The organism is Micrococcus lylae NBRC 15355 (genome assembly GCF_001570885.1).
Classification (GTDB): Bacteria; Actinomycetota; Actinomycetes; order Actinomycetales; family Micrococcaceae; genus Micrococcus; species Micrococcus lylae.
The window spans coordinates 1-57671 of the sequence record NZ_BCSN01000007.1; the positions used below are offsets into that span (position 1 = coordinate 1).

A 57671-nucleotide genomic window follows, 5' to 3' on the forward strand; every position below is an offset into this window, starting at 1 on the left:
GCTAGCGGAGCCCTACGGGCCCAGGTCTCCCGGTCCCGCACTCCAGTCGACCCTCCGCCCCCGCTCTGCGACATTCGCCCACGGCAAATAGACCCCCGTGTTTCGGAGCGTCTGTTGCTATGGCCCTGGATACGCCGTCGACTGGAGTTCCCTCGCCCGGCGGTTCGGACGATTCGGGAGGGGTGTCACTGCGCCTGAGTTGATTAGCAGCTCGGTAGGCTTTCCATGCTGGAGGCTCACGCTGTGACCTCGTGCCGCCCACCGGCGTTGCGACGATGGGCAGGGCGCGGCCCCGCGTACCGGGGCCGGAGGCTCTAGGGCACGCCCTGGCCGGAGAAGGTACGCCACAGGGCATGGACCGTGGGGCCGATGACACGGTGCTCACGAGTCGCCCACAGGTCTACAGGCACGTCCTCGCCGGGCAGGTGAACCCGATACGTACCGGAGGCGTCGCAGTGTGTGTGCGCGTGAATGGTGCCGTCCTGGCCGACCATGACTTCGGCGTACATGTCGCCGTGGTGGGCGCGTCCAGTGTCCGCGAGGGGAGCGGGGTCCGTATCGGGGCGCGCGCCGATCTGCGCGAGGACGCGGGCGGCGTCGTCCGTGTAGTAGCCGCCCATTGTCAGCACGCCCCTACAAGGACAGACGGGGTCGAAAGAAGAAAGAAGCCCGCCACCGTGAGCACCACCGATCTGGCGGTGCGGGCGACGGGCTGGAGAATGCCGGGGAGGGTGCGGGTAGGCTGAGACATGACTTCACGCGCTTTCGTGGGGTCCACACCCCCCAGACGGTTGCCGCCGTCGCGGGGGTCTTCTTCTGTCCACCGCCTGACCGGGACGGTCTGCGCCTCACATAATGCCTAGTCAACGCCGGATTGGGGGATAGTCCCGCCGGCTCCACTCACCACCACGGGAAGGCCCCGGAACCCTCACGGTTCCGGGGCCTTTTCACGTCCGTGGGCTCTGAACTGTGCAGGCACCGGTAGTAGCGTGGAGCCATGAGCGACATGATCTACAACCGTCTCGGTTCCTCCGGCCTCCAGGTCTCCCAGTTCAGCTTCGGCTCCTGGGTGACCTTCGGCACCCAGGTCGACGTGGGACTGGCCAGGGACCAGATGGCCGCCGCCAAGGAGGGCGGCGTCAACTTCTTCGACAACGCGGAGGTCTACGCCGGCGGCGAGTCGGAGACCATCATGGGCCGCGCCCTGTCCGAGCTCGGCTGGCAGCGCCACGAGTACGTCGTCTCCACCAAGCTGTTCTGGGGCATCCATGACGGCGTGGTGAACATGAAGAACACCCTGAACCGCAAGTACCTGATGCAGGGCATCGACGGCTCCCTCGAGCGCCTCGGCCTGGACTTCGTGGACCTCGTCTTCTGCCACCGCCCGGACCCGAACACTCCGATCGAGGAGACCGTCTGGGCCATGAGCGACATGATCAGCCAGGGCAAGGCCCTGTACTGGGGCACCTCCGAGTGGAGCGCGGACGAGATCCGCGCCGCCTGGAACATCGCCGAGCGCCACCACCTGCACAAGCCCGTCATGGAGCAGCCGCAGTACAACCTGCTGCACCGCACCAAGGTGGAGAAGGAGTTCGCCCGCCTCTACGAGGACATCGGCCTCGGCCTGACCACGTGGAGCCCGCTGGCCTCCGGCATCCTCTCCGGCAAGTACGTGGACGGCATCCCGGCCGGCTCCCGCGGCGCCCTGAAGGGCTACGACTTCGTGAAGGACTCGATCGCCGACGAGCAGATCACCGCGAAGATCCGTCAGCTCGTGGACCTGGCGAAGGAGCTCGACGTGACCGCCGCCCAGCTGGCCCTGGCCTGGACCGCGTCCAACCCGCACGTGTCCACCGTGATCCTCGGCGCCTCGACCGTGGACCAGGTCCAGGAGAACCTCGAGGCCCTCGACGTGATTGAGCTGGTGACCGACGAGGTGCGCGAGCGCCTGGAGACGATCTTCGTCTGAGCGGCTGAGGTTCCGACCTGAGGCGGATGTCCAGCCGGTCCTCGGCGAGGAGACTGGAGCAGTGCTCGCCCTGTTCTCCCTCACCGAGGTCCCGCTGGTACGTTCCGTGTCCTTCGACCCGGACGTGCTCGTGAAGGTCAGCGGCGCGGACCGGATCGGCGGACTGCGCAGTGTGAACGTGCGTGAGGTGGATGTGCTCCACGACCTCCGCCCGGCCCAGGCCGAGGCCGTGATGGAGGCGGTCGGGGCCATGCTGAAGGACTCCCTGGCCCGCCGCGTCTGCCTCTGGCTTGCCGCCGTGGATTCCGTGGACCTGCCGCGTCTGCAGGAGCTGTTCGGTGAGGCTCTCGTCGTGGCGGGCCCGCTGTGCCCGGTGCCGGAGCAGTGGCGGCTGCGCCTGCCGGACGCCGTCGAGCTCGTGCCGATCGCCGTCAATCCCTCGACCCTGATGCGCTTGAAACTCGCCGGCACGGACGTCGAGCAGGCCTGGGCACGCCGTCACCTCGAGGGCCTGGACTCCGCCCGCCTGTCCGGCGCAGACTTACGGGTGCTCCGGGACGGCGGCGTGGACCTGCTCGAGCGCTCCGGCCTCTACCGGACCCTGCACTCGCCGGTCTTCTGGGCCTACACCGTGGTGATGGCCTACTCGCTGTGCCGGGCGCTGCCGGTGCTCTGGGTGCCGCACTTCCACGGCAACATCTGGGTGCTCTGGGGGATCGACGTGGTCACCGCCGTCCCGTACACCTGGGGAGTGGTGACGCTTGTGGCCGGCCGCACGTGGCGGTGGCGCCTGACCGGTCTGATCGTCACCCTGGTGACGCTGATGGCCCCGTACGTCTACTTCTGGAGCCACGGCCGCGGCTACCCGCCGATCGTGGATGTGATCATCGGGGTGCTCATCGCAGGCGCGGTGCTGCTGGAGGTCGGCCGCTGGCTGCGGGACCGCCGGGTGGCGGCTGCCGTGCGCGCCGCGCGCTGACGCCCTCCGGCGTCTGCTGCTCAGGCGGCGGGCCCCTCATCGACCGGGTCGGTGGCCTTCGCCCCGCGGAGCGCACCGGCCACGGTCCGCCATACACAGGTGAGCAGGAACCAGGCTCCGGTGGCCCAGAACACCATGAACAGCCAGGTCGGCCGTACCGGGTGGATCGCCACGAGCCAGCCTGCGGAGATGGTCCAGGCACAGACCGCGAGGATGTTCAAGGCCATGAAGCGGCGCACACGGAACGGGTGGGTGTAGTGCGTCGGCACCAGGGTCAGCACTGCGAGCACAAGCGTCACCGCGATGTTCACCACGGCACCGGTCTGCATCACCCACAGGGCCACAGCCACGATGTTCCACGCCGCCGGGAACCCGACGAAGTAGTAGTCCGCGGACTTCCACTCCTCGTTGGCGTAGCAGAACATCGAGGACACCAACACGACCACCAAGAGGATCATCGGCAGCGGTCCACCGCCCCACGGTAGGTGCAGGTACATGAACAGGGCGGGGATGAACGTCCAGGTCAGGTAGTCCACCACGATGTCCACGGTGCCGCCGTCGAACCACGGCACGTGCCGCTTCACGTCGGCTCTGCGCGCGAGGGTGCCGTCCACGGCGTCGACCGCCATGGCGACACAGAGCCAGAGCCACATCATGGCGATTTCGCCCTGGATGAGCGCGAGGACCGCCAGGGCGGCGAACAGGAAGCCGGAGAGCGTGAAGGCGTGCACGCACCAGGCGAGGATGCGCTGAGCGGGAGAGTTCACGGTGTGGCTCCTGTTCGGATCGAGGCGGGGCCTCCGGACGTAGACAGGCACTGATCGTAGACCCTGGGGCGGGAGGATCCGGGACGGCGTCGGGCGCGCCGCCACAGGTCCTGCCCAGGTCGCCGCGCGGCCCCCGTCGGCTTTCATCTGCCTGCTTCCCGACGACGGCCGCCCGCATCCGCTCGACGGCTCGCCGCGGTGCCGGAGGCGAGGGGTGTCCCGTGCCGGTCCGCCAGGAGCATGCTGGTGGTGTCCCCTCTTCACCGACCACGCCAGGAGGTTCCCCATGAGCACCATGCGCGCCGCTCGCTTCCACGGACAGAAGGACATTCGCATCGACGAGATCGACACCCCCACCGCCGGCCCGGGGCAGGTGCTGGTGGACGTCGCCTGGTGCGGCATCTGCGGCACGGACCTGCACGAGTACCTCGAGGGCCCGATCTTCGTCCCGCAGCCCGGCCACCCCCACCCGGTCACCGGGGAGGAGCCGCCGGTCACCATGGGCCACGAGTTCTCCGGCGTCGTCGCCGAGCTCGGCGAGGGCGTCACCGACCTCGAGGCCGGCGACCACGTGGTGATCGAGCCGTACATCATCCGTGAGGACGTGGACACCGGGCCGGAGTCGAAGACCTACCACCTGTCCCAGGACATGAACTTCATCGGCCTCGGCGGCCACGGCGGCGGCCTGGGGGAGAAGGTCGCCGTGGACCGCCGCTGGGTGCATCGGATCTCGAAGGACGTGCCGCTGGACCAGGCGGCGCTGATCGAGCCGCTGACCGTCGGCTTCCATGCCGTCGAGCGTTCCGGGGTGAAGGCCGGTGACGTCGCCCTGATCGGCGGCGCGGGCCCCATCGGCCTGCTCACAGCAGCGGTCCTGAAGGCCCAGGGCGTCACGGTCGTCATGTCGGAGCTGTCCGAGCTGCGCCGCAAGAAGGCGGTCGAGTCCGGCGTCGCGGACCACACCTTCGACCCGCGGGAGACCGACGTCGTCGAGGAGGTCAAGAAGCTGACCGACGGCCGTGGAGCGGACGTCGCGTTCGAGTGCACCTCCGTCCAGGTCGTGCTCGACACGCTGATGGACGCGGTGAAGCCCCGTGGCGTGATCGTCATCGTCTCCATCTGGGGCCAGCGCTCGGACTTCGACATCCACAAGCTCGTGATGAAGGAGATCGACCTGCGCGGCACCATCGCCTACGTGAACAACCACCCGGAGACCATCGAGCTCGTGGAGTCCGGCAAGATCGATCTCGCCCCGTTCATCACCGGCAAGATCGGTCTGGAGGGTCTGGTGGACGAGGGCTTCGACACCCTCATCCACCGCAACGAGACCGCGGTGAAGATCCTCGTCTCGCCCTCGGGCAAGGGGCTGTGACCCCCGCTCGGATCCCGTGATCCGGTCCTGAGGTGATCGGGGGCTCCTGGATGCAGTACGATCGTCCGACCTGTGACGCCTGTCACGGATTTCACTCGTCGCTCGCCCTTCAGGAGCCCCCATGTCACCGTCCCACCGTCACGCGGGTCAGAAGGCCGCCGCCCCGCCGGGCCGCACGATCGGCGTCGGCACCGTGGTCTTCGCCCTCATCGCGGTCGTGTCCATTGCGGCCGCGTCCTTCTTCTCCGTCCGTGCCGCGGGCACGGACGACGACCTGCGCTCCAACCTGACCTACATCGCCCCGGCCGGCGTCGGCGGCGGCTGGGACTCCTTTGCGCGTGAGGGCCAGCAGGCCATGCGCAGCGAGGGCATCGTGAACAACGTGCAGGTGGTCAACATCCCGGGTGCCGGCGGCACCATCGGGCTGAGCAACTTCGTCACCAAGTCCGGTCAGGCGAACACGATCATGGCCACCGGCGCGGCCATGACCGGCGGCATCGCCACCAACGACTCCCAGTACACGCTCGAGGACGTGCGCCCGATCGCCCGCATAGCGGAGGACTACAACGCGTTCATCGTGAAGGCGGACGCCCCGTGGAACACCATGGAGGAGTTCGTCGAGGCCTGGAAGGCCGACCCGAAGGGCATGGTGTGGACCGGCGGCTCCGTCGGGTCCATCGACCACCTGGTGATCGCCCAGCTGGCCATCGACGTGGGCATCGACCCGAAGGACCTGACCTTCATTCCGAAGGCCGGCGGCGGCGAGTCGGTGCAGTCGCTGATGGCGGGCACCGCGGACATCGCGGTGACCGGCTTCAACGAGGTCGGCGACCAGATCGACGCCGGACGGGTGAAGGGGTTGGCCATCACCGCTCCGGAGCGCTTCGACGACTACCCGGACCTGCCGACCTTCAAGGACCTCGGCTACGCCGTGAACCTGGTGAACTGGCGCGGCATCGTGGCCGCCCCGGGCGTGTCGGACGAGGAGTTCGCCTCCCTCGAGCAGATCGTCACCGAATCCCGTGACTCGGCCTCCTGGAAGGACTCCCTGGAGCGCAACCGCTGGGAGGACTCCTTCCTCACCGGCCCCGAGCTCATCGACTTCATCCGGGAGGACCAGACCAAGGCCCGCGAGCTCATGAAGGAGCTGGGACTGTGAGCATCCACCAGAAGACCGCTGCGCAGGCACCCGCCTCCGCGCGCACCGCACCCGAGCCGTCGGCAGGCTTCGGTCACGGCCGCTCGGGACTCGTCGTCCCGCTGATCCTCGCCGTCTTCAGCACCTACCTGCTGATCGGCGTGCTGACCATGGAGGTGCCGGAGGGCACGGACCCGCCGGGCCCGACCTTCTTCCCGACCATCGTGCTGGTGGCCGGCTACGTGATCGCCGTGCTGCTGGCGCTGCGGATCCTGAAGACCCCGGAGCCGGCGGAGCCGGCGACCTTCGGCGAGCACGACGACGTCTCGGCCGAGGAGCGCCGCGCCGCCGAGGAGGCCGCGGCCGTGCAGTATCCGACGTTCACCGACTGGCGCTGCGTCGCCTGGGCCGTCGGCGGATTCCTGGCCTTCGCCGCACTGCTGCAGTTCGCCGGCTGGATCCTGGCGGCCGCACTGCTGTTCTGGTGCGTGGCCCGGTCCATGGACTCCCGCACCCCGCTGCGTGACGTGGTGGTGGCGTTGACGGTGTCCTCGATCGTCTACCTGGCCTTCAGCGTCGCCCTGGGCCTGAACCTGCCCTCGGGCCTGATCGGAGGTGGCTTCTGATGGAGGCACTGTCCCTGCTCATGGAGGGCTTCGCCCACGCGTTCACCCCCATGAACCTCGTGTTCGTCCTCGTCGGATGCCTCCTCGGCACCGCGGTGGGCGTCCTGCCCGGCCTGGGCTCGTCCATGGCCGTGGCGCTGCTGCTGCCGATGACGTTCGCCCTGGACCCGACCGCCGCGTTCATCATGTTCGCCGGCGTCTACTTCGGCGGCCTGTTCGGCGACTCGACCATGGCCATCCTCATGAACACCCCGGGCCAGGCCTCGGCGATCGCCTCCACCTTCGAGGGGCACAAGATGGCCCGTGCCGGCCGCGCCCCGCAGGCGTTGGCCACCGCGGCGATCGGTGCGTTCATCGGTGGCATGGTCTCCTGTGTGCTGGTGGTCTTCCTGGCCCCGGCGCTGGCGGATTTGTCCGCGAACTTCGGCCCGGCCGAGTACTTCGCGCTGGCCCTGTTCGCCTTCGTGGCGACCTCCTCGGTGGTGGCGGACGACGTCCTGAAGGGCCTGCTGGCCCTCGTGCTGGGCCTGGGCATCGCCACGGTCGGCATCGACTCGGTCTCCGGCGCGGAGCGCTTCTCCCTGGGCGTGCCGCAGCTGTTCGACGGCGTCTCCCTGGTGACCGTCACCGTCGCGCTGCTGGCCCTCGGCGAGGTCTTCCACGTGGCCTCCCGCATCCGCCGCGACCCCGCCGCCCGCTCGATCCCGTCCGCCGGTCGGCCGTTCCTGTCCGGCGCCGAGTTCCGCGAGGCGCTGCCGGCCTGGCTGCGCGGCACGGGCATCGGCCTGCCGTTCGGCGTGGTCCCGGTGGGCGGAGCGGACGTGCCCACGTTCATCGCGTACGGCGTGGAGAAGAACCTGGACAAGCGCCGCACGACCCCGATGTTCGGCAAGGGCGCGATCCGGGGCCTGGCCGCCCCCGAAGCCGCCGGCAACGCGACCACCGGCACCGCCATGGGGGCCCTGCTCGCCCTGGGACTGCCGGTCTCGGCCACCGCGGCGATCATGCTGGCCGCCTTCCAGCAGTACGGTCTGCAGCCGGGCCCGCTGCTGTTCGAGCGTGCGCCGGACCTGGTCTGGGGCCTGCTGGCCTCGTTCTTCATCGCGATGATCGTGCTGCTGGTGCTGAACCTGCCGTTCGCCCCGCTGTGGGCCAAGCTGCTGCTGATCCCGAAGCCGTACCTGTTCGGCGGCATCGCGGTGTTCTGCGGCCTGGGCGTCTACGCCACGTCGGCGTCCACGTTCGACCTGTTCCTGCTGACCGGCCTGGGCTTCCTCGGATTCCTGATGCGCCGCTACGCGGTGCCGCTGGCGCCGCTGCTGATCGGCATGGTCCTCGGCCCGCTCGCCGAGACCTCGCTGCGCGACGCCCTGATGTCCTCCGGCGGCGACTACTCCGTCTTCGTCGACAGCGGCATCACGATCGCGGTCTACGTGCTGCTTGCGCTGGCCATCGGCATCTCGATCGTCGGCCGCGCCCGCGCCGCCCGCGCGGAGAAGACGGCCGCCGGGTCGGCCGTCGAGCACGAGGAGGTTCCGGCCGGACGCTGACCGCCCCCCTTCCCGGCGACGGCCCCTCACCCGGCCCTGCCGGCCCACCCTCCGCGGTGGGCCGGCAGGCGGAGGCGAGGGGCCGTCGTCGTGCCCTGGCACCGGTAGAGTCCTGCCGGAGGGCCGCCACCGGGGTGCCCCCGGCGTGGAAAGGCTCCTGGCATGGATGCTGCACTGTTTCGTGAGACCCTCATCGGCGACGTCGGGCTGATCGGCATCCTGCTGCTCGTCGCCGTCGTGCTGCGGGCCAAGGTCCGCTTCTTCCAGTGGCTCGTGATGCCGGCCCCGGTGATCGCCGGGCTGCTGGGGTTCCTCCTCAGCCCCCAGGTGGCGGGCACGTGGGGCCTGGGCGTCGGCGGCTGGACGTTCACCGGCCTGCCGTTCTCCGCGTACATCGGCTCCTACACCACCCTCCTCATCGCCGTGGTGTTCGCCTGCATGGCGCTGTCCCAGTCCTTCTCCTTCACGAGGATGAACGGCCCGCTGGCCGGGTTCGCCGGGTACGGGGTGCTCATGTCCGCCGGGCAGGTGGTCGTCGGCATGCTGTTCGTGCTGCTCCTGCTGGGCCCTGCGATGGGCACCTCGGACGGCATCGGCATGGTGCTGTTCGCCTCCTGGTCCGGCGGGTTCGGCACGTCCGCCGCCCTCGGCGACGTCTTCGCCGGCGCCGGACACCCGGAAATCACATCCATCGCCTTCACCTCGGCCACCGTGGGCATGCTCTCCGGGATCACCGGCGGCGTGGTCCTGGCCAAGATCGGCTCCGTCCGCGGCCACACCCGGGCGTTCAACACCGCCGACGCGTTCACCCCGTCGGTCCGCACGGGCGTGCTGGAGCACGACGACCGCCCGGTCGCGGCCCGCCACACCATGTCCGGCTCGTCCCTGGAGACCCTCACCCTGCACGTCGCCCTGGTCGGCGTCGTCCTCGCCCTCGGCTGGCTCTTCATGACCACCACCGCAGACCTGCTCGGCGACTTCGCGCTGCCGCTGTTCGCCAGCGCCTTCCTGGCGGGCATCGTGGTGCGGTGGTGCGTGGTCCGCAGCGGCGCCGTCCGCGTGATGGACCCGAAGACCTTGAAGTCCCTGTCCGGGATGGCCTCGGATCTGCTGATCGTCTGCGGCATCGTGTCCATCGAGCCGGCGTTCGTGGCGGACCATCTCACGGAGCTGGTCCTGCTGTTCGTCCTCGGCCTGGCGTTCTGCCTGTTCCTCGGGCTCGTGGTGGCCCCGCGGTACCTGGGCGAGAGCTGGTTCGAGAAGCAGATCTTCACCTGGGGCTGGGCCACCGGCTCCGTGGCCACCGGCATCGCCCTGCTGCGCATCGTGGACCCGGAGCTCGAGTCCGGGACCGTGGAGGACTTCGGCTACGCCTACATGCCGCTGATCCCGGTGGAGGGCGCCGCGGTGGCGGTCGCGCCCCTGCTGATCGTCGCCGGAGCGCCCTGGGCGGTCGTGGCGATCTGGGGCGTCATCGCCGTCCTCGGCGCGGTGGTGATGGTGCGGCAGGGCGGCCCGGCCGAGCAACGCACGGGTCCGGCCACCGCCGCCCGAGTCTGACCGTCCCGAGGGCCGTCCCCGCGGGCCGGTTCAGAGGGGCGGCTCAAGGGCCCAGGCGCCCACCCAGAACCCGACGACGAAGGCGACAACGCCCAGGCCCAGGTGCAGCGCCCAGATTCGCGCGGCACGGGCCAGAGCGGCCTTGCGGGTGCCGGCATCCGCGGCGGCGTCCACCGCCTGCAGAGCCAGCGTGGAGAAGGTGCCCAGGGCCAGCGCGAACGTCGCGGCGACCGGGAGCGTGAACGGCGCGTGCGGCAGGGCCGAGAGCAGCGGCACGGCCGCGCCGAGTACCAGCGCGGCGAGCACATTGGCGGCGAGGACACCCCGCGGGGACAGCCACCGGTCCAGGGCGAAGCGGAGCATGGCGCCGCACGCGCCGGCCAGGGCCGTGGCCGGCAGCAGGGCGGGGGAGTCCAGCAGGGTCATCGTGCGGCCTCCCGCGCCGGGTCCGCAGCCCCCGAACGGGACCCGGCACGAAGCCCCGCCCAGGCGCACAGCGTGCCGGCGGCGGCGACCGCAGCCACCAGCAGCAGCCCGGCGCCGAGACCGCCGAGGATCCGCTCGGCGGACGCCGTGCCCGGCGCGGACAGCGCTGCGGTGACAGGGGTGCCCAGCAGCGCCGCCAGCGCGCTGAAGGAGGTGTAGGCGCCCAGCACCCCGGTGCCCAGGGCAGCGGTCACCCGTTCGTCCCACGGCGCCCGGGACGTCCGTGCCCGGCCGTTGAGCAGGCCGAGCAGGAACGCGCCGAGCAGGTTGGCCACCACCATGGCGGGGGTGCTCCCCGCCGCGGGGCCGAACAGGGCCGCACCCGGCCCGTCCAGCAGCGCGTGGGTGCCGGCGTTGAGCAGCACGCCCAGCGCGCCGCCGAGACCGACCCACAGCACGAGGGGACCGGGCAGGCGGCGGTGCGGGGACGCCGTCGGGAAGGGGGAGGCGGGGCCCGGGCCGGTGGCTCCCGGGCGGGCCGGCTCAGCCATCGGCGCGCAGGCGGCCGAGGACCTCCTCGTGGAGGTGGCCGTTGGTGGCCAGGGCGTTGCCGCCGAAGGGGCCCTCCTGGCCGTCCAGGGAGGTGAAGCGGCCGCCGGCCTCGCGGACGATCGGCACCAGGGCGGCCATGTCATGCAGGTCCAACTCCGGCTCGCACGCGATGTCCACGGCGCCCTCGGCCAGCAGCATGTAGGACCAGAAGTCGCCGAAGGCGCGCACCCGCCACACGTCCGAGGTCAGCTCCAGGAACGGGCGGATCTGCCCGCGCTCGCGCCAGCCCTCCAGCGAGGAGAAGGACAGCGAGGCGTCCGAGAGCTCGGAGACGCCGGAGACGTGGATGCGCTCGGCGCGCGTCAGGGAGGTGCCGGCGAAGGCGCCCTGGCCGTTCGCGGCCCACCAGCGGCGATGCAGGGCCGGGGCGGAGACCACGCCGAGCACCGGCTCGCCGTCCTCCAGCAGCGCGATCAGCGTGGCCCACACGGGGACGCCGCGCACGAAGTTCTTGGTGCCGTCGATGGGGTCGATCACCCAGGTGCGCCCGTCGCGTCCCTCGGTCTCGCCGAACTCCTCGCCCAGGATTCCGTCGCGGGCACGGGCGCGGGACAGGGCGGATCGGATGGCCTCCTCGGCGGCGGTGTCCGCATCCGAGACCGGCGTCAGGTCCGGCTTCGTGGAGACCTCCAGGTCCAGCGCCCTGAAACGGGACATGGTGAGGGAGTCCACATTGTCCGCGAGCATGTGGGCCAGGCGCAGGTCTTCGGTGTGGTCCTTGTGCTCCCGCGGGGCACGGTCGGCGGGGGCGGTGGTCTCGGCTCCGGTGCTCTCCATGGGCCCCACGCTATCCTGTCCGGTCCGCCGCGGGGCAGAAGGAGCCGCCGATCCTCAGGGCGTCCACGGCGCGGGATGCCGCGGCTCAGCTTTCCTGGGGCGCCTCCGAGGACTCCGAACCCGGCTCTGCGGCGCCGGCGCGGTTGGCCAGCAGGCGGCGCAGGGACTCCAGACGGTGGGCGCCGGCGGCACCGGCCTTCCCGGCACGGACCCAGGGGTCCAGGCCGCAGTCCCCGTCGTCCCTCAGGTGGGTGCAGCCGGGCTGGCAGTCGGCCAGGGCGCCGGAGAGGTCGTCGAAGGCCTCCACCACGCGGTCCGGCTCCACCCAGCCCAGGCCGAAGGAACGGATGCCGGGGGTGTCCACCACCCAGGTGTGCGGCACGGGGTTCCCCGCGGCGTCCGGCAGGGGCACGGCCAGCGCGGAGGAGGAGGTGTGGCGGCCGCGCCCGGTGACGGCGTTGACGTGCCCGGTGGCCCGGTCCGCGCCGGTCAGCGCGTTGAGCAGGGTGGACTTGCCCACGCCGGAGGGACCCACGAAGGCGGCGGTGTGCCCGCGCAGCCGCTCGGCCACCCGCTCCACCAGTGAGGCGTCCAGGTCCGTGTCCCCGGTCTGCTGCTCGAATGCGGAGGCGCCGGAGGTCATGACCTCCAGGTCCAGGTCCTCGTAGTGGCGGATCAGGTCCGCCGGGTCCTTCAGGTCCGTCTTGGTGATCAGCAGCAGCGGGTGGATGCCGGCGTCGTAGCAGGCCACCAGTGCACGGTCGATGAAGCCGGTGCGCGGCTCCGGGTTCGCCGCGGCCACCATGATCACCAGGATGTCCGCGTTGGCCACCACCACGCGCTCGACGGCGTCCGAGTCGTCCGCGGAGCGCCGCAGCACGGTCGTGCGCTCCTCGATGCGCACGATCCGCGCCAGCGTCCCCGGACGCCCGGACAGGTCCCCGACCACCGCCACCCGGTCGCCCGTGGCGATCGGGTTCCGGCGCAGCTCACGGGCGCGCATCGCGGTCACCGGAGCGTCCTGGCCGTCCAGGAAGACGGTGTACCGGCCGCGGTCCACCGTGGTCACCATGGCGATCCGCGCGTCCTCGTGCTTCGGCCGCTGTTTGGTGCGCGGCCGCGAGCCCCTCTTGTTCGGACGCACGCGCACATCCGACTCGTCCCAGGCGTTCGGGTCCACTCGGCGGCCCACTCAGGTCTCCTCCCCGCGCACCAGCGCCTCCCACATCGCCGGGAAGTCCGGCATGGTCTTTGCGGTCGTCCCCACGTCCCTCACCGTGGTGCCGGGCACCGCCAGCCCGACGACGGCCGCGAACGTGGCCATCCGATGGTCGTGGTAGGTCCGTGCCTCCGCCGGCGTCAGGTCCCCGGCGGCACCGCTCCCCGGGAAGTCCAGGCGGTCGGCGCCCTGACTCACGTGGACGCCGAAGCGGGCGGCCTCGGCGGTCAGGGCGGCCAGGCGGTCGGTCTCGTGCCCGCGCAGGTGGCCGATGCGGGTGAGCTGCGTCGGGCCCTCGGCGAGCAGCGCCAGGGCGGCGACGGTGGGGGCGAGCTCGGCGGTGTCCGGCACCTCGCCGGCACCGCAGACGACCGGGTCGCCGTCCGCGTCGCGGCCGCCGCGGACCTGAAGGATGCCGTGCGTGGGGTCCTCGGCGTCCGGGGTGAGACAGACCTGGGCGCCGAAGGCCGGCAGGATGCGCCGCCAGCGCTCGCCGATCTGTGTGGTCTGCGCGGGCCAGCGGGGAACGCGCACGGTGCCGCCGGTGACCGCGGCGGCGGCCAGGAACGGGCCGGCGTTGGACAGGTCCGGCTCCACGGTCATGGTGAACGGGTGCGGGCGGACGCCCGGCACGGTGAAGGTGCGCTCGTCCACGGCCGAGGCGTCCACGCCGACCTCCCGCAGTGCCGCCAGCGTCATGCCGACGTGCTCCGGGCTCGGCACGGCGGCCCCGGTGTGGCGGATCGTCAGGCCGCCCGGGTGGGCGCACGCGCTGAGCAGCGCCGCGGAGAGGAACTGGGAGGACTCGGAGGCGTCCAGTTCGAGGAGCCGGGGGCCGTCGTCGGGAAGGACGGATAGGCCCTCGGGAACGGCGAGGGTCAGCGGGAGACGGCCGGGCTCGCCCTCCTCCGTGACCTGCACGCCCAGGCTCCGCAGGGCCTCGACCGTGGCGCCCATGGGGCGGACGCGGGCGCCGGGGTCCCCGTCCAGGCGGACGGTGCCCGGGCGCAGGGCAGCCACCAGCGGCAGGAAGCGCATGACGGTGCCGGCCAGGCCGCAGTCGACCTCCACGGGCGCCGGGAGCGGCTCGCCGACCGGCAGGGGAGTGATGTGCAGGGCGCCGTCCGCGCCGTCCGAGAACCCGGCGCCGAGGGCGGTGAGCGCGGTACGCATCAGGTCCGTGTCCCGGCTGCGCAGCACCCCGTGCAGCGTGCAGGGCCCGGAGGCGAGCGCGGCGAGCACCAGCCAGCGGTTGGTCAGGGACTTCGAGCCGGGCAGCTCCACGGTGCCCTCCACCGGGCCGGTCGCGTGCGGTGCCGGCCACAGGTCCGGCCAGGGCCCGGCGCCTGCGGCGGCAGGGGGCGGGGCGGGGCAGGGGGCGGAAGGGGAGGTCTGCGGTGAGTCGGGCACGGGCTCCAGCCTACCGAGGCGGCGTGGGGGAAGGCAGGGCAGGGCCGGGGAATAGCGGCGCCTGTGGGGACGCTTCAGACACTGACGACGCGCACGTTCCGCCGATCCGGCGGGCCCGCGAGGAAGGAGGTCGCGCCGATGACGCCCACCATCGCACCGCCGCGGCCGGCCGCCGTAGACTGGCCGGTGATGACCGATCACATCTCCGCGGCCGAGGACGGCCGCCCCCAGGCTCCGGCCCACGACGAGACGCCGGCCGCATACGCCCGCCCGGAGAACGCGCCGGAGCACGACACGGCGGACATCGACGTGGCCGCAGAGACCGAGACGGACCGCCGCGCCCGTTTCGAGCGCGACGCCCTCGAGTTCGTGGACCAGCTCTACTCCGCCGCGCTGCGCATGACCCGCAACCCCCAGGACGCCGAGGACCTCGTCCAGGAGGCGTACACGAAGGCGTACTCGTCCTTCCACCAGTACCGTCCCGGCACCAACCTCAAGGCCTGGCTGTACCGGATCCTGACGAACACGTACATCAACCTCTACCGCAAGCGTCAGCGCGAGCCCCAGCAGGCCCAGACGGACACGGTGGAGGACTGGCAGATGGCCCGCGCCGCCGAGCACACCTCCACGGGTCTGCGCTCGGCCGAGACCGAGGCCCTCGACCGTCTGCCGGACTCCGAGGTCAAGGCCGCCCTGCAGTCCATCCCGGAGGACTTCCGCCTCGCGGTCTACTTCGCGGACGTGGAGGGCTACGCCTACAAGGAGATCGCCGAGATCCTCGACGTCCCGATCGGCACCGTCATGTCCCGCCTGCACCGCGGCCGCAAGCAGCTGCGGGAGGCGCTGTCCGAGTATGCCGCCGGACGCGGCATGGACGTCACCACCACCCCCGGCAAGAGCCGGAAGAAGACCACCGCCGCACAGAAGGAGGCGACGCGATGAACCGCCACGACGGATGCTGCGGGGCCTTCGGCGAAGGCCACCTGGAGCGGCTCTACGAATACCTGGACGGCGCCCTCACCGACGAGGACATCGAGGCCATGCGTCGACACCTTCAAGACTGCCCGGACTGTCATGAGCAGGCCGCGTTCGAGCAGCTGATCCGCTCCGAGGTGCGCCGCTGCTGCCAGGAGAAGGCGCCCGAGCAGCTGCGGGCCACCATACGCATGCGCATGACCCAGATCCGCGTCACCCGCTATGGGTGAGAGCGCCGGTCACTGCGCCAGAAGCCTGTCCCCGCCGCCTACTGGTGAGAACACACCGTCACCGGCCCGTTCCGGGGCGCCTTGACGGTGTGTCCTCACCAGTCGATGAGGCGGAACGAGGGCCCTCACCCGAGCGGGTGAGGGCCCTCGCCGTCTGTGGGAACCTCAACGGTCACCCCAGCGCCTGGCTTCAGGCGTTGGGACGCTTGCCGTGGTTCGCGCCGGACTTGCGGCGGTCGCGGCGCTTGCGGGCACGCTTGCTCATCTGCGCACCTCCTTCTCAGTTGCGAACTTCACCATTCTTCCACACCACGGCGGGGTCGCCGGGCGGGAGGAACGTGCACCTGTCACGGTGCGGGCTGTCGGGACGTCACGCACCCCGTGAAGGGGGCGGCCGTCGTCGTGATCCTCCGGCCGGGGCCGGCCGAGGGCACAGGATCAGGCGGTCGGCTCCGGGACGCCGAGCCACTGGTACCAGCCGCGGTGCAGCACCAGCCAGGCGATCAGGCCGTGGCCGGCCTGGCCCGGGCGGCCCTGGCCGGCGGCCAGGTCCGAGCGCCACTGCTCGTGGGACACCAGCGGGGTGAAGGTGTCCACGTAGACCGCGTGACGGCGGTCCGCGACGTCCGCGTAGGCGGCGTTCAGCTCGGCCAGGCGCCGGTTGCGCTCCTCGTCCAGCGACGGGGTCGGACCCACCACCAGAGTGCGGATGTCCTTCTGCGCCGCCGAGTCCAGGATGTTGGCCAGGTTCAGGCGGGACCGGGCCGTGGACGAGGCGTCCAAGTCCAGGTCAGCGTCGGACAGGGCCACCACGAGACGGTTCTCGGTGGTGTCGTCGAAGCGGCGCGAGGTCTCGGTCCACCAGCGCTCGTTGAGCTGCTCGGTGGTCTCGTGCGGCACGGCCAGCACATAGTTCTCCAGGCTCACGTCCGGGGCGCTGGTGCGGGCCAGGACGCGTCCCCACCAGCCGATCGCACGGGGGTCTCCGGCGCCGGCCAGGAGCTGGTCGCCGACGGCGGCGATGCGGATCTGGCGAGTGTCCACTGGGGGACTCCTTCTCGTTCTGAAGCGGTGTACGGGTGTCTGTCCGGCTGTGCCGCGGTCCGGCCCCGTGGGAACGGAGCCGGACCGCGGCACTCACATGGAGCGGGTCAGAGGCCGAAGACGGCCTTCTGCAGGACCTCGGCCTCCTCGTCGTGGCGGCCCTTGGTGCCGGCGGAGGTCGCGGCCAGCGCCGGGCGGGACGCGAGGGTGACCTCACGGTCCAGTTGAGGCACCAGGTTCAGGGCCATGAACGGCCACGGACCCTGGTTGGCCGGCTCGTCCTGCGCCCAGACGACCTCGGCGTCCGGGTACTGGGCGAGCTGCTCCTTGATCTCCTCGGCCGGCAGCGGGTACAGCTGCTCGACGCGCACGATCGCCGTGGACTCGTCGCCCTCCTTCGCGCGGCGCGCGACGAGGTCGTAGTACAGGCGGCCGGAGACGAGGACGACACGCCGGACGTTCTCCGCCTTCACGGACGCGTCCGGGATGACCGCCTGGAAGCGGCCCTCGGTGAAGTCCTCCACGGAGCAGGCGGCGGCCTTCAGGCGCAGCAGCTGCTTCGGGCTGAACACGATCAGCGGCTTGCGCGGGCGGGCGTATGCCTGCTCCCGCAGCGCGTGGAAGTGGTTCGCACCGGTGGACGGGTTCACCACGCGCATGTTGTCCTCCGCGCACATCTGCAGGAAGCGCTCGATGCGGGCGGAAGAGTGGTCCGGGCCCTGGCCCTCGTAGCCGTGCGGCAACAGCAGCACGATCGACGAGGTCTGGGACCACTTCTGCTCGGCGGAGGAGATGAACTCGTCGATGATCGTCTGGGCGCCGTTGACGAAGTCGCCGAACTGGGCCTCCCAGAGCACGAGCGCGTCGGAGCGCTCCACGGAGTAGCCGTACTCGAAGCCGAGGGCGGCGTACTCGGACAGCAGCGAGTTGTAGACCCAGAACTTGGCACCGCCGCTGGCGAGGTCCTTGAGCGGGGTCCACTCGTCGTCGGTGGCGCGGTCATGGAAGACCGAGTGGCGCTGGGTGAAGGTGCCGCGCTGCGAGTCCTGGCCTGCCAGGCGCACGGACACGCCCTCCTTCAGCAGCGAGCCGAAGGCGGCCAGCTCGGCGAAGCCCCAGTCGATGCCGCCGTCCACGGCCATCTTGGCGCGCTTCTCCAGCAGGGAGGTGAGCTTCGGGTGCACGGTGAACCCCTCCGGGGTGGCCAGGTGGGCCTCGCCGATCTCGCGCAGCAGCTCCGCGGAGATCGCGGTGCCCTCCGGGGCCTGCGGCAGCCGGTCCTTCTCACCGGCCGGCTCGATGCCCGTGCCGACCACCGGGATGGCACCGGTGTGCACGGCGTGGGTCTCGGCGAAGGCCTGCTCCAGGCGCTGCTGGTAGTCCTTCAGCGCCGAGTCGGCCTCCTCCTGGGTGATGTCGCCGCGGCCCACCAGGGACTCCACGTACAGCTTGCGGGTCGAGCGCTTCTTCTCGATCAGGTTGTACATGCGCGGCTGCGTCATCGACGGGTCGTCGCCCTCGTTGTGACCGCGGCGGCGGTAGCAGATGAGGTCGATGACCACGTCCTTGTGGAACCGCTGGCGGTACTCGAACGCCAGGCGGGCCACGTGGACCACGGACTCCGGCTCGTCACCGTTCACGTGGAAGATCGGCGCCTGGATCGTCTTGGCCACGTCCGTGGCGTACACCGAGGAGCGGGCCTGGGACGGCGGGGTGGTGAAGCCCACCTGGTTGTTCACGATCACGTGCACGGTGCCGCCGGTGCGGTAGCCGCGCAGCTGGGACAGGCCGAGGGTCTCGCCCACCACGCCCTGGCCCGCGAACGCGGCGTCGCCGTGCACCAGGATCGGGAGCACGGAGAAGGAGTCCGGGCTCTCGGAGCCGCGGTTGAGGCGGTCCTGCTTCGCGCGGGCCACACCCTCCAGGACCGGGTTCACGGCCTCGAGGTGGGACGGGTTCGCGGCCAGGTACACCTTGGTGCGGTTGCCGGCGTCGGACACGAAGGTGCCCTCGGTGCCCATGTGGTACTTCACGTCGCCGGAGCCGGAGGCACCGCCCGGGGTGGCGCCCTCGAACTCGCGGAAGACCTGGGCGTAGGTCTTGCCGGCGATGTTGGTCAGCACGTTGAGGCGGCCACGGTGGGCCATGCCGATGGTGACCTCGTCCAGGCCGGAGTCGGCTGCCTCGGAGAGCACGCCGTCCAGCAGCGGGATCAGGGACTCGCCGCCCTCGAGGGAGAAGCGCTTCTGGCCGATGTACTTCGTCTGCAGGAAGGTCTCGAACGCCTCGGCGGCGTTGAGGCGGCCGAGGATGCGCAGCTGCTCCTCACGCGTGGGCTTGGCGTACGGGCGCTCCAGCTTGTCCTGGAACCAGGCGCGCTCTGACGGGTCCTGGATGTGCATGTACTCCACGCCGATGGTGCGGCAGTAGGCGTCGCGCAGCACGCCGAGGATGTTGCGCAGGGACAGGACGGACTTGCCGCCGAAGCCGCCGGTGGGCCACTCGCGGTCCAGGTCCCACAGGGTCAGGCCGTGCTCGAGGACGTCGAGGTCCGGGTGGGAGCGCATCGTGTACTCGAGCGGGTCCACGTCCGCCATGAGGTGGCCGCGGTCGCGGTAGGCGTGGATGAGCTGCTGCACGCGGGCGACCTTGCCGACCTGCTCCTCCGGGTTGACCTGCATGTCCTGGGCCCAGCGGACGGGCTCGTACGGGATGCGCAGGTCTTCGAAGAGGTCGTCGTAGAAGTCCTGCTCGCCGAGCAGCAGGCCGTGGACGATCTTGAGGAACTCGCCCGACCCGGCGCCCTGGATGACACGGTGGTCGTAGGTCGAGGTCAGGGTGATCGTCTTGGAGACGGCCAGGTCGTTGAGGGTGGACTCCGAGGCGCCCTGGAAGGCGGCGGGGTAGGTGAGGGCGCCGACGCCGATGATGGCGGCCTGACCCTTGGACAGGCGCGGCACGGAGTGCACGGTGCCGATGCCGCCCGGGTTGGTCAGGGAGACCGTGGTGCCGGCGTAGTCGTCCATGGTGAGCTTGTTGGCGCGGCCGCGCTTCACCAGGTCGTCGTAGGCGTTCCAGAACTCGAGGAAGTTCATGGTCTCGGCGGCCTTGATGTTCGGCACCACGAGGGAGCGGGTGCCGTCCGGCTTCGGCAGGTCGATGGCGATGCCGAAGTTCACGTGGGGCGGCTCCACCATGGTGGGCTTGCCGTCCCGCTCTTCGTAGGTGACGTTCATGGACGGCATCTGCCCGAGGGCCTTGACCACGGCATAGCCGATGAGGTGGGTGAAGGAGACCTTGCCGCCGCGGGAACGGGCCAGGTGGCTGTTGATGACCACGCGGTTGTCGATCAGCAGCTTGGCCGGCAGGTCGCGGACGGTGGTGGCCGTCGGCATGGACAGGGAGGCGTCCATGTTGGAAGCGACGGCCTTGGCCATGCCCTTGAGGACGGTGGCCTTCTCCTGCTTCTCCTCAGCAGACTTCTCGGACGCGGTCGGCTCGGACGGCACGGCCTTGGAGGTGGAGGAGGACTTCTTCACGCCGGAGACCGACTTCTTCGCGGCGGGCGCGGCCGCTGCGGAGGAGGACTTCTCCGGGGCCTTCTTGCCCGGGTCCTCTGCGGGGGAGGCCTCCTTCTTCGCGGCGGGCTTCTCGGCCTTCTTCTCTGCCGGCTTCGCCTCCTTCTCCGCGGCGGCGGGCTGGGTGGCCTCGAGCCGTGCGAAGATCTGGGCCCACTGGGAGTCCACGGACGTCGGATCCGACTGGTACTTCCGGTAGATCTCGGCGACGAGCCTCTCGTTGCCCGGGAACTCTTCGGCGAGTCGGTCGGTCGTGAGCTCTGGCACTGTGTAACGCCTCTTCTCTGATGATGCTTGGTCAGCGGTGCACGGAGCGGCGCCGGGAGGCGCCGACCGTGTCCACGGTCGGCCCCGCGGGGTCGGCCATGCGGCCGCGATCTCACTCCTGCCGGTGCCGCCTGCCGGGCACGCGCCGTTTCGCGCGCGCACGACCAGCGGGACAGGTGAATCGCCTTCCGTCCATCATAGTGTTCTCCGGGCGCGTTCTGACCATCTGACAGCCGCCTCTGCCCGCACGCGGGGCGGGCCTCGCCGGCGTGGGTGATCTGGGACACTGGCTCCATGCGATTTCTGACCCCGCCGACCTCGGACCTCACCTACTCGGACGTCTTCCTGGTGCCCTCCCGCTCCTCGGTGACGTCCCGCATGGACGTGGACATCTCCACCGACGACGGCACCGGCACCACCATCCCCCTCGTCGCCTCGAACATGACCGCCGTGACGGGCCGCCGGATGGTGGAGACCATGGCCCGCCGCGGCGGCCTGGGCATCCTGCCGCAGGACGTGGACGTGGAGGTGATCTCCGAGGTGACGGCCCGCGTGAAGGCAGCCCACCCGGTGCTGGACACCCCGCTCACGGTGGGCCCGAAGGCGCCGCTGCTGGATGCGATCCACCTCTTCGACCGCCGGAACCACGACGCCGTCTGCGTGGTGTACGACGACGGCCGCCTCCTCGGCCTGCTCTCCCGCGCGGACTGCGAGGGCAAGGACCGGTGGGCCGCGGTCGGCTCCGTCATGGCCCCGCCCGTCCTGGTGCTCACCGCCGACGAGGTGCCCTCCGGCACCCCGGAGCAGATCGCCTCCTCGGCGCGGGCCGCCTTCGACCGCATGGCCGAGGCCCGCCTGCGGCTCGCCCCGGTCGTGGAGCAGGGGGACGACGACGGCCACGGACGCCTCGTGGGCGTCCTCACCGACCGCGGGGCCGTCCGGTCGACCGTGTTCGTCCCCGCCCTGGACGGCCGGGGCACGCTCCGCGTCGGCGCCGCCGTGGGCATCAACGGCCCGGTCCGGCAGAAGGCCCGTGACCTCGTGGACGCCGGCGTGGACGTGCTCGTGGTGGACACCGCCCACGGACACCAGGCGACCATGCTGCAGGCCCTGGACGCGGTCCGCTCCGAGGTGGACGGCGTGCCCGTGGTGGCCGGCAACGTGGTGACGGCGGACGGAGTGCGGGACCTGGTCTCCGCCGGAGCGGACATCGTCAAGGTCGGCGTGGGACCGGGGGCGATGTGCACCACCCGGATGATGACGGCGGTCGGGCGCCCCCAGTTCTCGGCCGTGCTCGAGTGCGCCGCGGCGGCCCGGGAGCGCGGCGCCCACGTGTGGGCGGACGGCGGCGTGAAGCACCCGCGGGACGTGGCGCTGGCCCTGGCCGCCGGAGCGAGCCAGGTGATGGTCGGCTCCTGGTTCGCCGGAACGCTGGAGTCGCCGGGCGACGTGGTGGTGGGGCCGGACGGCCGCCGCTACAAGGAGAGCTTCGGCATGGCCTCGGCGCGTGCCGTGCAGCACCGCACCCGGCACGACGACGCGTTCAGCCAGGCCCGCAAGGCCATGTTCGAGGAGGGCATCTCCTCCTCCCGCATGTACATCGACCCCGCCCGTCCCTCCGTGGAGGACCTGCTGGACTCCATCACCTCGGGCGTGCGCTCCAGCCTCACCTACGCCGGCGCCACCACCCTCGCCGAGTTCCGCGAGCGCGCCGTGGTGGGCGTGCAGTCGGCCGCCGGCTACGAGGAGGGCCGTCCGGTCTCCGCGTCCTGGTGACCTGCGGCGCTGCCGGGACCGGAGGGGACCGCTCGTGCCACGTGCGTGCGCCCGCGTCCCGTGCGCGCACACGCGCGGCGCGCGGAGAATAGAGGTGCTCTTCGGCCCGTATACTCATGGGCACTATGGACCAACACTGTTCTGTTGCGCCCACCCGCCATGTCGGCGTCGCCGACGCGGCCGGATCGGAGCCTTCCAGTCCCAGCGCATCTGACGCACCGCTCACCGCCATGACGGCCGGCGTCCCCGAGAGCGGGGGATGCTGACGATGGAGTGGATCCTCCTGGCCCTCGGCATGCTCCTGATCCTCGGCACCGGATTCTTCGTGGCCGTCGAGTTCTCGATGATCGCCATCGACGTCCCCACCGTCCAGCGCATGGTGGACGACGGGGACAAGGGGGCCGAACCGCTGCTGCGCTGCCTCAAGTCCCTGTCCACCCAGCTCTCGGCGTGCCAGCTGGGCATCACGCTGACGACCCTGCTCACCGGCTACGTCATGGACCCGGCCATCGGCGCCCTGATCGACGACCCGCTCGCCCAGCTCGGTGTCCCCGAGGCCGCCGTCCGGACCACGTCGCTCGTCATCGCCATGGTGATCGCGACCCTGCTGTCCATGCTGATCGGCGAGCTGATCCCGAAGAACCTGGCCATCGCCGAGCCGATGCGTCTGGGCCGGCTGATGGCCCGCCCGCAGCTGATGTTCACCGCCGTGTTCAAGCCGGCGATCGTGGTGCTGAACGGCTTCTCCAACAAGGTCCTGCACCGCATGGGCCTGGAGGCCAAGGAGGAGATCTCCGGCGCCCGCAGCCCCGAGGAGCTGTCCTCCCTGGTGCGCCGCTCGGCGCAGATGGGCACCCTGGACGAGCGCACCGCGACCTTCCTGGACCGCACGCTGCGCTTCGCTGACCGCACCGCGGCCGACGTGATGACCCCGCGCATCCGCATGGAGACGATCGGCGCGGACGACTCCATCACCGCCGTGCTGGACCTGGCCCGCTCCACGGGCTACTCCCGCTTCCCGGTGATCGGCGATTCCTCGGACGACATCCGCGGCGTGCTGCACGTGAAGAAGGCCGTGGCGATCCCGCTGGAGCGCCGCGAGGGCCTCACCGCGGGCTCGGTGATGACCGACGTCATCCAGGTTCCGGAGACCGTGCACCTGGACCAGCTGCTCACCGAGCTGCGGGAGGCGCCGCTGCAGGTGGCCGTGGTCCTGGACGAGTACGGCGGCACCGCCGGCATGGTCACCCTCGAGGACGTCGTCGAGGAGATCGTCGGCGAGGTCGCAGACGAGCACGACCGTGTCACCCCGGGCGTGCTCCAGACCGCCTCCGGCCGCTGGTACTTCCCGGCGGATCTGCGCCCGGACGAGGCGCACGCTCAGATCGCCGCCCTCGAGGTGCCGGAGGACGGTGCGTACGAGACCATCGGCGGCTTCATCATGGCCCGCCTCGGCCGCATCGCCCAGGTGGGCGACGTGGTCGAGATCGACGGCGGGTCGATCTCTGTGGAGCGCATGGAGGGTCGCCGCATCGAACGCGTCCGGTTCGAGCCCGCGCCCGCCCGTGACGGGGAGGCGACCGCATGAGCGACGACGTGATGGGCCTGATCTGGCTCGTGGTCCTGCTGGCGGCCAACGCCTTCTTCGTGGGCGGCGAGTTCGCCGTCATGGGCGCCCGCCGCTCGCAGATCGAGCCGAAGGCCGACGCCGGCTCCCGCCAGGCGAAGGTCGCCCTGTTCGCCATGGAGCACGTCTCCCAGATGCTCGCGGTCTGCCAGCTCGGCATCACCGTGTGCTCCCTGCTGATCCTGAATGTGTCCGAGCCGGCGCTGCACCACCTGATGGTCGTGCCGATGGAGGCACTCGGGCTGCCGGCGGGCGTCGCGGACGTCACCGCGTTCGTCCTGGCGCTGCTGATCGTGACCTTCCTGCACGTGACCCTCGGTGAGATGGTCCCGAAGAACGCCGCGGTGTCCTTCGCGGACAGGGCGGTCATGCTGCTGGCCACCCCGCTGGTGTGGCTGTCCAAGCTGCTGATGCCGATCATCTGGATCCTCAACCGCACCGCCAACCTCGCACTGCATGCCCTGGGCGTGGAGCCGAAGGACGAGGTGGCCTCCAGCTACACCCTCGAAGAGGTCCAGTCGATCGTGGCCGAGTCCACGAAGTCCGGCACCCTGGAGGACGAGTCCGGCGTGCTGCACTCGGCGCTCGAGTTCTCGGACAACACCGCCGGGGACGTCATGGTGCCGATCGACAAGGTCGTCACCGTCCCGGAGGGCATCTCCCCGGAGCGCTTCGAATGGAACGTCGGCCGCATCGGCTACTCGCGCTTCGCGGTGGACGACGGCGACGGCGGCCTCTCCGGCTACCTCCACCTCAAGGACGTGCTCACCGTCCCGCCGAGCGGCCATCAGCTGCCGGTGCCGGTGACGAAGGTCCGCTCGCTGGCCAACGTCCGCGCCGCGGACGAGGTCGAGGACGCCCTGGCTCTGATGCAGCGCACCGGTTCGCACCTGGCCCGCGTGATCGACGAGGACGGCGTGACCGTCGGCGTCCTCTTCCTCGAGGACGTCCTCGAGGAGCTCGTCGGCGAGATCCATGACGCCACCCAGTCCACCCGCCGGGTGCACCCCTCCTGAGGGTGCCCCCGACGGCGGCCGCGTCGCCTGACGACGGCGAGCGGCCGTCGTCGTGCCCTCGCCGGCCGACCGCCGCAGACGGCTGTGGGAGATCCCTCACGTCCGGGCGGCGGTGCCGCCTCCGCGGACGCGGGGCCCCTGCCCGCAGTGCTATCGTTGCGAACGATTTTCATTCCCTCCGGTCGTGTTCGGCGCGCCGGACCCCCGTCACGGAAAGGCCTGCACGCATGTCTGTGTCCTCCGCCCGTCCATTCCTGGCCCTCACGGCCCTGCTGTCCGCCTCCGCTCTGGCGCTGACCGCCTGCGGCGGCTCCGATGAGACGGGCCCGGGCGCCGAGGACAGCGGCGAGAGGGAGACCGTGGCGGTGGCGACCACCACCCAGCTGGGCTCCGTGCTGGACCAGATCGCGCAGTGCAACGGCGCCCAGGGCCTGTCCGTGATGGGGCCGGGCGACGACCCGCACGACTTCGCCGCCTCCTCCCAGCAGGTGGCCGAGATGGCCCGGTCCGGCCTGGTGTTCACCAACGGCCTGGGCCTGGAGGGCGGCATGGGCTCGGCCCTGCGCAACGCGGAGGCCGACGGCGCCGAGATCGTGGAGGTGGCCCCGGAGGTCGACCCGATCCCCTTCGGCGCCGGCTCCGGCCACGACCACGACGACCACGGCGACCACGACGGGCACGACCACGGCTCGGAGGACCCGCACTTCTGGCTGGACGCCGCCCGCATGGCGAAGGCCGCGACCTTCATGGGCCAGACCCTGCAGGAGAAGACCGGGGACGAGAAGTACGCCGAATGCGGAGCCCAGGTCCACGACGAGCTGGTGAAGACCGACGAGAAGGTCCGCGAGATACTCGCGAGCATCCCGGAGGACAAGCGGACCCTCATGACGGACCACGATGCCTACGGCTACTTCGCCGAGGCCTACGACTTCGAGGTCACCGGCGTGGTCGTCCCCGGCGGCTCCACCGACGGCAAGCCCTCCTCGCAGGCCCTGGCCGAGCTGACCGAGATCCTGCGCGACAACGGCGCCTCGGCGCTGCTGACCTCGGTGGGCACTCCAATGGCCGAGGTGACCTCCCTGTCCCAGGACAGCGACGGCATCCCGGTGGTCGAGCTCTACGAGGGCGGCATCGGTCCGAAGGGCTCGGAGGCCGACACCTACGAGAAGGCCATGGTCTACAACGCCCATAAGCTCGCCGACGAGCTCGGCGAGTGACCCGCGCGGGGGGACAGGCCCCGGCCGGGACCGCCTCCACGCTCCAGAGAGGAGACCGCACATGGAATGGCTGACCGCGCCCTTCGAGCTCGGCTTCCAGCAACGGGCCCTGATGGGCGGGCTGATCGCGGCCGTCATGTGCTCCGTGGTGGGCACCTGGCTGGTGCTGCGCGGCATGAGCTTCTTCGGCGACGCCTTCGTGCACGGCGTGATGCCCGGCATCGCGACCGCCGTGCTGCTCGGCGGCAACGTCTACGTCGGTGCGGCCGTGGCCGCCGTGGTGATGCTCGCCGGCATCTCTCTGGTGCACCGGGCCACCACGCTCAAGGAGGACACGGCCATCGGCCTGCTGTTCGTGGGCATGATGGCGCTCGGCGTGGTCATCATCTCGATGTCCGACTCCTACACCGGGTCTCTGACGTCGATCCTGTTCGGAGACGCCCTGGGTGTGAGCGTCGAGCACCTGTGGATCCAGGGCGGCATCGCCGCGGCCGTGGTGCTGCTGGCCCTGCTGCTCTACCGCCCGCTGCTGACCCTGAGCTTCTCCGAGGCCAAGGCCCGGTCCCTGGGCATGTGCCCGCAGCTGACCCACGTGCTGCTGCTCGTGATGATCGGTGCGGCTGTGATCGGCTCGTTCCAGGCCGTGGGCACTGTGCTGGTGTTCGGCCTGCTGGTCGGTCCCCCGGCCACCGCCGCCCTGGTCACCCGCACCGTCCCGGCGATGATGTTCACCGCCATGGTCCTGGGCGCCTTCTCCGTCACCCTCGGCCTGATCCTGTCCTTCCACTGGAACACCGCGGCCTCGGCCACCATGGCCCTGGTGCCGATCGTCCTGTTCTTCGTGGTGCTGACCGTGCAGGCCGTGCTGCGCCGCGGCCGGGGCCGGGGCCGCCGCGCCGGACGCCGCGTGGCCGGGGACGCAGTGCTGACGCCCGCCGTCGAACCGACCGTGAAGGAGCCCACCGCATGAGCGCCGCGCACGCCCACACGCACCCGACCGGCGGCGCCCACCGCCTGCCCGGACCCGCCGACGAGCTGGCCTGCGGCCACGGCGTGGAGCTGCGCCACGGCGAGCATCTGGCCGTGCGCGCCTCGGACTTCTCGCTTCCGGCCGGGGGAGTGGTGGCCGTGATCGGCCCCAACGGCTCCGGCAAGTCCACCCTGCTGCAGGCCCTGGCCGGGGTGCTCAAGCCCACGCAGGGCACCGTCACCGTGCACGGCCAGTCCGCCGAGGAGCATGCGCGGAAGGTGTCCTTCGTGATGCAGTCCGTGCAGGTGCCGCCGGGCACCCCGCTCACGGTGCAGGACGTGGTCACCATGGGCACCTACGCCGGCACCGGTTGGTTCGGCCGCCTGACGCGTCAGGACCGCCGTCGCGTGGACGAGGCCATGGAGCGGATGAAGATCACGGACCTGGCCCGCCGCCACCTCTCCGAGCTCTCCGGCGGGCAGCGCCAGCGCGTCTACGTCGCTCAGGGCCTGGCCCAGGAGCACGACGTGCTCATGCTGGACGAGCCGCTCACCGGCCTGGACCTGGTCTCCGCCCAGACCATCGACGAGCTGATCCATGAGGAGCCCACCCGCGGCGTGTCCGTGGTGTTCACCACCCATGACCTGGACGAGGCCTTCGCCGCCGAGCACGTGGTGTTGATGAACGGCCGCGTGGTGGCCTCCGGCCCGCCCCGGGGGGTCTTGACCCGCGCCAACCTGGAGGCCGTCTACGGCATCGGCACGCTCCACGCCCCGCAGGGTGCGTTCTGGGACGAGCCGGTGGAGTCTGAACGCCCGCAGGACTGAACGGCCCGTAGGACTGAACGGCCCGTAGGAGTGGCTGCACGCCGGACTGAACGCCCGGCACCCCGTCCGTCGTCGCGAACTGGTCCCGTCGGTCGTCGCCAACTGGTGAGGACACGCCCTCATCGTCCGCCGTGGAGGGGCCTGAGACGGTGTGTCCTCACCAGTACGCGCGAGACGGTGTGTCCTCACCAGTACGCGCGAGAGGGTGTGTCCTCACCAGTACGCGCCAGGCTTACGCCCCGCTCTGCAGGGGAAGACGGGCCGAAGCCCCTACAACCGAAGCCCCTACAGCCGACGCACCGTCAGGAGGCGGAGCACTCCGCACAGAGACCGGTGACCTCCAGGGTGTGGGACGGCTCGGTGTACCCGTGGTCCTGGGCGACCCGCTGTGCCCACTCCTCCACGTCCGGGGCGGTGATCTCCACGGTCTTCCAGCAGCGGCGGCAGACCAGGTGGTGGTGGTGCTCGTCGGCGACGCAACGGCGGTAGACGGACTCGCCGTCCTCGCGGCGCAGCACGTCCACGCGGCCCTCGTCCAGCTGCTGCTGGAGGGTGCGGTACACGGTGGCCAAGGAGACGCGGTCCCCGGAGTCCTTGAGGTGCTGGTGCAGCTCCTGGGCGGAGACGAAGTCGTCAAGTTCCCCCAGAGCGCGGTCCACGGCCACCTTCTGTCGGGTGGTGCGTCCGCGGGGCGCGGTGCCCTGGGGGCCGGTGGTGGTCACGGTGTCTGCCTCCTACAGGCTCACATCGGTGCATCGGGGGACCGACGGCTGCGCCGGACACAACAGGTGGACGGCGCCGATCCCTGCCTGTCAGCCTAGCAATCCGAGGGTGCCGGGGTTGTGCACAGGCCCTGCCGTGGACCGGAGACCGGGACTAGAGTGGGAGCCGTGGACAGCCAGAGCAGATCGCACACCGTCGTCGAGTCGGCCGCCCCCGCAGACCCGGCGGGCCCGCCCCTGCTCGTGAGCGTGGAGACGTTGGCGGCGTGGCTGGGCCACGAGATCCCGGGCGGCACCCCTCCGGCGCGTGCGGCCTCTCCCGCCTTCGCCTCCGGGGACGGCCCGGAGGGTGGCCGGGGCGTCGTGCTGCTGGACGTGCGCTGGTCCGTTGCGGCCGGGGGCGCGGACCACGCCGCCTACCTGCGCGGCCACCTCCCCGGAGCCGTGTACGTCTCCATGGACGGTGACCTGGCCGGCCACGGCAGCCCGCAGGACGGCCGCCACCCGCTGCCGACGCCGGCCGACTTCGCCGAGACCGTGCAGCGCTGGGGTGTGGACGACGGTGACACCGTGGTGGTCTACGACGACTGCGGCGGCACCTCCGCCGCCCGCGCATGGTGGCTGCTGCGCCATGCCGGCATCCGCTCCTGCCTGGTGCTCGACGGCGGCCTGGCCGCCTGGCGGGAGGCGGGCCTGGCCCTGCAGGCCGGCGAGGTCATCCCGGCCCCCGGCTCCGCCTGCGCCTCCTGGGGTCGCATGCCGGTGGTGGATGCGGACGGCGCCGAGGCGATCGCCGAGGCGGGCCTGCTGCTGGACGCCCGCGCGCCGGAACGGTATCGCGGCGAGACCGAGCCGCTGGACCCGGCGGCCGGGCACATCCCTCGCGCCGTGAACCTGCCGACCACCGGCAACCTGGACGACGACGGCCGCCTCCTTCCCCAGGAGGACCTCGCCGAGCGCTTCGCCGCCGTCACCGCCGGGGTGGACGAGGACGCCCCGGTGGCCGTGTACTGCGGGTCCGGGGTGACGGCCGCGCACCAGGTGATGGCCATGGCGGCCGCCGGCCTGCACGGGGTGGCGCTGTTCCCCGGCTCGTGGTCTGCTTGGTGCAACGACCCGCACCGACCCGTGGCCACCGGCCCGGAGCCTGCCGGTTCCGTGCCTGACGGCTCTGCCGTCGGCAGCCTCGCACCTCGGAGCCGCTGACGGACCGGACGGAGCACGCCGGCCCCGGAGCATGACCGCACAGATCGAGACACCCGACGACGTCGAAGGAGACACCTCATGTCCGCCACGATCTTCACCCGCATCATCAACGGAGAGATCCCCGGCCGCTTCGTGTGGAGGGACGAGACCTGCGTCGCCTTCCTGGACGTCGCGCCGCTGCAGCCCGGACACGTCCTCGTGGTCCCCGTCGACGAGGTCGACCGCTGGACGGACGCAGACCCGGAGACGGTGGCGCATGTGATGGGCGTGGCCCACACCATCGGCAAGGCGCAGGTGGAGGCCTTCGGAGCCGCCCGCGCCGGCCTCATGGTGGCCGGCTATGAGGTCCCGCACCTGCACGTGCACGTGTGGCCCTCCAACTCGCTGCGGGACTTCGACCTGGACCGGAAGGACCAGAACCCGGACCAGGCGGACCTGGACGAGGCCGCGGAGAAGATCCGTGCCGCCTTGCGCGACGCCGGCCACGGCGAGCGCGTCCCCCAGACCTGAGCCTCGCTCCAGGGGCCTCGGCCCTCTCGCGGTGCGCATGACCCTGACCGGGTCCCGGAAAGCGGCGAAAGTCGCCGGGGGCAGGCTCGCCGCCACCGCGGTCAGGGCAGCGAGGACGGCGACGGCGCCCACGAAGTCCACTCCAAGGCTGTTGCCCTGGACGGTGAGGACCACATAACCGGTGCCCGAGCCGAGGACGGCACCCAGGGCAGCGGGCACACCCGTCCGGGCTGCGACCAGGCCGACGAGGTCCGCACGGGTGATGCCGAGGGTACGGCGCCGTCCCAGGTCCCGGCGGCGGATGAGCACGTCCGAGAGCACGACGATGGCCACGAAGAACGCGCCCGCGCCGAGGATCAGCACCAGCAGGGAGCGTCCCAGCCCGGCCAGCTGGCCGGTGACGGCCCTGTTCTGTTCAGAGAGCGCGCTCGCCGTCTGGACGCGGACGTCGTTCTCGGCGGGGTCGACCACGGCCAGCACGGCCGTCTGCATGGCTCTCACGCTGGACACGTCTGCTGCCAGGACGCGGATGGTCTGGAACGAGACGTGATCAGCACCGGTGGGAGCCGCCAGCGCATAGTCGGTGAGGTCGCTGAACGGCTCTTCAGCCGTGAAGGCCCCGACGACGGCCCACTGCCGTCCGTCGGATGCCTCCAGGAAGCCGGACGGCTCGGCGAAGCCGAACTCTGCCAGCTTCGCCTCGGGCAACACGACTTCTCCCGCGGCGGGCATGCGTCCCCGTGTCAGCTCGATGCTGGTGTTCACGGTGCCCGTGACGCCGCTGAGGGGGATGGGTGTGCTGCCCTCACCGAGGGCGCCGTTGACGGTGTCCACGGGGATCTGCTGGGCGATGACACTGGCGGCGGTGTCCAGGCCGGTGAGCGTCTGGACCGTGGCGTCTGTCAGAGCGGAGGAGCCGTTGTCGGTCAGGGTCAGCACGCGGGCCGCGGGTCCGGACAGCTCCTCGGCGATGGCTTGTTCCGTGGCGGCCTGACGGCCGACGGTCAGCACGCAGGCCAGGCACATGGCACCGACGACGAGCAGGACCAGGAGGGAGGGGACGAGGGCGCTGCGGGCAGACGCCAGGGCCTCTCGCAGCAGGACAGCGATCCTCACAGCCTCACCACCTCGTCGGCGCGGGACACCACCTGGGGGTCGTGGGTGGCGACGATCACCGTCCGCCCCTCGGCCGCAGCCTCGGCCAAGGCGTCCAGCACGAGTGCTGCGTTGTCCGGATCGAGATTCCCGGTGGGCTCGTCGGCAAGGATGACGGCAGGCTCATTGACCAGGGCACGGCACACGGCCACGCGCTGTGCCTGCCCACCGGAGATCTCACCCGGCCGGTGGTCGGCCCGGTGCTCGAGTCCGAACCTGGCCAGCAGGCTCCGGGCCCGGTCCTCCAATGCTCCCTTCTCCAGGCCGGCGTAGACCCCCGGCTCCATGACGGAGTCGACGATCGAGCGTGACGGATCCAGTTCGGAGTCCTGGAACACGAAGCCGATCGTGCCGGCCCGGATCCCTGACCGGTCCCGATCGGGAAGGGACGAGGCGTCGGTCTCTCCCAGTCGCACTCTGCCGGTGGTCGGCGTCAGCATCAGTGCGAGCACGTAGAGCAGCGTCGACTTCCCTCTGCCGGACGGCCCGGTCAGGGCCGTGACCGCACCGGGAGTGAAGGAGTAGGTGAGACCGTCGAAGATCTCCTCGGCCCCGCGCCGGTAGGCGAAGCGCAGGTCCTCGACGGACACACCCGCTGACGGGGCGCTCATGGCGCCTCGTTCAGCACTCGGACCCGTTCGCCTGTCTCGACGCCCTCAACCACGGCCAGACCATCGGCGGAGGTCTTCACGGTGACCTCCCGTTCCTCGTCCACGCCGTCCTCGACGACGGTCACCACGGTGCGTCCGTCCGGTTGTGCACGCAGGGCGGAGACGGGGACCACTGGGCCGGACTGGGGCGGGACCACGCTCACCTGGGACAGGAGACTGGTGCTCTTTTCCGCCGGCAGGTCAGCGCATCGGTCGGCGCAGACGGCCCCGCCGTCGGGGGAGGTCAGCGGGATCTCGACGGGGCCGTCGTCTGCTTGGGACGCCTCACCGGCGATGGCCTTCCAGGTGTGCTCACCGTAGGGGACGGTCACGAGGGTTCCTGCGGGGATCAGGGCGGCCTGCTCCTGGGACGATGCTTCGATCACGAACGCGGGATCGCTGCTTGGCATGGAGACGACCGTCTCCCCGCCGGTGAGCTGTGTTCCCACGGAGCCGGACTGCGTGTCGATCGCCAGTGAGATGGGCGACTCCTCCACCATGACGAGCTGACCCAGTTCGACCGTGTCCGCTTCCGGATATCCCCGGTCGGCCAACCAGGCCTTCCAGGCCTGTGCGGTGGCCGCGTCCCAGGTTCCGGAGACCTTCAGGCCGCGCTGATCTGCCGCGAGCATCTCCTGGAACGCCGTGACGTCGTCCCCGGCGGCACCTTCAGTGAGGGGGCGCCACATGGGCATGGTGCCTGTGACGAGGACGACGGGACGTTGAGCGACCGCGTAGAGCACGTCGCCTGCGGCGAACTCGCCGGAGGTTGAGGCCTGGGTGACCACCCCGTCCAGCAGATTGGTGGCAGCGGGCGTCTGTTCTCGCTTGACTGCCGTGCCTACGGTGATCTCGCGTCCGAGCTCATGCTCCTCGACCGTGACGGTGCTGTCACTGGACGGCCGCTGCACCGTGCTGTCCGCCGGAGCCAGAGTGGTCCGACCGGCCCAGAAGGCCGCGATGCCCACGAGGGCGAGGACGAGAATGCCAGCGGCCCAGCGAAGGATCTTGGTGCGGTTCATCCGTCATATCCATAGAGGACGGCGTCCGAGGGGAACTCGGGGCAGGCTTCGATGACGTCTGCGTAGCGGGCGTCGTCGAGGCCGACCAGGGTGTCCTGCACGGGCCACCACCGGTGCCGTTCCTGGGTGTGGAACTTCGCCACGAAGGACTCCTTCGAGGGACGTGCGGAGGTGTCCACGGTGAAGCCACGGGCCTCGAGGCACGGGATCTCGTACTGCTCCCAGTAGTCGTAGACGAGGCGCAGCTGTGCGTCCGTCCAGTCCTGTAGGAGAGTGGGATCGATCGGGTACATCGACGAGCATGTCCACTCGACCAGCGCCACGGCCTGTTTCTGTGACTCCGGCGGAGTGTCGTACTGGATACCGCCGCGGGCTGGACCGTAGGTGGTCGGGACGCCGCGGTCCGTCATGCAGTCGGCGACCCACTTCTCGTGGTCTGTCGTGGACGTCGCCCAGCCGCGACGATCGACGTTGGGGACGTCGTCGAGGCCGAGGGCGCGGGCATCAGCGGCGATCTTCTCCTGGTACCACTGCTCTCGCTCCGCCTCGTCCGTCACCCGTGGCTCGATCTTCTCGGTAGGGGCCCAACTCGAGGGGTCCCAGGAGGACTCGAGCCCTGCCTGGGTCGGGGCGTCGGATTGGGCGGGGGGACTCCCAGAGCCAGCGCACGCCGTGACGCTGAGCGTTCCTGCCAGCGCGCTATGGCGGTCCATTGGTAACGCCGCATGGTGCCTTCAGTAGGGGTAGTAGCAGTAGCCGTAGGTGCCGGAAAGCAGAAGGGACTCAGAACTGGCCGTCCAGTTCTGCGTCATGCGCAGTCCGGAGTTGAACCCGTACGAATAACGCTGGGATACCTTGTGGGTTTTTCCTCCGACGTTGAAGTGCATGGTGTGGCCGAGAAGCTGCTGCTCCGCGCGCAAGCCGACGTGCCCGCCGCCAGCGTCGCAGGTGTGGGTGCCGCTCTTGGTCAGTGCTTGAGCTTGTGTGGCAGCGGAGACTGCCGGCAGTGCGCCTGCTGCCAGTGCAGCACCCGTGCGGGTGATCCACGTCTTCATGGAAATCTCCTGGGTAAAAGGTAGGCACTGAGTGTGTGGGGTGAGTCACACAATATCTCAGTGCTCATGGATTGCGAAAAAGAAGACAGGAGACTCCGACACAGAGGAGACCGCGACATGCCTCGGATCTTGGAATTTCACGCGCTGGCGGATGCCCTCACGAGGGGGCATCAGACGGGGAGGGCCGACGAAGTGACGCGCCGTGCCTCGGCCAGGGGCTCTGGCGAGGTGCACGTCTACCGGCCTGCGCCTCAGGCACCCTTCGCCCGGTTCAGCGCCTGGCGCACGCGCTTCTCGGACACGGACACGGCGGTGTTGAGCTCCTGGGCGAAGAAGGACACCCGCAGCTCCTCGAGCAGCCAGCGCACCGCGTCCAGATCCGCCGGCAGTGGGGTGTCCGGGTATCGGCTCCGGTGCGCCTCCACGGCGGCGTCGAAGTCGTCCTCGAGTCCCTGGACGATCGCCATGTGCTGGCCGTCGCGCTGCAGGTGGCCGCCGGCGTCCAGCTTGGCCAGCCGCGCCTCGATGCCGGCGATGTACCGGGGCAGGTGCTGCAGCTGCTGCCAGCCGGTGGCGGCCACGAAGCCGTCGAAGACGAGCTGGTCCAGGTGCGCCTTCACGTCGGACAGGGCCGGGGCCATCGCCAGGGACACGGACCCCTTGAGACGGCGGCGCACCGCCGCGGCCCCGGAGAGCACCCGCTCCACCAGGGATGTCACCGCGAAGACCGTGTCGATCAGCTCGGCGCGGACGCGGTCGAACAGGGCCCGGAACTCGGCCTCGGAGAAGGGCAGCTCGTCCCCGACGAGCCGGTCCACCGCCGCCGTCGTGCAGTCCGCCACAAGCGAGTCCACGGAGCCGTGGGGGTTCTGGGTGAAGGTCAGCTTCTCCCGGTTGTCCAGGTGGTCCATCACGTAGCGCTGCGGTGAGGGCAGGGTGGCCAGCAACAGCTGGATCACGCCGGCACGGTGCCAGACGGCCTGATCCTCCCGGGAACGCGCCACCGTCAGCCCGGCGGCCGGGGAACCCCTCGGGCCCGGCTCCGGCACGAGCGTGGGATAGCCGGTGATCCGCGGCCCGCCCGGGGCCGAAGCGGTGGACACCTTCCGCTCGAGCGTCCCGAACGACCAGGACGTCAGCCCGTGCAGCTCCTGGAAGGCGGCCGCCGAGCCCTGGGCATCGCGCCCGTCCTTCCCGACGACGGCCCCCTCCCGGGTGCCTGGGCCCGCCGTGCCCCGTCCCCGCCGGCCCTTGCTCTGACCGGCTCCGGGCGTGGGGGCGGCGGTGTCCTTGCCGGACAGGCGTGCGGCGATGGCCGAGCGGTTGGCCGTGGCCAGGCGGGTCTGCAGGTCGGCCAGGTCCTGACCGGCGCCCACCACGGCGCCGCGGTGGTCCACGATCCGGTAGTCCATGCGCAGGTGGTCCGGCACGGCGTCCAGGCGCCAGGCGCCGGGCTCCACGATCTGCCCGCGCAGCCGTCTCACCGCCGTGGACAGCGCCTCCGGCAGGGACTCGGTGCGCGGGTCCGCGTCGGACTCCAGGGCGGCGGCGAGCTCGCGGGCCACGTCCGGGGCCGGGACCAGGTGCTTGCGGGTGGCCTTGGGCAGCGCCTTGATCAGGGCGGTGATGAGCTCGGCTCGCAGGCCGGGCACGAGCCAGGCGAAGCGCTCCGGGTCCATCTGGTTCAGCACCAGCACGTCCAGGGTGACCGTGATGCCGTCGGTGCCGGAGGCTCCGGTGGGGTCGAAGGTGTAGTCCAGGTCCAGTTCTAGCGCGTCCCCGCCGGGCAGCGGGTGCATGAAGGTGGTGGGGAATGCGTCCTGGTCCAGTTCCTCGGCCGCGGTGGTCATCAGCTGGGCGGGGTCGAAGTCCAGCAGGTCCGGGGTCTTGTGGCGCTGCTTCTTCCACCAGGTGTCGAAGTGCCGCTCGGAGACCACGTTCGCGGGCACGCGCTCGTCGTAGAAGGCGAAGAGGTCCTCGTCCGAGACGCGCAGGTCCCGGCGGCGCAGGCGGGCCTCGAGCTCGTCCACCTCGGCCAGGGCCTTCCGGTTGCGGGCGAAGAAGTGGTGACGGGTCTTCCAGTCGCCCTCCACCAGGGCGCGGCGGAGGAACAGCTCGCGGGACAGCACCGGGTCGATCCGGCCGAAGCGCACCATGCGGTCCTGCACCAGCGTCACCCCGAGCAGCGTGACCTTCTCCTGCGCCACCACGGAGCCCTGGCGGCGGGACCAGTGCGGCTCGGAGTAGCTGCGCTTGACCAGCCCGGCGCCGACCTCCTCTGCCCACTCCGGCTCGATCCGCGCCACGGTGCGGGCCCAGAGCCGGGAGGTCTCCACCAGCTCGGCGGCCATCACCAGCGGGTGGCGTTTCTTGAACAGGGCGGAGCCGGGGAACACGGCGAACCGGGTGCCGCGCGGTCCGGCGTACTCCCGGCGCCGCTCGTCGTAGGAGCCGATCTGGGAGAGCAGCCCGGACAGCAGCGCCTTGTGCACGGGTTCGTGCTGGCCCACCGGGTCCACGGGGCCGGCCTGCACGGACACGCCCACCTGCTGGGCGAGCTGGCGCAGCTGTTGGACCAGGTCCTGCCACTCGCGCACGCGCAGGTAGTTGATGTGCTCGGTGCGGCACAGGCGGCGGAACGCGTTGCCGGAGAGCTCCTTCTGCTGCTCACGCAGATAGGCCCAGAGGTTGAGGATCGCCGTGAAGTCCGAGTGCGCGTCCGCGAAGCGGCCGTGCAGCTCGTCCGCCTGCTCTCGCTTCTCGGCGGGGCGCTCGCGCGGGTCCTGGAGGGTGAGGAAGGCGGTCACCACCATGACCTCGCGGACGCAGCCGCGCTCGCCGGCCTCCAGGATCATGCGGCCCAGGCGCGGGTCCACGGGCAGGCGGGCCAGGCGGCGGCCGAGCGGGGTGATGGTCCCGGCCGGGAAGGCGCGGGTCCGCCCGTTCCTCAGGGTGACCGGCTGACCGGTGTTCAGGGCACCGAGTTCGGTGAGGGCGGTGGCGCCGTCGGAGACCTGCCGTCCGTCCGGGGACTGCAGGAACGGGAAGTCCCGCACCTCGCCGGGGGTGGTGGCCACCCCGAGCGAGAGCATCTGCAGGATCACCGAGGCCAGGGAGGTGCGCAGGATCTCCGGGTCTGTGAACTCGGGGCGGGAGAGGAAGTCCTCCTCCGAGTACAGGCGGATCGCGATGCCGTCCGAGGTGCGGCCGGAACGTCCCGAACGCTGGTTCGCAGAGGCCTGGGAGACGCGCTCGATCGGCAGACGCTGGACCTTCGTGCGGTTCGAGTACCGGGAGATGCGGGCGGTGCCGGTGTCGATGACGTACTTGATGCCCGGCACGGTCAGGGACGTCTCCGCCACGTTGGTGGCCAGCACGATCCGGCGCCGCACGCCCTTGCCCGCCCGGGAGAACACACGGTGCTGCTCGGCCATGGACAGGCGGCCGTAGAGCGGCAGGATCTCGGTGCCGGCGAGCGTGGCGTGCCGGGCCACCACGGACTGGAGGGCGTCGGCGGCGTCGCGGATCTCGCGCTCGCCGGGAAGGAACACCAGGATGTCCCCGTCCGGCTCGTCGGCCAGCTCCAGCACGGCGTCGCCGATCGCGTCCACGGGGTCCCGGGTCTCGGCGGCGTCGTCCGCGTCGTCGTACTCGTCGTCCGGGGAGGGCTCGGCCGCCAGCGGCCGATAGCGGATCTGAACCGGGTAGGTGCGTCCGGAGACCTCGATCACCGGGGCGGGCACGACGACGGCCCCCTCCTGGACCTCGACGGTCTGATCCGGATCGTCCTGCTCCGTGGCGGGACGGCCGAAGTGGCGGGCGAAGGACTCGGGGTCGATGGTCGCGGAGGTGACGATGAGCTTCAGGTCCGGGCGCTGCGGCAGGATCTGCTTGAGGTAGCCGAGCAGGAAGTCGATGTTCAGGCTGCGCTCGTGGGCCTCGTCGATGATGATCACGGAGTACCGCTGCAGCAGTGGGTCGTGGGGGATCTCGGCGAGCAGGATGCCGTCCGTCATGACCTTCACGCGGGTGTCCGCGGAGGTGGCCGAGGTGAAGCGGACCTGGTAGCCGACGGTCTGGCCAATGGGCTCCTGCAGCTCCTCGGCGATGCGCTCGGCCACGGAGCGGGCCGCGATGCGGCGCGGCTGGGTGTGGCCGATCGTCCCGTGCTCGTCCAGGCCGAGGGCCAGGCACATCTTGGGCAGCTGGGTGGTCTTGCCGGAGCCGGTCTCGCCGGCGACGATCACCACCTGGTGCTCGGCGATCGCCTCCATGATCTCCTCCCGCCGGGCCGCGACCGGGAGGTGCTCGGGGAAGGTGACCGGGCGCGCGCCGACGGCGGGGGAAGAAGTGGTGGGGTGCGTCATGACGTCGCACAGTCTACGTGGCAGCCTCGAAGGCAGCCGACTGTGTTCCATCTCACAAACCCCTGCTGTGACCAGTCTCCATACTCCCTGAATCTCGCTCTGACCTGGGGTTCCATTGGGGATGAGTGGCTGATTGTGCAACGGTGGAATCATGGACTTGAACACCGTCTTCCTGATAGCGGCGATTCTGCTGTATTTCACGGCGATGATCTTCATCGGCCTGTACGCGGCTCGCCAGAACACCGACCTTGACGACTACATGCTCGCCGGGCGCAACATGAAGCCGTCCGTCGCGGCGCTCTCCGCCGGTGCCTCGGACATGTCCGGCTGGCTGCTGATGGGCCTGCCGGGTGCGATCTACGCCTCCGGTCTCGTTGAAGGCTGGATGGCCATCGGCCTCACCGTCGGCGCCTGGGTGAACTGGAAGGTCGTCGCCCCGCGACTGCGCTCCTACACGGAGGTGTCCGGCGACTCGATCACCATCCCGTCCTTCCTGGAGAACCGCTTCAAGGACCGCACTCACATCCTGCGGATCGTCTCCGGCCTGATCATCCTCGTGTTCTTCACCTTCTACGTCTCCTCCGGCATGGTGGCCGGTGGCAAGTTCGTGGAGTCCACCTTCGGCCCGAACTCCTTCTATGCCGAGGGCCTGGAGATCAACTACCTCACCGGCATGCTCGTGGTCGCCGGCATCACCGTGCTCTACACCCTGTTCGGCGGCTTCCTCGGCGCCTCCCTGACCGACGTCGCCCAGGGCCTGCTGATGTTCGTCTCCCTGCTCCTGGTGCCGATCTTCGTGATCGTGGACATGGGCGGCTGGAACGCCGTGGTCGAGGGCATCCGCGCCGTGGACGCCCAGCCCAACGCCGAGGGCGTGATGGTCGACCACCTGTCCCTGTTCAAGAACGCCACCCTGATCGGCGTCCTGTCCTCCGTGGCCTGGGGCCTGGGCTACTTCGGACAGCCGCACATCATCGTCCGCTTCATGGCGCTGCGCACCCCGCAGGATGCCACCACCGGCCGTCGCGTCGGCGTCAGCTGGATGGCCCTGTCCGTCTTCGGTGCCGTGATGGTGGCGCTGGTGGGCATCGCCTACTTCCAGGCCAACCCCGGCACCACCCTGGATGACACGGAGACCGTGTTCCTGGTCCTGGCCGCGATCCTGTTCCACCCGTTCGTCGCCGGCCTGGTGTTGGCCGCCGTCCTGGCCGCCATCATGTCCACGATCTCCTCGCAGCTGATCGTGTGCTCCTCCGCCCTGGTGGAGGACCTCTACAAGGTGGCCGGCAAGGACCCGTCCCCGAACACCGGCCTGTGGCTCGGCCGCATCGGCGTGCTGATCGTCGCCGTGATCGCCGGCATCCTGGCCCTGAACCCGGAGGCCTCCGTGCTCGAGCTCGTGTCCTTCGCCTGGGCCGGCTTCGGCGCCGCCTTCGGCCCGGTGATCCTCCTGGCGCTGTACTGGGAGAAGTTCACCTCCTGGGGCGCCATGGCCGCCGTGGTCTCCGGTGCCGCCGTCGCCTGGTTCTGGTCCAAGGCCGATGAGAAGACCTGGGAGTGGTTCGGCCTCTACGAGATCGTCCCCGGCTTCCTGACCGCTCTGATCCTCGGTGTGGTGGTGTCCCTGTTCACCCAGCGCTCCCGCCAGGTGAACGAGGAGATCAACCGCGAGTTCACCGGCGCCATCGACATCGTCGCCGGCAACGAGGTGACTGCCGCCGACCTGAAGGCCACCACGGCCGAGGGCGGCTCCAGCGCCGCTCCGACCGTCTGATCGCCTGACGCACACGAAGGGCCCCGCCGGATTCCGATCCGGCGGGGCCCTTCGTCTGTCCGCGGCGTCAGCCCTTCACGGCGTAGAGACGCTTGTTGGCGAACTCGTCGATGCCGAGCGGGCCGAGCTCGCGGCCGAAACCGGAGCGCTTCACGCCGCCGAACGGCATCTGGGCGCCCATGGCGGCGTCCATGTTCACGTTGGCCATGCCGACGTGCAGGCGGGAGGCGACCTGCTTCGCCTGCTCGGTGTCCGTGGAGTACACGGCGGAGCCGAGGCCGAAGGCGGAGTCGTTGGCCAGGTCCACGGCCTCGTCCGCGGAGGAGACCTTGTAGACCACGCAGGCCGGGCCGAAGAGCTCGTCGCGGTAGGCGGCGTTGTCCTCGTCCACATCGGTGATGACAGCCGGGGAGAGGTAGAAGCCGCCGCCGGCCGGGCCCTCGACGCGCTCGCCGCCCACGTGGACGGTGGCGCCGCCGGCGCGGGCGTCGGCGATCTGCTTCGCGAGGCCGTAGGCCGCGGCCTCGGAGGACAGCGGGCCGTAGATGTCGGTCTCGCGGCCGGTCGGGTCGCCCGGCCTGAGGGCCTTGACCTGGGTGACGAGCTCGTCCACGAAGTCCTCGTAGAGGTCCTCCATGACGATCATGCGCTTGTTGGAGTTGCAGGCCTGGCCCCAGTTGCCCATGCGGCGCTGCAGCGCCTCGCGGGCCGCCTCGCGGGCGTCCGCGGCGGAGAGCACGATGTACGGGTCGGAGCCGCCGAGCTCGAGCACGCACTTCTTCAGGTGGCGGCCGGCCTGTTCGGCCACGGCCGCGCCGGCGCGCTCGGAGCCGGTGAGGGAGACGCCCTGCACGCGCGGGTCCGCGATGATCGTGGACACCTGGTCATGCGAGGCGAAGAGGTTCTGGTACACGCCGGCCGGCAGGCCCGCCTCGTCCAGCAGATCCTGCAGCAGCTGGGCACACTCCGGGGTGATCTCGGCGTGCTTGAGCAGCACGGTGTTGCCGAGCACGAGGTTCGGGGCGGCGAAGCGGGCGACCTGGTAGATCGGGTAGTTCCACGGCATGATGCCGAGGATCGGACCGAGCGGAAGCTTCTCGATGTACGCGGTGCCGCCGTCGAAGTCGGTGATCTCCTGGTGCGCCAGCAGCGTCGCCGCATTGTCGGCGTAGTAGCCGAAGATCTGGGCGGAGAAACGGACCTCGCCGATGGCCTCGCCGAGGCGTTTGCCCATCTCCTTGGTCACGACGGCGGCGATGTCCTTGGCACGCTCGGCGAGCAGCTCGGAGGCGCGCTTGACGATCGCGGCGCGCTCGGACAGCGGCCGGGAGGACCACTGTTCGAAGGCGGCCTGGGCGGCGTCGAGGGCCTGGGCCACCTCGGCGTCGGTGGCGGTCGGGTACTCGCGGACCAGCTCACCGGTGGCGGGGTTCTGGGTGCGGTAGCCGCGGTCGGCGGTGGAGGGTGCGGTCACGTCGGTGACTCCTTCGCTGTCGATAGTCGGGAACGTCGTTCCCCTCCATCCAATCGTCCGGGCGGTCAGTCGGTCCAGATGCCCGACGTTCCCCTTCGCCAGGAGCCGAGCAGGTGGGTGTCCACCACGCCCACCGCCTCCATGAGGGCGAAGCAGGTGGTGGGTCCGACGAACCGGAACCCGTGCCGCTTCAGGGCCTTCGCCAGGGCGCGCGATTCCGCCGAGGTCGAGGGCACCTCGTCCATGCGTGCCGGGGCGGGCGTCTGCGCGGGCTGGTGGGCCCAGACCAGTCCGGGCAGGCCACGGTGCGGACGGTTGCCCGCCCCGTCCCAGCCGTGTCCCGCCCCGGGAGAGCCCGGATGCAGCGGGGCGAACTCCTCGTCCCGGATCGCCAGCGTGGCCTGCGCGTTGGCGATCGCCGCGGCGACCTTCAGCCGGTTCCGGATGATCCCCGGATCGGCGAGCAGGGCCCGGACCCGCTCCGGGCCGAACGCGGCCACGGCCTCCGGGTCGAAGCTGGCGAAGGCCTCACGGAAGGCCGGGCGCTTGGCCAGCACGGTGCGCCAGCTCAGCCCGGACTGGAACGCCTCCAGGCTCAGGCGCTCGTAGAGGCCGGCCTCGTCCGTGACGGGCAGGCCCCATTCGGTGTCGTAGTACTCGCGGAGCATCTCGTCCGCCGTCGCCCAGGGTGGGCGGGCGAGGCCGTCGTCGCCGATCACGCAGTCCATGGCACCACCGTAGGGCGCCGCCGAGGAGGGCCGGCGCCGGGCCCCGCGAGTGTGGGGGAGCGGGCGCCCTGTGCAGGAGAGGACGAACGGCACATCGGTGCCGCCCGGCCCCTCGGAGCGTGGCGGCCCCGGCCGGGCCGGCAGAGCCGCCCGTGCGGGGCACCTGCTCAGAGCCGCCCGAGGACGCCCTTCCAGAAGGCCTTGGCCTCGGTGACGGCCTCCGAGGACGGGAGCCTGGCGTGGCCGAGGGCCACAGCGGCCTTGGGCGCGGCGCCCTCGGCGACCTTCTTGTCGTTGATCGTCACGGCCACGGAGGTCCCGTCGGTGAAGTCCGCGCGCCAGTAGCGCCACTTCTCGGTGGCGGAGGTGCGCGGTTCGCCCTCCAGCGTCCAGGCGGCGCCGTCCTCGGTCAGCGCCGCCGGGACGACCTCGACGACGCGGTCCAGCGCCTCGTCCATCGTGCCGGCCACGGTGCGGGAGACGTTGGCGTCGAAGGTGCCGTCCTTGCGCTGGCCGGGCAGCCGGCGTCCGATGTGCTGCTCGTAGGCCACGGCGATCCCCTGTGCCCACCACTCCGGGTTGGAGCAGCCGCCCTGCTCCCGGATGGCGGCGAGGGCGTGCTCCGCCAGTCCGCGGTGGTCCAGCTCCTTCCCGCCGGCGGCGTCCAGCCGGGCGGTCCAGTCCTCCCACGCGATGGAGGTGGCCTTGACGAGGGCGTCGATGTTCGCGCCGCGGGCTGCAGGGGTGCTCATGGGTTCAGGCTACGTCCGCCGCGTCCTTCCGGGCCATGGCCCAGCGCGCGAGGATCAGCACGATGATCACCATGCCGGCGTAGCCCAGCGCCGGGTAGACCCACCCGATGAGGTCGGAGAAGCCGACCAGGGACAGCACCACGGACACCGCTGCGGTGACCGTGGCCAGCAGCCATCGCGGCACGCGGCGCAGTCCGCCCACCAGGGACAGCCGGGTCGTCGCACCGAAGAGGCAGGACAGAGCTGTGGTGAACTGCGCGAGCAGCAGCACGGCCGTGTACACCAGCGCGAGCCACGGTGCGATCTGCCCGGCCAGCTCCACCATGGGCAGGTCGGTGCGTCCGATCAGCGTGGCATGCGCCGTCATCGCGAGCATGATGGCACCGGCCATCACCACCAGCCCCAGCGCGCCCAGGCCGGCGCCGGCGGCAAGGGTGGCCGGGCGTGAGGAGGAGACGCGGCCGACCGGGGCCAGCACGGCGTAGGCGAGCTGGAAGTTGAAGGCCACGTAGAGGACGCCGGAGACCCACCACTGGTTGATCATGGGAGAGGAGTTGACCAGGTCGGCCACGTCCTCGGCCACGGCCGCCCCCGGGTTCGCCATGCCCCAGACGGCCACACCCACGGCCACCACGATGATCAGCGGCACCACCACCGCCTGAACGCGGACCAGGCCGGAGATGCCGGCCAGCACGGAGAGCACGCAGGCGACGGCCATGGCCCCCGCTCCGACGAGCGGCGGCCAGCCGAGCGCCCCGTCCAGGGCGGCGCCGGCGCCGGCGAGCATGATCACCAGCGTGCCCACCAGAGACACCGTGATGGTCACGTCCGTGAAGACGGTCGGCACGGCCGAGCCGGTGGGGTTCACCAGGTCGTGGATGGCGGCCGAGCGCAGGCGCTGGGCCAGCAACAGGATGATCAGGGACAGGGCGAAGAACAGCGCGCCGGCGATCGCCAGCGCCCCCATGCCGCCGAGCAGGCCGAAGCTCACGAAGTACTGCAGGATCTCCTGGCCGGAGGCGTAGCCGGCGCCGATCGTGGTGCCGATGAACGTGGCGGCGATGCCCAGCGGCCCGGTGGGCCGCAGCTGCCGATGGAAGCGGCCGTCGTCGTGGGCGGGCTCGGTGGCGGCGGAGGAGGTCATGCGGTCACCGTAACGCCTGGGGGAGATGTTCGTGTGGGACGGGACGGCGCCGACCGGGTCCCTCGCGCTCCCGACGGCGGCTCCCTCGCCTTCGGCCGGGCGGCAGGCGGACCCTGCCCCGGTGATTTTGTGGGTCAACTCACGGTGGATACCGTGGGCCGGGTGTCTGAGCGGGGAACGGCCCCGATGACGAGGGGAGAGCACTCCATGACCGAGACCCGCACCGCGGCCGCGTCGGCCGTCGGGTCCCACCGCCGCTCGGCGGCCTGGTTCCTCGTCCCGTCCCTGATCGGCCTGGCCCTGTTCGTGGTGCCGCTGCCGGCCGGCGAGGACGGGGTGTCCATCCCGATCGCGCTGATCGCCGGCGCTCTGCAGGACGTGCTGGCCCCGGCGCTGCCGTGGATCGCGGTGGCCGTGATGGCCGTCTCCGTGCTCGGCGTCCTGGTGGTCGCGCTGACGAAGCCGGACCTGAGCGCCCGGCCCGTGGTGAGGTCCCTGTTCGACGTCGGCCCCGTGTGGACCGTCGTCCGCGTGGTGGGCCTCGTGCTCGGGGTCATGACCGCCCTGCGGATCGGGCCGGAGGCGCTCGTGGGCGAGGACACCGGCGGGCTGATCATGGATCTGGTGACCCTGATGGTCACCGTGTTCCTCATCGCCGGCCTGCTGCTGCCGCTGCTGCTGGACTTCGGCCTGCTCGAGTTCGCCGGCGCACTGATGCGCAAGGTCATGCGCCCGCTGTTCACGGTGCCGGGCCGCGCCTCGGTCTCCTCCCTGGCCGCCTGGCTCGGCGACGGCTCCATCGGCGTGCTGATGACCGGCCAGCAGTACCAGGCCGGCCACTTCACCCGCCGTGAGGCCGCCGTGCTGGGCACCACCTTCAACGTGGTCTCGGTGACCTTCACCATCGTGATCGTCGGCCAGCTGTCCCTGCAGCACATGTTCGGCCCGTTCTACCTGACGATCGTGGTGGCCGGCCTGGTGGCCGCCGTCATCATGCCCCGCATCCCTCCGCTGTCCCTGTTCCCGGACGAGCGCTTCCCCGGCGCCCCGCAGGTCGAGAACGAGGACGACACCGCCGCCTCCGACCCGCGCCCGCTGCTGTCCCGTGCCTGGCACGCCGCCCGCCGCCGCGCGGACGAGGTGGGGGTGCGGGAGGTCGCCCGCACCGGTGCCTCGAACGTGCTGGAGATGTGGCTGGGCATCCTGCCGGTGATCATGGCCATCGGCACCGCCGCCGTGCTGGTCGCCGAGCACACCCCGCTGTTCACCTGGCTCGGCGCCCCGTTCATCCCGGTGTTGGAGCTCATGGGCGTCCCGGAGGCCGAGGCGGCCTCGCAGGCCCTGTTCATCGGCTTCGCGGACATGCTCCTGCCGGCGGTCATCGTCTCGGACGTCACCGCGGAGATGACCCGGTTCGTCATCGGCGCCCTGTCCGTGTCCCAGCTGATCTACATGTCCGAGGTCGGTGGCCTGCTGCTGGGCTCGGCCATCCCCGTCCGCTTCCACCACCTGGTCTCGATCTTCCTGCTGCGCACCGTGATCTGCCTGCCGGTGATCGTGGGCATGGCCCACCTGCTGTACTGAGCCGGGTCAGAGGCGGCGGCCCCGGAGAACGACGCCGGCCGGTCGCCTTCCACAGAAGGCCACCGGCCGTCGTCGCGCGTCAGGAGGGCGGCGGCCGCGCAGGACTGTACCGCCGGCCCGGAGCCGGACTCGCGGCTCAGGCGTCGGCCGCGGTGCGCACGGTGGGCTCGGGCAGGTAGACGCTGCCTCCGGCGGCCCTGAACTCCGCGGCCTTGGCGGCCATGCCCTCCGCGGCGATGCGCGCCTGCTCGTCGGCTCCGCCGAACTCGGAGCGGATGTCCTGGCTGATCCGCATGGAGCAGAACTTCGGCCCGCACATGGAGCAGAAGTGCGCGGTCTTCGCCGGTTCGGCCGGGAGGGTCTCGTCATGGAACTCCTCGGCCAGCTGCGGATCCAGGGACAGCCCGAACTGATCGCGCCAGCGGAACTCGAAGCGTGCCTTGGACAGCGCGTCGTCCCGGTCGCGGGCGCCGGGGTGACCCTTGGCGACGTCGGCGGCGTGCGCGGCGATCTTGTAGGTGATCACGCCGGTCTTCACGTCGTCCCGGTTCGGCAGGCCCAGGTGCTCCTTCGGCGTGACGTAGCAGAGCATCGCGGTGCCGTAGCGGGCGATCTCGGTGGCGCCGATGGCGGAGGTGATGTGGTCGTACGCCGGGGCGATGTCCGTGACCAGGGGCCCGAGCGTGTAGAACGGCGCCCCGTGGCAGAGCTCCTGCTGGCGTTCCACGTTCTCCCGCACCAGGTGCAGTGGGATGTGGCCGGGGCCCTCCACCATCACCTGCACGTCGTGCGCCCACGCCCGCTCCGTCAACTCGGCGAGCGTGTCGAGCTCGGCGAACTGGGCGGCGTCGTTGGCGTCCGCCACGGAGCCCGGCCGCAGGCCGTCGCCCAGGGAGAACGCGACGTCGTAGCGCGCGAAGATCTCGCAGAGCTCGTCGAAGTTCTCGTAGAGGAAGTTCTCCTTGTGGTGGCCCAGGCACCAGCCGGCCATGATGGAGCCGCCGCGGGAGACGATGCCCGTCACGCGGTCCGCGGACAGCGGCACGTGGCGCAGCAGCACGCCGGCGTGGACGGTCATGTAGTCCACGCCCTGCTCGCACTGCTCGATCACGGTGTCCCGGAAGACCTCCCAGGTCAGGGCCTGGTGGTCCCCGCCGACCTTCTCGAGGGCCTGGTAGATCGGCACGGTGCCGATCGGCACCGGGGAGTTGCGCAGGATCCACTCGCGGGTGGTGTGGATGTCGTCGCCCGTGGACAGGTCCATCACGGTGTCTGCGCCCCAGCGGGTGGCCCACTGCAGCTTGGAGACCTCCTCGGCGATCGAGCTGGTCACCGCCGAGTTGCCGATGTTCGCGTTGACCTTCACGGCGAACGCCTTGCCGATGATCATCGGCTCGGACTCGGGGTGGTTCACGTTCGCCGGGATGATGGCGCGGCCGGCCGCGACCTCGGAGCGCACCAGCTCCACGTCCACGCCCTCGCGCAGGGCGACGAAGCGCATCTCCGGGGTGATCTCGCCGCGGCGGGCGTAGTGCATCTGCGTGACGCACGCGCCCTCCTTGGCGCGCAGCGGGGCCCGACGCTCGCCGGCCCACTCCTGTGAGGCGGCGCCGCGACGCACGGCCGAGCGGCCGTCGTCGAGCAGGTCGCGCTCGCGGCCGGTGTACTCCTCCACGTCACCGCGGTCGCGGATCCAGTCCTCGCGCTGTGGCGGCAGGCCCTGCGCCGGGTCGCAGCCCGGGCCCATCGTGCGGTAGACGCGCAGGGGCTCGTTCGGGGTGCCGTCCGGGGAGTCGTCCTGGGTGATCTCGGTGACGGGGACGCGGATGCCGTGCTCGGCGTCCTCGAGGTGGGCGAGACGGTGGGTGCGGTAGTTCTCGGGCGCGGACATGCGCCATCACTCTCCTTCTTCCTTCGCCGGCATGATCCGGACAGGTTCAGACGGTTGTCAGGCGGCATCAGCCCGATCTCAGTCCCGTGCCGTGGGACTCCCGTGGGGGTGCCCTGGACGCTAGCACAGTCCGTGGCGCGCGTCTCATCTCACCGGCTAGGGTGCGTGGCGACGACGGAGGGAGACAGGCAGATGACGGAGGAGACGGGCGCCCTTGCAGCGGCCGCAGCAGGCGTGCCGGCCGCAGCGCGTGCACAGGCGGTGCCGCGGGTGCTGAGCATCGCAGGATCGGACAGCGGCGGCGGCGCCGGGATCCAGGCCGACGTGAAGACGATCGCGGCCTGGGGCGGCTACGGGATGACCGTGGTGACGGCCGTGACGGCGCAGAACACGCAGGGCGTGCAGGCGGTGCACCCGCTGCCGCCGGAGGTGGTGCAGGACCAGCTGGATGCGGTCGGCTCGGACATCGCGGTGGATGCCGTGAAGGTCGGCATGCTCGGCTCGCCGGCGGTGATGGAGGTGGTCTCCGCGTGGCTGGAGGGTTGCGCGGCCCCAGTGGTGCTGGATCCGGTGATGGTCGCCAGCAGCGGGGACAGCCTCACCGCCGTGGACGCCGCCGCGTGGGTGCGGCTGCTGGACGCCGCCGACCTGGTGACACCGAACCTGCCGGAGCTGGAGATCCTCACCGGGGAGAGGGTGCCGGACTGGGAGAGTGCCATGGAGGCCGCTGGAGAGCTGGCGGCACGGCACGCGGTGACCGTGCTGGTCAAGGGCGGCCATCTGGACCCGGACGAGCATCCGGCCGGCGTGCCGGACGCGCTGGTCGTGCCGGGGGAGGACGCCGTCGTCGTGACGGGGCCCTGGCAGCGCGTGCGGTCCACGCACGGGACCGGCTGCACCCTGGCCTCCGCGCTGGCCACGCTCGCCGGCGCCCGGCTCGACTGGGAACAGGCGCTGCGGCAGGCCAAGCCGTGGCTGGCCGAGGCGATGGGCCGGGGTGAGGCGCTCGCGGTCGGCAGAGCGGAGCTGCCCGGCTGGCACGGTCCCGTGGACCACGGCTGGCGGGAGCGCGAGCGGCGCTGAGAACGAGAGGAGCCGGGTCCTCGCATCGCTGCGTGGACCCGGCTCGACGTCGGTGAGTGCCCCCGGCAGGAATCGAACCTGCGGCCTTTGGTACCGGAAACCAACGCTCTATCCCCTGAGCTACGGAGGCGGGGGTCGGCGCGCGTCACCAGGACGCGGCGGACTCGACAACACTACACCATCGCCTGGCGCAGCGCCCGTGCCGCAGCCTCCGGGTCCTCGGCCTGGGTGATCGCGCGGACCACCACGATCCGCTCGGCCCCGGCCGCGCGCACCTGGGGCACCTGTGGCACATCGATGCCGCCGATGGCGAAGAACGGGGACGGCTTCCCGCCGCCGGCGGCGATCTGCGTGCTTCGGGCCGCGGCGTGCTGCGGCAGGTGGAGCCCCACGGCGGGGCGGCCGGGCTTGGTGGGGGTCGGCCAGATCGGACCGGTGCAGAAGTAGTCCAGCCCCTCGTCGGCCAGAGCGGCGTCCACCTGCTCCGGGGTGTGACAGGACCGGCCCAGCACCACGTCCGGGCCGAGCACGGCACGGGCCTGCTGCGTGGTCAGGTCCGTCTGACCCACATGGAAGACGTCCACGCCGGCCAGCCGCGCCACGTCCGCGCGGTCATTGGCGGCCACCAGGGCGCTGTGGGCCTCGGCGGCCTCGCGCACCAGGGCCAGCGCCTGCAGCTCCACCGCCACGGGCACCTGTTTGTCCCGCACCTGCAGGATGTCCACTCCGCCGGTGAACACCGCGCGGCAGAACGTGGAGAAGCGGTCCTTCTCCAGCCCGCCTCCGGCGTCCAGGAACCGGGCCAGATCCGTGCACAGGTACAGGCGGGCGTCGGCGAGGCGGTCACGCAGCGCAGCGGGATCGGTATGGGCCATGACACCACTGTGGCAGACTGGGTGCCGTTCCATGGGAGCCCGGGCCGAGACCGCCGGGCTGAGAGGGCCACACGGCCGGGACCGCCCCACCGGGCTTCCCGCGGCAGGCCGACCATCTGACTCGATGCGGATCATGCCGCCGTGGGGAGGAGACCGAGGGGATGCGTGTCCTCGTCGCCGGTGCCGGGATCATCGGCCTGACCACCGCCGTGGGCCTGCGTGCCGCCGGGCACGCCGTCCAGCTCGTGGCCCCCGAACTCGCCGCTGTCCTCGCCGGGCCGGCTCCGGACCCATCCCGGCTGAGAGTCGCCGGGGCCACACACGCCGCCGCCGGAATGCTCGCCCCGGTGGCCGAGACCCAGCACGGCCAGGACGCCCTCGGCCCGCTGCTGCGCCGGGCTTGGGCCGGCTGGCCGGCACTGATCGAGCTGCTCACCGCCGCCGGCGCCGGCTCCACCGGGCATCGCACCGAGGGCTCCTGGATCGTCGCCGCGGACGCCGCCGACCGGGACGCCTGGGCCCACCTGCTCGCCCGCACCGGTCCCGACGACGGCCGCCTCACCCCCGTCACGGCTCGCGCCCTCCGCTCGGCCTCACCCGCCCTCGCCCCGGGACTCGCCGGCGGCTGGGACGCTCCGGACGACCACCAGGTGGACCCGCGGGCGCTCGCCGCGACCCTGCTGCGTGCCCTGATCCGCCCCGCCTGCGACGTCCTGCCTGGGCCGTCGGCTCGACTCACCGCCGGACAGGTGACCGAGGCGGTGCAGGAGGAGGAGCACGTGCGAGTCCGGACCCGGCCGGCCGGTGACGGCGGGGTGCAGGGTGACGCGCCAGGCGAGTCCGTCCCCACGGCCGATGCCGGCCGGCGCCCCGAGGCGGTCGGCGAGGCGGAGGCCACGGCCGACGTCGCGGTCCTGGCCGCCGGGCTCGGCCACGGTCTGATCGCCGGGGACCCCGCCGCGACCCCGCTGCCGCTGCGCCCGGTCCACGGAGACGTGCTGCGTTTGCGTGTGCCGGCCGACCAGCTGCTGCCGGGCGAGGACCACCTGCTCGACCGCACCGTCCGCGGGCTCGTCCACGGCCGGCAGGTGTACCTCGTGCCACGGGCGGACGGCACGCTGGTGGTCGGTGCCACCGCCCGGGAGGACCGGCTGGCCGGCACCCGTGCCGGCGGCGTGCTGGACCTGCTGCAGGACGCCTGCACCCTGGTGCCCGCCCTGCGGGACTGCGAGCTGCACCAGGTGCACACGGCCGCGCGCCCCGGCACCCCGGACGACCGCCCCTGCCTCGGCGCCCTCCCGCACGCACCGCGGATCGTGGTGTCCACCGGCTACCACCGCCACGGCATCCTGCTGGCCCCCTGGGCCGCCGAGGCCGGGTGCGCGCTCGCCGAGCACGCCGGGGGTGTCCTGCCGCAGATCGATCCGGCCCTGGCCGCCACCCTGGCCGCCGCGGACCCCGCCCGGTTCGACGGCACCGCGGCCCACGCCCCGACCACCTGCCAGTCCGACGCAAGGAGCGCACACGCATGAGCACCCTGACGCTGACCCTCAACGGGAAGTCCGCTGAGGTCCCCGCCGGCACCACGTTGCGGCAGCTCGTGGCCGAGACCATCGGCCGCGAGGTCGCCGTTGACGGCACCGCGGCCGACGGCGGCCGCCTCGGTGTGGCCGTGGCCGTGGACCGCCACGTGGTGCCGCGCTCGGCCTGGGACGCCACGGTGCCGCGGGACGGTGCGGCCGTGGACCTCGTCACCGCTGTCCAGGGAGGCTGAGCGTGGACACCGCTGCGGATACCGCCGTGCCGCCCCTGCGGATCGGCGGGTACGAGCTCGCCTCCCGCCTGATCATGGGCACCGGCGGCATCACGGACCTCGCCGCTCTGGAACGTGCGCTGGTGGCCTCCGGCACCACGCTCACCACGGTCGCCCTGCGCCGCTGGGCCACGGACACCCGCGCCTCCATGGTCCAGCTGCTGGACCGCCTCGGCATCGACGTGCTGCCCAACACCGCCGGCTGCCACACCGCCCGGGACGCCGTGCTCACCGCCCGGCTGGGCCGGGAGGCCCTGGAGACGGACCTGGTGAAGGTGGAGGTCATCGCGGACGAGCACACCCTGCTGCCGGACGTGGTGGAGACCCTCGAGGCCACCGAGCGGCTGGCCGCAGACGGCTTCACCGTGCTCGCCTACACCTCGGACGACCCCGTCACCGCCCTGCGCCTGGAGCAGGCCGGCGCCGCCGCCGTCATGCCCCTGGGTTCGCCCATCGGCTCCGGGCTGGGCATCCTCAACCGGCACCACCTGGAGCTGATCGTCACCCGGGCCGGTGTGCCCGTGGTGCTCGACGCCGGCGTCGGCACCGCCTCGGACGTCACCCTGGCCATGGAGGCCGGGTGCGACGCCGTCCTGGCCGCCTCCGCCATCACCCGCGCCGCCGACCCGGCCCGCATGGCCTCCGCCTGTCGGCTCGCTGTGGCCTCCGGGTGGCACGCCGCCCGGGCCGGGCGGATTCCGCGCCGTGAGCACGCCCGGGCCTCCTCGCCGCGGGTGGGCCGGATCGACCCGACGCCGGACGCCGCCGGGGAAGGGGACGCGCACGGAGGGCAGGGGCGGTGAGCCGGACCCCGCAGCATTCCTCTCGGCCCCGCGGGGGCCCGCAGGGCCTGGAGGACCTGGACGACACCCAGCTGGAGCGCTTCTCCCGGCAGCTCACCCTGGACGGCTTCGGTCCCGAGGCACAGCTGGCGCTGCTGCGCTCCCGCGTGCTCGTGGTCGGCGCCGGCGGGCTCGGCTCGCCCGTGCTGGCCTATCTTGCCGCCGCCGGGGTGGGGGAGATCCACGTGGTGGACGACGACGTGGTGGACCGCTCCAACCTGCACCGCCAGGTGATCCACGGCGAGTCCACCCTGGGGGAGCCCAAGACCTCCTCGGCAGCGGCGCGGATGCGGGAGCTGCACCCGCAGTGCCGGGTGGTCGAGCACCCGGTGCGACTCACGGCGGCCAACGCCCTGGAGCTGATCACCGGCATGGACCTGGTGGTGGACGGTGCGGACACCTACGGCACCCGCTACCTGGTGGCCGACGCCTGCGAGATCGCCGGCGTGCCCGTGGTGTGGGGAGCGATTCTGCGCTTCGCCGGGCAGCTGTCCCTCTTCGCCCCGGGCCGTACGCGCTACCGGGACGTCTTCCCGGAGGAGCCCGAGCCGGGCCAGGTGCCCACCTGCGCCGCGGCCGGCGTGATCGGCGTGCTGCCGGGCATCGTCGGCTCCCTCATGGCGGCCGAGGCGATCAAGCACCTCTCCGGCGTGGGGGAGACGCTCACCGACCGGCTGCTCACCGTGGACGCGCTCACCCTGCGCTTCACCACCCTGGCCCTCGCCCCGGATCCGGCGCGCCCACCCGTCACGGACCTGAGCGAGCACGAGGCGCACGGCGCACCCGGATGCGCCGCCGTCGTCGAGGATCAGGGACGGCAGGACGGCACAGCCCCTGCTCGTGCCGACGGCGCCGATGCCGCTGCGCGGGGACGAGCCACGGGCGAACTGGACCCCGCGGCGCTCGCCGCCCTGTTCGCGGACCCTCAGGCCCGCGCGGGTCTGATGCTGGTGGACGTCCGGGAGGGGTGGGAGCGACGGGTGGACCGGATCGAGCCGCCCGAAGGCGTTGCCGACCGTCATCTGCCGCTGGACGAGCTGCTGGCCGACCCGCAGCGGCTCCGACCCGACGGCGCGCGGACCGTGGTGCTCTGGTGCGCTTCCGGCGCCCGGTCCGCCCGCAGTCTCGCAGCGCTCGCCGATGCCCGCCCAGAGCTCGCGGACACCCTGCACACGCTCGGCGGGGGACTGGCTGCGTGGCGGGCCGAGGGCCGCCGGGAACCCACCGGCCGGACCCCCGCGCCACAGGACGACGCGCAGGACGTCCCGCCCCTAGACTTGGCCCCGTGAAGCCTGAAGAACTCGCCTCCCTGATCCATGCCCAGCTGCTGGCCGCCGTCGAGGACGGCGCTCTGCCGGAGACCCTCCGTGAGGAGCTCTCGGACGATCGCGTCCGCGTCGAGCGTCCCCGCAGCCGCGAGCACGGAGACTGGGCCACCAACGTGGCCATGCAGTTCGCCAAGAAGGCCGGCATGAACCCGCGCGAGTTCGCCGCCGTCCTCGCCGAGCGCGTGGGCGCCCAGGAAGGCGTGGCGAAGGTCGACGTGGCCGGCCCCGGCTTCCTCAACATCACCCTGGACGCCGCGGCCGCCGGGCAGCTGGCCCGCCAGATCGTGGAGGCCGGCGAGGCCTACGGCCGCAACGACGCCCTGGCCGGCCACGTGGTGAACATGGAGTTCGTCTCCGCCAACCCCACCGGCCCGCTGCACATCGGCCACACCCGTTGGGCCGCCCTGGGCGACGCCATCACCCGCCTGCTGCGCGCCTCCGGAGCCGACGTCACCGCCGAGTACTACGTCAACGACGCCGGCAACCAGATGAACGTCTTCGCCGACTCCGTGCTCGCCCGCCTGCACGGGCGCGAGGTCCCCGAGGGCGGCTACCCCGGCCAGTACGTGCAGGACCTCGCCGACCAGGTGGCCAAGGACCACCCGGATGTCCTGGACCTCACGGACGAGGCCGCCCGCCCGGTGGTCCGCGAGGCCGCCTACGAGCTGCAGATGCAGGACATCAAGGACACGCTCACGGCCTTCGACGTGCACTTCGACGTGTTCACCTCCGAACGCCGCCTCCACGACACCGGCGCCATCGGCCAGGCCGTCGAGCGCCTGCGGGAGCAGGGCCACGTGGAGGAGCGCGAGGGTGCCGTGTGGCTGAAGACCACCGCCTTCGGCGACGACAAGGACCGCGTGCTCATCCGGGCCAACGGCGAACCCACCTACTTCGCCGCGGATGCCGCCTACTACCTGGACAAGCGCGACCGCGGATTCACCGAGAAGGTGTACCTGCTCGGTGCGGACCACCACGGCTACGTCGGCCGTCTCAAGGCCATTGCGGCCGCTGCCGGCGACGACCCGGCGCAGAACATCGAGATCCTCATCGGCCAGCTGATCTCCGTCAACGGCGCCAAGCTGTCCAAGCGCGCCGGCAACATCATCGAGCTCAAGGACCTCGTCGAGTGGCTCGGCCGCGACGCCCTGCGCTACGACCTGGCCCGCTACCCGGCCGACTCGCCGATCACGATCGACCCGGAGCTGCTGCGCTCGGCCACCAACGACAACCCGGTCTTCTACGTGCAGTACGCCCACGCCCGCGCCTGCAACGCCGCCGAGACCGCCGCCGCCCACGACGTGGACCGCTCCGCGTTCGACGCCTCCCTGCTGACGCACCCGACCGAGGGCGAGCTGCTCGCCCAGCTGGCCGAGTTCCCGTCCGTGGTGGGCATGGCCGCCCGCCTGCGCGAGCCGCACCGCATCGCCCGCCACCTCGAGGTCGTCGCCGGCGCCTACCACTCCTGGTACGCCGCCTGCCGCATCGTCCCAGCCCCGGAGCAGGACGGCACCCGCGGCGCAGTGCAGGACGTCAACCGCACCCGCCTCTGGCTCAACGACGCCACCGCCCAGGTCCTCCGCAACGGCCTGGACCTGCTCGGCGTCTCCGCTCCCGCCAAAATGTGAGGAGGCCCGCCATGAGCGAGCCCGACAAGACCACCGGACCGGCCGTCGTCGGGAAGGAGTCCGCGCAGCCCCCGGCCGCGGGCGCCTCCCTGCTGGCCCCGGACTGGCTGCCCGCCCCGGGCGACGCCAACGCGCTGACGGACCGACTGTGGGCCGCCGGCGTGGCGCGCGACGGCGCCGGGCAGCTCACCGTGCAGGGCATCCCCGCCGCCGAGCTCGCGGAGACCTTCGGCACCCCGCTGCTCGTGGTGGACGAGGACGACTTCCGCGCCCGTGCCCGCGCCTTCAAGTCCGGCTTCGAGGCCGCCTTCGCCGACCTCTGCGGGGGAGCGGACGTCTACTTCGCAGGCAAGTCCTTCCTCACCCTCTCCACGGCTCGGTGGGCAGCCGAGGAGGGCCTGCGCGTGGACACCGCCTCCGGCGGCGAGCTCGCTATCGCCCTGCGCGCCGGTGTGGACCCGGCGCACATCGGGCTGCACGGCAACAACAAGTCGGACGCCGAGATGCTGGACGCGCTCACCCAGGGCGTCGGCCGGATCATCGTGGACTCCGTGGACGAGCTGCGCCACCTGGCCGAGCTCGCCGCGCAGCACGGTCTGACGGCTCCGGTGATGCTGCGCCTGACCCCCGGCGTGCACGCGCACACCCACGAGTTCATCGCCACCGCACACGAGGACCAGAAGTTCGGCCTCTCCCTGGCCCCGGCCACGGGGGACGACGACGGCAACGTCACCGGGCGCTCGCCGGCGTCCGTGGCCGTGGAGGCGGCCCTGGCCGCGGAGTCCGTGGAGCTGATCGGCGTGCACTGCCACATCGGCTCCCAGATCTTCGAGGCCGACGGCTTCGCCCTCGCAGCCCAGCGCGTGCTCGCCTTCCTCGCCGAGGTGCGCGACGCCCACGGCGTCGAGCTGGCCGAGCTGGACCTCGGCGGCGGCCACGGCATCGCCTACACCGCCGTGGACGCTCCGCGCCCGCCGGCGCAGATCGCCGCGGCGCTGGCCGAGGCCGTCCGCGCCGCCACCGCCGAGCACGGTCTGGCCTGCCCGCGGATCTCCATCGAGCCCGGCCGCGCCATCGCCGGCCCCGCCGGCCTGACCCTGTACACCGTCGGGGTCACCAAGACCGTGGACGTGGACGCCCCGGACGGCACCACCGCCGCCCGCCGCTACGTGGCCGTGGACGGCGGCATGTCGGACAACCCCCGTCCCGTGCTCTACGACGCGGACTACACGGCCGTCTGCGCGAACCGCGCGCCGCAGGCCACCCCCGTGCTGTCTCGCGTGGTGGGCAAGCACTGCGAGTCCGGGGACATCGTGGTGAAGGACGTGTACCTTCCGTCAGACGTGGCCCGCGGCGACCTGCTCGCCGTCCCGGCCACCGGCGCCTACACCCACGTGATGGGCTCCAACTACAACGCGCTGCCCCGCCCGGCCGTCGTGGCCGTCACCGGGGGAGCGGCCCGCACGATCATCCGCCGGGAGACGGTCGCGGACCTGCTGGATCGCGAGGTCGACCCGCAGGACCCCGCCCGCTGAGGACGGCGGACGGCCCACACCGCACCGACGGCCGCCCCGTGCCGCGCACAGTCGAAGCAACGCCCACCAGGAGGACCATGACGCAGCCGCAGACCACCACCCAGGCCATCACCGTCGCCCTGCTCGGCGGCGGCACCGTGGGATCCCAGGTGGCCCGCATCCTCACCGAGGACGCGGACATGCTCGCCGCCAAGGCCGGTGCTCCGCTGCGCCTGGCCGGCGTGGCCGTGCGCTCGACGGACCGGAGACGTGACTACCAGCTGCCGAAGGGCATGTACACCACGGAGGCCGAGCCGCTGATCGACGGCGCGGACATCGTGGTCGAGCTGATGGGCGGCATCGAACCGGCGCGCACCCTGATCGAGCAGGCGCTGCGGGACGGCAAGGCCGTGGTCACCGGCAACAAGGCGCTGCTGGCCCGGCACGGCGAGGAGCTCTCGGCCATCGCCGCCGAGCACGGCGCCCAGCTGGCCTTCGAAGCCGCCGTGGCCGGCGCCATCCCCATCCTGCGTCCGCTGCGCGACTCGCTCTCCGGGGACCGGGTCACCCGCATCATGGGCATCGCCAACGGCACCACGAACTTCATCCTGGACCGCATGGA

General features: G+C 71.5%; 50 protein-coding genes, 1 tRNA gene and 1 riboswitch (1 of these 52 running past the window's edge). Of the genes, 28 read left to right on the forward strand and 23 right to left on the reverse strand.

What is annotated here, in order from left to right:
• Positions 1-314: 314 nt before the first annotated feature.
• Entirely contained in the window at positions 315-629 is a 315-nt protein-coding gene (locus MLY01S_RS02800; protein ID WP_087133573.1) for a hypothetical protein, read from the reverse strand.
• 368 nt (positions 630-997) lie between these two features.
• On the opposite strand from MLY01S_RS02800, the gene MLY01S_RS02805 reads away from it, so the two are divergent.
• Entirely contained in the window at positions 998-1969 is a 972-nt protein-coding gene (locus MLY01S_RS02805; RefSeq protein WP_245232027.1) for a potassium channel beta subunit family protein, read from the forward strand.
• A 61-nt stretch (positions 1970-2030) separates the two neighbouring features.
• Positions 2031-2948, forward strand: coding sequence for a hypothetical protein (locus MLY01S_RS02810; protein WP_067189104.1), 918 nt, complete (start codon positions 2031-2033; stop codon positions 2946-2948).
• A gap of 20 nt (positions 2949-2968) precedes the next feature.
• On the opposite strand, the gene MLY01S_RS02815 is transcribed toward MLY01S_RS02810, so the two are convergent.
• Positions 2969-3715 carry a CDP-alcohol phosphatidyltransferase family protein gene (locus MLY01S_RS02815; RefSeq protein WP_082739562.1) on the reverse strand — a complete coding sequence of 249 codons (747 nt, stop codon included), beginning with the start codon at positions 3713-3715 and terminating at the stop codon, positions 2969-2971.
• 295 nt (positions 3716-4010) lie between these two features.
• Between MLY01S_RS02815 and MLY01S_RS02820 the strand changes: the two genes are divergently transcribed.
• From MLY01S_RS02820 to MLY01S_RS02840, 5 genes are all read left to right on the forward strand, one after another.
• Complete coding sequence (locus MLY01S_RS02820) at positions 4011-5087, forward strand: 2,3-butanediol dehydrogenase (protein ID WP_067189210.1); 1077 nt, start codon at positions 4011-4013, stop codon at positions 5085-5087.
• Between the two features lie 121 nt (positions 5088-5208).
• On the forward strand, positions 5209-6246 hold the full coding sequence (locus MLY01S_RS02825) for a Bug family tripartite tricarboxylate transporter substrate binding protein (RefSeq protein WP_082739565.1): 1038 nt from the start codon (positions 5209-5211) through the stop codon (positions 6244-6246).
• On the forward strand, positions 6243-6851 hold the full coding sequence (locus MLY01S_RS02830) for a tripartite tricarboxylate transporter TctB family protein (protein ID WP_245232028.1): 609 nt from the start codon (positions 6243-6245) through the stop codon (positions 6849-6851). The genes MLY01S_RS02825 and MLY01S_RS02830 overlap by 4 nt, the downstream gene beginning before the upstream one ends.
• Positions 6851-8401, forward strand: coding sequence for a tripartite tricarboxylate transporter permease (locus tag MLY01S_RS02835; RefSeq protein ID WP_067189108.1), 1551 nt, complete (start codon positions 6851-6853; stop codon positions 8399-8401). The genes MLY01S_RS02830 and MLY01S_RS02835 overlap by 1 nt, the downstream gene beginning before the upstream one ends.
• 162 nt (positions 8402-8563) lie before the next feature.
• A complete protein-coding gene (locus MLY01S_RS02840) occupies positions 8564-9961 on the forward strand; it encodes a sodium/glutamate symporter (RefSeq protein WP_067189110.1) in 1398 nt (465 codons plus the stop codon).
• Positions 9962-9991: 30 nt separating this feature from the next.
• On the opposite strand, the gene MLY01S_RS02845 is transcribed toward MLY01S_RS02840, so the two are convergent.
• The 5 genes from MLY01S_RS02845 to aroA form a co-directional block, all read right to left on the reverse strand.
• A complete protein-coding gene (locus MLY01S_RS02845; protein ID WP_067189118.1) occupies positions 9992-10387 on the reverse strand; it encodes a FluC/FEX family fluoride channel in 396 nt (131 codons plus the stop codon).
• Positions 10384-10938: a CrcB family protein gene (locus tag MLY01S_RS02850; protein WP_067189120.1), complete on the reverse strand. Its 555-nt coding sequence runs from the start codon at positions 10936-10938 to the stop codon at positions 10384-10386. The genes MLY01S_RS02845 and MLY01S_RS02850 overlap by 4 nt, the downstream gene beginning before the upstream one ends.
• The gene (hisN, locus tag MLY01S_RS02855; RefSeq protein ID WP_082739567.1) at positions 10931-11776 is read right to left on the reverse strand and encodes a histidinol-phosphatase; all 846 of its coding nucleotides are present in this window, start codon (positions 11774-11776) and stop codon (positions 10931-10933) included. The genes MLY01S_RS02850 and hisN overlap by 8 nt, the downstream gene beginning before the upstream one ends.
• Positions 11777-11861: 85 nt before the next feature.
• A complete protein-coding gene (gene rsgA / locus MLY01S_RS02860) occupies positions 11862-12968 on the reverse strand; it encodes a ribosome small subunit-dependent GTPase A (protein WP_067189125.1) in 1107 nt (368 codons plus the stop codon).
• On the reverse strand, positions 12969-14405 hold the full coding sequence (gene aroA / locus MLY01S_RS02865; RefSeq protein WP_082739568.1) for a 3-phosphoshikimate 1-carboxyvinyltransferase: 1437 nt from the start codon (positions 14403-14405) through the stop codon (positions 12969-12971).
• 189 nt (positions 14406-14594) lie between these two features.
• On the opposite strand from aroA, the gene MLY01S_RS02870 reads away from it, so the two are divergent.
• Together MLY01S_RS02870 and rsrA are read left to right on the forward strand one after the other, a co-directional pair.
• Positions 14595-15347 carry a sigma-70 family RNA polymerase sigma factor gene (locus MLY01S_RS02870; RefSeq protein WP_082739582.1) on the forward strand — a complete coding sequence of 251 codons (753 nt, stop codon included), beginning with the start codon at positions 14595-14597 and terminating at the stop codon, positions 15345-15347.
• Positions 15344-15610, forward strand: coding sequence for a mycothiol system anti-sigma-R factor (gene rsrA, locus MLY01S_RS02875; protein WP_067189127.1), 267 nt, complete (start codon positions 15344-15346; stop codon positions 15608-15610). The genes MLY01S_RS02870 and rsrA overlap by 4 nt, the downstream gene beginning before the upstream one ends.
• A 190-nt stretch (positions 15611-15800) precedes the next feature.
• Here rsrA and MLY01S_RS13110 read toward each other — a convergent pair whose 3' ends face one another.
• The 3 genes from MLY01S_RS13110 to MLY01S_RS02885 form a co-directional block, all read right to left on the reverse strand.
• A complete protein-coding gene (locus tag MLY01S_RS13110; RefSeq protein WP_102213400.1) occupies positions 15801-15875 on the reverse strand; it encodes a 50S ribosomal protein bL37 in 75 nt (24 codons plus the stop codon).
• Positions 15876-16048: 173 nt separating this feature from the next.
• Positions 16049-16654 carry a GDSL-type esterase/lipase family protein gene (locus MLY01S_RS02880; RefSeq protein WP_067189128.1) on the reverse strand — a complete coding sequence of 202 codons (606 nt, stop codon included), beginning with the start codon at positions 16652-16654 and terminating at the stop codon, positions 16049-16051.
• Between the two features lie 107 nt (positions 16655-16761).
• Entirely contained in the window at positions 16762-20499 is a 3738-nt protein-coding gene (locus MLY01S_RS02885; protein ID WP_067189130.1) for a multifunctional oxoglutarate decarboxylase/oxoglutarate dehydrogenase thiamine pyrophosphate-binding subunit/dihydrolipoyllysine-residue succinyltransferase subunit, read from the reverse strand.
• A 294-nt stretch (positions 20500-20793) separates the two neighbouring features.
• Between MLY01S_RS02885 and guaB1 the strand changes: the two genes are divergently transcribed.
• From guaB1 to MLY01S_RS02915, 6 genes are all read left to right on the forward strand, one after another.
• Positions 20794-22275 carry a GMP reductase gene (guaB1, locus tag MLY01S_RS02890; RefSeq protein WP_067189132.1) on the forward strand — a complete coding sequence of 494 codons (1482 nt, stop codon included), beginning with the start codon at positions 20794-20796 and terminating at the stop codon, positions 22273-22275.
• A gap of 268 nt (positions 22276-22543) precedes the next feature.
• Positions 22544-23863, forward strand: coding sequence for a hemolysin family protein (locus MLY01S_RS02895; RefSeq protein WP_067189222.1), 1320 nt, complete (start codon positions 22544-22546; stop codon positions 23861-23863).
• A complete protein-coding gene (locus MLY01S_RS02900; protein WP_067189134.1) occupies positions 23860-24918 on the forward strand; it encodes a hemolysin family protein in 1059 nt (352 codons plus the stop codon). The genes MLY01S_RS02895 and MLY01S_RS02900 overlap by 4 nt, the downstream gene beginning before the upstream one ends.
• Before the next feature lie 227 nt (positions 24919-25145).
• Positions 25146-26135: a metal ABC transporter substrate-binding protein gene (locus MLY01S_RS02905; RefSeq protein WP_067189136.1), complete on the forward strand. Its 990-nt coding sequence runs from the start codon at positions 25146-25148 to the stop codon at positions 26133-26135.
• Between the two features lie 61 nt (positions 26136-26196).
• Positions 26197-27105: a metal ABC transporter permease gene (locus MLY01S_RS02910; RefSeq protein ID WP_082739569.1), complete on the forward strand. Its 909-nt coding sequence runs from the start codon at positions 26197-26199 to the stop codon at positions 27103-27105.
• A complete protein-coding gene (locus MLY01S_RS02915) occupies positions 27102-27932 on the forward strand; it encodes a metal ABC transporter ATP-binding protein (protein ID WP_082739570.1) in 831 nt (276 codons plus the stop codon). The genes MLY01S_RS02910 and MLY01S_RS02915 overlap by 4 nt, the downstream gene beginning before the upstream one ends.
• 302 nt (positions 27933-28234) lie before the next feature.
• Here the strand turns inward: MLY01S_RS02915 and MLY01S_RS02920 are convergent, their stop codons facing one another.
• A complete protein-coding gene (locus MLY01S_RS02920; RefSeq protein ID WP_067189137.1) occupies positions 28235-28654 on the reverse strand; it encodes a Fur family transcriptional regulator in 420 nt (139 codons plus the stop codon).
• 168 nt (positions 28655-28822) lie between these two features.
• Between MLY01S_RS02920 and MLY01S_RS02925 the strand changes: the two genes are divergently transcribed.
• The 3 genes from MLY01S_RS02925 to MLY01S_RS12585 all read left to right on the forward strand — a co-directional run bounded on the left by MLY01S_RS02925 (position 28823) and on the right by MLY01S_RS12585 (position 30920).
• On the forward strand, positions 28823-29860 hold the full coding sequence (locus MLY01S_RS02925) for a sulfurtransferase (protein ID WP_174520630.1): 1038 nt from the start codon (positions 28823-28825) through the stop codon (positions 29858-29860).
• 78 nt (positions 29861-29938) lie between these two features.
• Positions 29939-30370 (forward strand): HIT family protein, encoded by a 432-nt coding sequence (locus MLY01S_RS02930; protein WP_067189139.1) that lies wholly within the window; start codon positions 29939-29941, stop codon positions 30368-30370.
• A 301-nt stretch (positions 30371-30671) separates the two neighbouring features.
• Positions 30672-30920, forward strand: coding sequence for a hypothetical protein (locus MLY01S_RS12585; RefSeq protein WP_067189141.1), 249 nt, complete (start codon positions 30672-30674; stop codon positions 30918-30920).
• 562 nt (positions 30921-31482) lie between these two features.
• Here MLY01S_RS12585 and MLY01S_RS02945 read toward each other — a convergent pair.
• The 5 genes from MLY01S_RS02945 to hrpA form a co-directional block, all read right to left on the reverse strand.
• Positions 31483-32136, reverse strand: a complete 654-nt coding sequence (locus MLY01S_RS02945) for an ABC transporter ATP-binding protein (protein ID WP_067189146.1) — start codon at positions 32134-32136, stop codon at positions 31483-31485.
• Complete coding sequence (locus MLY01S_RS02950; protein ID WP_067189148.1) at positions 32133-33197, reverse strand: permuted SH3 domain-containing protein; 1065 nt, start codon at positions 33195-33197, stop codon at positions 32133-32135. The genes MLY01S_RS02945 and MLY01S_RS02950 overlap by 4 nt, the downstream gene beginning before the upstream one ends.
• Complete coding sequence (locus tag MLY01S_RS02955) at positions 33194-33754, reverse strand: hypothetical protein (protein ID WP_227718761.1); 561 nt, start codon at positions 33752-33754, stop codon at positions 33194-33196. The genes MLY01S_RS02950 and MLY01S_RS02955 overlap by 4 nt, the downstream gene beginning before the upstream one ends.
• A 177-nt stretch (positions 33755-33931) precedes the next feature.
• Entirely contained in the window at positions 33932-34252 is a 321-nt protein-coding gene (locus tag MLY01S_RS02960) for a hypothetical protein (RefSeq protein ID WP_067189150.1), read from the reverse strand.
• A gap of 251 nt (positions 34253-34503) precedes the next feature.
• Positions 34504-38619: an ATP-dependent RNA helicase HrpA gene (gene hrpA / locus MLY01S_RS02965; RefSeq protein WP_067189152.1), complete on the reverse strand. Its 4116-nt coding sequence runs from the start codon at positions 38617-38619 to the stop codon at positions 34504-34506.
• A gap of 151 nt (positions 38620-38770) precedes the next feature.
• On the opposite strand from hrpA, the gene putP reads away from it, so the two are divergent.
• Positions 38771-40393: a sodium/proline symporter PutP gene (putP, locus tag MLY01S_RS02970; RefSeq protein WP_067189154.1), complete on the forward strand. Its 1623-nt coding sequence runs from the start codon at positions 38771-38773 to the stop codon at positions 40391-40393.
• Positions 40394-40460: 67 nt separating this feature from the next.
• Here the strand turns inward: putP and MLY01S_RS02975 are convergent, their stop codons facing one another.
• The 4 genes from MLY01S_RS02975 to MLY01S_RS02990 form a co-directional block, all read right to left on the reverse strand.
• Positions 40461-41867, reverse strand: a complete 1407-nt coding sequence (locus MLY01S_RS02975; protein ID WP_067189156.1) for an NAD-dependent succinate-semialdehyde dehydrogenase — start codon at positions 41865-41867, stop codon at positions 40461-40463.
• A 65-nt stretch (positions 41868-41932) separates the two neighbouring features.
• Positions 41933-42595, reverse strand: a complete 663-nt coding sequence (locus MLY01S_RS02980) for a DNA-3-methyladenine glycosylase I (RefSeq protein ID WP_067189158.1) — start codon at positions 42593-42595, stop codon at positions 41933-41935.
• Positions 42596-42762: 167 nt separating this feature from the next.
• Positions 42763-43347, reverse strand: a complete 585-nt coding sequence (locus MLY01S_RS02985; RefSeq protein WP_067189160.1) for a hypothetical protein — start codon at positions 43345-43347, stop codon at positions 42763-42765.
• A 4-nt stretch (positions 43348-43351) separates the two neighbouring features.
• Entirely contained in the window at positions 43352-44491 is a 1140-nt protein-coding gene (locus tag MLY01S_RS02990; RefSeq protein ID WP_067189161.1) for a YkvI family membrane protein, read from the reverse strand.
• Between the two features lie 207 nt (positions 44492-44698).
• Between MLY01S_RS02990 and MLY01S_RS02995 the strand changes: the two genes are divergently transcribed.
• Positions 44699-46075: a YjiH family protein gene (locus MLY01S_RS02995; protein WP_067189162.1), complete on the forward strand. Its 1377-nt coding sequence runs from the start codon at positions 44699-44701 to the stop codon at positions 46073-46075.
• 136 nt (positions 46076-46211) lie between these two features.
• On the opposite strand, the gene thiC is transcribed toward MLY01S_RS02995, so the two are convergent.
• Entirely contained in the window at positions 46212-47966 is a 1755-nt protein-coding gene (gene thiC / locus MLY01S_RS03000; protein WP_067189164.1) for a phosphomethylpyrimidine synthase ThiC, read from the reverse strand.
• 1 nt (position 47967) lies between these two features.
• Positions 47968-48080, reverse strand: a riboswitch (TPP riboswitch).
• 78 nt (positions 48081-48158) lie between these two features.
• Here thiC and thiD point away from each other — a divergent pair.
• Positions 48159-49049, forward strand: a complete 891-nt coding sequence (gene thiD, locus MLY01S_RS03005; protein WP_082739572.1) for a bifunctional hydroxymethylpyrimidine kinase/phosphomethylpyrimidine kinase — start codon at positions 48159-48161, stop codon at positions 49047-49049.
• A 57-nt stretch (positions 49050-49106) separates the two neighbouring features.
• Here the strand turns inward: thiD and MLY01S_RS03010 are convergent.
• Both MLY01S_RS03010 and thiE read right to left on the reverse strand, forming a co-directional pair.
• Positions 49107-49179: transfer RNA gene (locus MLY01S_RS03010), tRNA-Arg, on the reverse strand.
• A 43-nt stretch (positions 49180-49222) separates the two neighbouring features.
• Positions 49223-49924 carry a thiamine phosphate synthase gene (gene thiE, locus MLY01S_RS03015; protein ID WP_067189166.1) on the reverse strand — a complete coding sequence of 234 codons (702 nt, stop codon included), beginning with the start codon at positions 49922-49924 and terminating at the stop codon, positions 49223-49225.
• A 161-nt stretch (positions 49925-50085) separates the two neighbouring features.
• Here thiE and MLY01S_RS03020 point away from each other — a divergent pair, with 161 nt between their 5' ends.
• From MLY01S_RS03020 to MLY01S_RS03050, 7 genes are all read left to right on the forward strand, one after another.
• The gene (locus MLY01S_RS03020) at positions 50086-51456 is read left to right on the forward strand and encodes an FAD-dependent oxidoreductase (protein WP_082739573.1); all 1371 of its coding nucleotides are present in this window, start codon (positions 50086-50088) and stop codon (positions 51454-51456) included.
• Complete coding sequence (gene thiS / locus MLY01S_RS03025) at positions 51453-51698, forward strand: sulfur carrier protein ThiS (RefSeq protein WP_067189167.1); 246 nt, start codon at positions 51453-51455, stop codon at positions 51696-51698. Before MLY01S_RS03020 ends, thiS begins: the two co-directional genes overlap by 4 nt.
• A 2-nt stretch (positions 51699-51700) precedes the next feature.
• On the forward strand, positions 51701-52540 hold the full coding sequence (locus MLY01S_RS03030) for a thiazole synthase (RefSeq protein WP_280642836.1): 840 nt from the start codon (positions 51701-51703) through the stop codon (positions 52538-52540).
• The gene (locus MLY01S_RS03035; protein ID WP_082739576.1) at positions 52537-53868 is read left to right on the forward strand and encodes a HesA/MoeB/ThiF family protein; all 1332 of its coding nucleotides are present in this window, start codon (positions 52537-52539) and stop codon (positions 53866-53868) included. Before MLY01S_RS03030 ends, MLY01S_RS03035 begins: the two co-directional genes overlap by 4 nt.
• Positions 53865-55535, forward strand: a complete 1671-nt coding sequence (argS, locus tag MLY01S_RS03040; RefSeq protein WP_067189170.1) for an arginine--tRNA ligase — start codon at positions 53865-53867, stop codon at positions 55533-55535. Before MLY01S_RS03035 ends, argS begins: the two co-directional genes overlap by 4 nt.
• An 11-nt stretch (positions 55536-55546) precedes the next feature.
• Entirely contained in the window at positions 55547-57070 is a 1524-nt protein-coding gene (gene lysA, locus MLY01S_RS03045) for a diaminopimelate decarboxylase (protein ID WP_082739578.1), read from the forward strand.
• Positions 57071-57147: 77 nt separating this feature from the next.
• On the forward strand, positions 57148-57671 hold the 5' portion of the coding sequence (locus MLY01S_RS03050; protein WP_067189172.1) for a homoserine dehydrogenase. Its footprint extends 799 nt past the window's final position; 524 of the gene's 1323 nt are visible here — the first part of the coding sequence; its start codon is at positions 57148-57150; the stop codon falls past the right edge of the window.

Coding starts and splice junctions, on each gene's coding strand:
- MLY01S_RS02905 (WP_067189136.1), top strand. CDS start 25,146: ATGTCTGTGTCCTCCGCCCGTCCATTCCTGGCCCTCACGGCCCTGCTG.
- MLY01S_RS02990 (WP_067189161.1), bottom strand. CDS start 44,491: ATGACCTCCTCCGCCGCCACCGAGCCCGCCCACGACGACGGCCGCTTC.
- MLY01S_RS02985 (WP_067189160.1), bottom strand. CDS start 43,347: ATGAGCACCCCTGCAGCCCGCGGCGCGAACATCGACGCCCTCGTCAAG.
- MLY01S_RS02825 (WP_082739565.1), top strand. CDS start 5,209: ATGTCACCGTCCCACCGTCACGCGGGTCAGAAGGCCGCCGCCCCGCCG.
- MLY01S_RS02895 (WP_067189222.1), top strand. CDS start 22,544: ATGGAGTGGATCCTCCTGGCCCTCGGCATGCTCCTGATCCTCGGCACC.
- MLY01S_RS02805 (WP_245232027.1), top strand. CDS start 998: ATGAGCGACATGATCTACAACCGTCTCGGTTCCTCCGGCCTCCAGGTC.
- MLY01S_RS02870 (WP_082739582.1), top strand. CDS start 14,595: ATGACCGATCACATCTCCGCGGCCGAGGACGGCCGCCCCCAGGCTCCG.
- lysA (WP_082739578.1), top strand. CDS start 55,547: ATGAGCGAGCCCGACAAGACCACCGGACCGGCCGTCGTCGGGAAGGAG.
- thiE (WP_067189166.1), bottom strand. CDS start 49,924: ATGGCCCATACCGATCCCGCTGCGCTGCGTGACCGCCTCGCCGACGCC.
- guaB1 (WP_067189132.1), top strand. CDS start 20,794: ATGCGATTTCTGACCCCGCCGACCTCGGACCTCACCTACTCGGACGTC.
- MLY01S_RS02910 (WP_082739569.1), top strand. CDS start 26,197: ATGGAATGGCTGACCGCGCCCTTCGAGCTCGGCTTCCAGCAACGGGCC.
- MLY01S_RS02845 (WP_067189118.1), bottom strand. CDS start 10,387: ATGACCCTGCTGGACTCCCCCGCCCTGCTGCCGGCCACGGCCCTGGCC.
- hrpA (WP_067189152.1), bottom strand. CDS start 38,619: ATGACGCACCCCACCACTTCTTCCCCCGCCGTCGGCGCGCGCCCGGTC.
- MLY01S_RS02930 (WP_067189139.1), top strand. CDS start 29,939: ATGTCCGCCACGATCTTCACCCGCATCATCAACGGAGAGATCCCCGGC.
- MLY01S_RS12585 (WP_067189141.1), top strand. CDS start 30,672: ATGAGCACGTCCGAGAGCACGACGATGGCCACGAAGAACGCGCCCGCG.
- thiD (WP_082739572.1), top strand. CDS start 48,159: ATGACGGAGGAGACGGGCGCCCTTGCAGCGGCCGCAGCAGGCGTGCCG.
- MLY01S_RS02820 (WP_067189210.1), top strand. CDS start 4,011: ATGCGCGCCGCTCGCTTCCACGGACAGAAGGACATTCGCATCGACGAG.
- MLY01S_RS02995 (WP_067189162.1), top strand. CDS start 44,699: ATGACCGAGACCCGCACCGCGGCCGCGTCGGCCGTCGGGTCCCACCGC.
- thiS (WP_067189167.1), top strand. CDS start 51,453: ATGAGCACCCTGACGCTGACCCTCAACGGGAAGTCCGCTGAGGTCCCC.
- MLY01S_RS02835 (WP_067189108.1), top strand. CDS start 6,851: ATGGAGGCACTGTCCCTGCTCATGGAGGGCTTCGCCCACGCGTTCACC.
- MLY01S_RS02915 (WP_082739570.1), top strand. CDS start 27,102: ATGAGCGCCGCGCACGCCCACACGCACCCGACCGGCGGCGCCCACCGC.
- putP (WP_067189154.1), top strand. CDS start 38,771: ATGGACTTGAACACCGTCTTCCTGATAGCGGCGATTCTGCTGTATTTC.
- MLY01S_RS02980 (WP_067189158.1), bottom strand. CDS start 42,595: ATGGACTGCGTGATCGGCGACGACGGCCTCGCCCGCCCACCCTGGGCG.
- MLY01S_RS02850 (WP_067189120.1), bottom strand. CDS start 10,938: ATGGCTGAGCCGGCCCGCCCGGGAGCCACCGGCCCGGGCCCCGCCTCC.
- MLY01S_RS02960 (WP_067189150.1), bottom strand. CDS start 34,252: ATGAAGACGTGGATCACCCGCACGGGTGCTGCACTGGCAGCAGGCGCA.
- rsrA (WP_067189127.1), top strand. CDS start 15,344: ATGAACCGCCACGACGGATGCTGCGGGGCCTTCGGCGAAGGCCACCTG.
- MLY01S_RS02950 (WP_067189148.1), bottom strand. CDS start 33,197: ATGAACCGCACCAAGATCCTTCGCTGGGCCGCTGGCATTCTCGTCCTC.
- MLY01S_RS02945 (WP_067189146.1), bottom strand. CDS start 32,136: ATGAGCGCCCCGTCAGCGGGTGTGTCCGTCGAGGACCTGCGCTTCGCC.
- thiC (WP_067189164.1), bottom strand. CDS start 47,966: ATGTCCGCGCCCGAGAACTACCGCACCCACCGTCTCGCCCACCTCGAG.
- MLY01S_RS02840 (WP_067189110.1), top strand. CDS start 8,564: ATGGATGCTGCACTGTTTCGTGAGACCCTCATCGGCGACGTCGGGCTG.
- MLY01S_RS03020 (WP_082739573.1), top strand. CDS start 50,086: ATGCGTGTCCTCGTCGCCGGTGCCGGGATCATCGGCCTGACCACCGCC.
- hisN (WP_082739567.1), bottom strand. CDS start 11,776: ATGGAGAGCACCGGAGCCGAGACCACCGCCCCCGCCGACCGTGCCCCG.
- MLY01S_RS02900 (WP_067189134.1), top strand. CDS start 23,860: ATGAGCGACGACGTGATGGGCCTGATCTGGCTCGTGGTCCTGCTGGCG.